The 54,237-nt window shown below is 68.6% G+C and carries 57 protein-coding genes, 4 pseudogenes and 1 riboswitch (1 of these 62 only partly in view); of the genes and pseudogenes, 33 read left to right on the top strand and 28 right to left on the bottom strand.

Annotation, left to right across the window (positions count from 1 at the left end; translation table 11 throughout):
* Window positions 1-114: the 5' end (the start) of an NADP-dependent oxidoreductase gene (locus ACFRKB_RS27160; RefSeq protein ID WP_383109088.1), read on the bottom strand. Its footprint begins 792 nt before the window's first position; only the first 114 of its 906 coding nucleotides appear in the window; the start codon lies at window positions 112-114; its stop codon lies beyond the left edge, outside the window.
* A gap of 149 nt (window positions 115-263) precedes the next feature.
* On the opposite strand from ACFRKB_RS27160, the gene ACFRKB_RS27155 reads away from it, so the two are divergent.
* The gene (locus tag ACFRKB_RS27155) at window positions 264-629 is read left to right on the top strand and encodes a MerR family transcriptional regulator (protein ID WP_383109087.1); all 366 of its coding nucleotides are present in this window, start codon (window positions 264-266) and stop codon (window positions 627-629) included.
* A 1,007-nt stretch (window positions 630-1,636) separates the two neighbouring features.
* Here the strand turns inward: ACFRKB_RS27155 and ACFRKB_RS27150 are convergent.
* Together ACFRKB_RS27150 and ACFRKB_RS27145 are read right to left on the bottom strand one after the other, a co-directional pair.
* Complete coding sequence (locus ACFRKB_RS27150) at window positions 1,637-2,098, bottom strand: NUDIX hydrolase (protein ID WP_383109086.1); 462 nt, start codon at window positions 2,096-2,098, stop codon at window positions 1,637-1,639.
* Window positions 2,095-2,469 (bottom strand): hypothetical protein, encoded by a 375-nt coding sequence (locus ACFRKB_RS27145; RefSeq protein ID WP_383109085.1) that lies wholly within the window; start codon window positions 2,467-2,469, stop codon window positions 2,095-2,097. Before ACFRKB_RS27145 ends, ACFRKB_RS27150 begins: the two co-directional genes overlap by 4 nt.
* 247 nt (window positions 2,470-2,716) lie before the next feature.
* Between ACFRKB_RS27145 and ACFRKB_RS27140 the strand changes: the two genes are divergently transcribed.
* The gene (locus tag ACFRKB_RS27140) at window positions 2,717-2,938 is read left to right on the top strand and encodes an ArsR/SmtB family transcription factor (protein ID WP_383109083.1); all 222 of its coding nucleotides are present in this window, start codon (window positions 2,717-2,719) and stop codon (window positions 2,936-2,938) included.
* Window positions 2,939-2,985: 47 nt separating this feature from the next.
* On the opposite strand, the gene ACFRKB_RS27135 is transcribed toward ACFRKB_RS27140, so the two are convergent.
* A protein-coding gene (locus tag ACFRKB_RS27135; RefSeq protein ID WP_383109082.1) for an IS5 family transposase occupies window positions 2,986-3,799 on the bottom strand; the annotation gives its coding sequence in 2 pieces (ribosomal slippage) (window positions 2,986-3,463 and window positions 3,462-3,799; 816 coding nt in all).
* Between the two features lie 227 nt (window positions 3,800-4,026).
* Here ACFRKB_RS27135 and ACFRKB_RS27130 point away from each other — a divergent pair.
* Window positions 4,027-5,157, top strand: coding sequence for an acyltransferase family protein (locus tag ACFRKB_RS27130; protein ID WP_383109081.1), 1,131 nt, complete (start codon window positions 4,027-4,029; stop codon window positions 5,155-5,157).
* Window positions 5,158-5,422: 265 nt separating this feature from the next.
* On the opposite strand, the pseudogene ACFRKB_RS27125 reads toward ACFRKB_RS27130, so the two are convergent.
* A pseudogene (locus tag ACFRKB_RS27125) lies at window positions 5,423-5,570 on the bottom strand (transposase); the annotation flags it as partial.
* 300 nt (window positions 5,571-5,870) lie between these two features.
* Complete coding sequence (locus tag ACFRKB_RS27120; protein WP_383109079.1) at window positions 5,871-6,275, bottom strand: transposase; 405 nt, start codon at window positions 6,273-6,275, stop codon at window positions 5,871-5,873.
* 200 nt (window positions 6,276-6,475) lie between these two features.
* On the opposite strand from ACFRKB_RS27120, the gene ACFRKB_RS27115 reads away from it, so the two are divergent.
* From ACFRKB_RS27115 to ACFRKB_RS27105, 3 genes are all read left to right on the top strand, one after another.
* Window positions 6,476-7,030, top strand: a complete 555-nt coding sequence (locus tag ACFRKB_RS27115) for an acyl-CoA-like ligand-binding transcription factor (protein WP_383109078.1) — start codon at window positions 6,476-6,478, stop codon at window positions 7,028-7,030.
* 161 nt (window positions 7,031-7,191) lie between these two features.
* A complete protein-coding gene (locus ACFRKB_RS27110) occupies window positions 7,192-7,974 on the top strand; it encodes an SDR family NAD(P)-dependent oxidoreductase (protein WP_383109077.1) in 783 nt (260 codons plus the stop codon).
* A 69-nt stretch (window positions 7,975-8,043) separates the two neighbouring features.
* A complete protein-coding gene (locus ACFRKB_RS27105) occupies window positions 8,044-8,982 on the top strand; it encodes a zinc-binding dehydrogenase (protein WP_383109075.1) in 939 nt (312 codons plus the stop codon).
* A 23-nt stretch (window positions 8,983-9,005) separates the two neighbouring features.
* On the opposite strand, the gene ACFRKB_RS27100 is transcribed toward ACFRKB_RS27105, so the two are convergent.
* Window positions 9,006-9,914, bottom strand: coding sequence for an aminoglycoside phosphotransferase family protein (locus tag ACFRKB_RS27100; RefSeq protein WP_383109074.1), 909 nt, complete (start codon window positions 9,912-9,914; stop codon window positions 9,006-9,008).
* Between ACFRKB_RS27100 and ACFRKB_RS27095 the strand changes: the two genes are divergently transcribed.
* The 4 genes from ACFRKB_RS27095 (at window position 9,850) to ACFRKB_RS27080 (ending at window position 15,118) form a co-directional block, all read left to right on the top strand.
* Window positions 9,850-11,055 (top strand): VanZ family protein, encoded by a 1,206-nt coding sequence (locus tag ACFRKB_RS27095; protein WP_383109072.1) that lies wholly within the window; start codon window positions 9,850-9,852, stop codon window positions 11,053-11,055. The genes ACFRKB_RS27100 and ACFRKB_RS27095 overlap by 65 nt on opposite strands.
* Window positions 11,056-11,334: 279 nt before the next feature.
* The gene (locus tag ACFRKB_RS27090; RefSeq protein ID WP_383109071.1) at window positions 11,335-12,021 is read left to right on the top strand and encodes an ABC transporter ATP-binding protein; all 687 of its coding nucleotides are present in this window, start codon (window positions 11,335-11,337) and stop codon (window positions 12,019-12,021) included.
* A complete protein-coding gene (locus ACFRKB_RS27085; protein WP_383109069.1) occupies window positions 12,018-14,327 on the top strand; it encodes an ABC transporter permease in 2,310 nt (769 codons plus the stop codon). Before ACFRKB_RS27090 ends, ACFRKB_RS27085 begins: the two co-directional genes overlap by 4 nt.
* Before the next feature lie 125 nt (window positions 14,328-14,452).
* The gene (locus ACFRKB_RS27080; RefSeq protein ID WP_383109068.1) at window positions 14,453-15,118 is read left to right on the top strand and encodes a DUF6518 family protein; all 666 of its coding nucleotides are present in this window, start codon (window positions 14,453-14,455) and stop codon (window positions 15,116-15,118) included.
* 185 nt (window positions 15,119-15,303) lie between these two features.
* On the opposite strand, the gene ACFRKB_RS27075 is transcribed toward ACFRKB_RS27080, so the two are convergent.
* Entirely contained in the window at window positions 15,304-16,014 is a 711-nt protein-coding gene (locus ACFRKB_RS27075; RefSeq protein ID WP_383109067.1) for a 2-phosphosulfolactate phosphatase, read from the bottom strand.
* A gap of 219 nt (window positions 16,015-16,233) precedes the next feature.
* On the opposite strand from ACFRKB_RS27075, the gene ACFRKB_RS27070 reads away from it, so the two are divergent.
* From ACFRKB_RS27070 to ACFRKB_RS27055, 4 genes are all read left to right on the top strand, one after another.
* Entirely contained in the window at window positions 16,234-16,542 is a 309-nt protein-coding gene (locus tag ACFRKB_RS27070; RefSeq protein WP_383109065.1) for a DUF7677 family protein, read from the top strand.
* Between the two features lie 570 nt (window positions 16,543-17,112).
* Window positions 17,113-18,120, top strand: a complete 1,008-nt coding sequence (locus ACFRKB_RS27065) for a cupin domain-containing protein (protein ID WP_383109064.1) — start codon at window positions 17,113-17,115, stop codon at window positions 18,118-18,120.
* Between the two features lie 58 nt (window positions 18,121-18,178).
* Window positions 18,179-19,129: a YncE family protein gene (locus ACFRKB_RS27060; RefSeq protein ID WP_383109062.1), complete on the top strand. Its 951-nt coding sequence runs from the start codon at window positions 18,179-18,181 to the stop codon at window positions 19,127-19,129.
* A 9-nt stretch (window positions 19,130-19,138) separates the two neighbouring features.
* Complete coding sequence (locus ACFRKB_RS27055) at window positions 19,139-20,140, top strand: alpha/beta fold hydrolase (protein WP_383109060.1); 1,002 nt, start codon at window positions 19,139-19,141, stop codon at window positions 20,138-20,140.
* A gap of 437 nt (window positions 20,141-20,577) precedes the next feature.
* On the opposite strand, the gene ACFRKB_RS27050 is transcribed toward ACFRKB_RS27055, so the two are convergent.
* Window positions 20,578-21,159: a DoxX family protein gene (locus tag ACFRKB_RS27050; protein ID WP_383109059.1), complete on the bottom strand. Its 582-nt coding sequence runs from the start codon at window positions 21,157-21,159 to the stop codon at window positions 20,578-20,580.
* A 388-nt stretch (window positions 21,160-21,547) separates the two neighbouring features.
* On the opposite strand from ACFRKB_RS27050, the gene ACFRKB_RS27045 reads away from it, so the two are divergent.
* Window positions 21,548-22,495, top strand: a complete 948-nt coding sequence (locus ACFRKB_RS27045; protein ID WP_383109058.1) for a DUF5996 family protein — start codon at window positions 21,548-21,550, stop codon at window positions 22,493-22,495.
* A complete protein-coding gene (locus ACFRKB_RS27040; RefSeq protein ID WP_383109057.1) occupies window positions 22,441-23,541 on the top strand; it encodes an NAD(P)-dependent oxidoreductase in 1,101 nt (366 codons plus the stop codon). The genes ACFRKB_RS27045 and ACFRKB_RS27040 overlap by 55 nt, the downstream gene beginning before the upstream one ends.
* On the opposite strand, the gene ACFRKB_RS27035 is transcribed toward ACFRKB_RS27040, so the two are convergent.
* Window positions 23,530-24,528: a cytochrome d ubiquinol oxidase subunit II gene (locus ACFRKB_RS27035; RefSeq protein WP_383109056.1), complete on the bottom strand. Its 999-nt coding sequence runs from the start codon at window positions 24,526-24,528 to the stop codon at window positions 23,530-23,532. The genes ACFRKB_RS27040 and ACFRKB_RS27035 overlap by 12 nt on opposite strands.
* Complete coding sequence (locus tag ACFRKB_RS27030; protein WP_383109054.1) at window positions 24,521-25,975, bottom strand: cytochrome ubiquinol oxidase subunit I; 1,455 nt, start codon at window positions 25,973-25,975, stop codon at window positions 24,521-24,523. The genes ACFRKB_RS27035 and ACFRKB_RS27030 overlap by 8 nt, the downstream gene beginning before the upstream one ends.
* A 436-nt stretch (window positions 25,976-26,411) precedes the next feature.
* On the opposite strand from ACFRKB_RS27030, the gene ACFRKB_RS27025 reads away from it, so the two are divergent.
* The 3 genes from ACFRKB_RS27025 (at window position 26,412) to ACFRKB_RS27015 (ending at window position 28,129) form a co-directional block, all read left to right on the top strand.
* Window positions 26,412-26,957: a hypothetical protein gene (locus tag ACFRKB_RS27025; protein ID WP_383109053.1), complete on the top strand. Its 546-nt coding sequence runs from the start codon at window positions 26,412-26,414 to the stop codon at window positions 26,955-26,957.
* A gap of 11 nt (window positions 26,958-26,968) precedes the next feature.
* Window positions 26,969-27,625: an erythromycin esterase family protein gene (locus ACFRKB_RS27020; protein ID WP_383109052.1), complete on the top strand. Its 657-nt coding sequence runs from the start codon at window positions 26,969-26,971 to the stop codon at window positions 27,623-27,625.
* A gap of 201 nt (window positions 27,626-27,826) precedes the next feature.
* A complete protein-coding gene (locus ACFRKB_RS27015) occupies window positions 27,827-28,129 on the top strand; it encodes a hypothetical protein (protein ID WP_383109051.1) in 303 nt (100 codons plus the stop codon).
* 69 nt (window positions 28,130-28,198) lie between these two features.
* Here ACFRKB_RS27015 and ACFRKB_RS27010 read toward each other — a convergent pair whose 3' ends face one another.
* The 7 genes from ACFRKB_RS27010 to ACFRKB_RS26980 all read right to left on the bottom strand — a co-directional run bounded on the left by ACFRKB_RS27010 (window position 28,199) and on the right by ACFRKB_RS26980 (window position 34,338).
* Window positions 28,199-28,348 carry a hypothetical protein gene (locus tag ACFRKB_RS27010; protein ID WP_383109049.1) on the bottom strand — a complete coding sequence of 50 codons (150 nt, stop codon included), beginning with the start codon at window positions 28,346-28,348 and terminating at the stop codon, window positions 28,199-28,201.
* A 216-nt stretch (window positions 28,349-28,564) separates the two neighbouring features.
* Window positions 28,565-29,620: a sodium:calcium antiporter gene (locus ACFRKB_RS27005; protein ID WP_383109048.1), complete on the bottom strand. Its 1,056-nt coding sequence runs from the start codon at window positions 29,618-29,620 to the stop codon at window positions 28,565-28,567.
* Between the two features lie 383 nt (window positions 29,621-30,003).
* A complete protein-coding gene (locus ACFRKB_RS27000; protein WP_383109046.1) occupies window positions 30,004-30,711 on the bottom strand; it encodes an inorganic diphosphatase in 708 nt (235 codons plus the stop codon).
* Entirely contained in the window at window positions 30,704-31,042 is a 339-nt protein-coding gene (locus tag ACFRKB_RS26995; protein ID WP_383109045.1) for a hypothetical protein, read from the bottom strand. The genes ACFRKB_RS27000 and ACFRKB_RS26995 overlap by 8 nt, the downstream gene beginning before the upstream one ends.
* Window positions 31,043-31,544: 502 nt before the next feature.
* Window positions 31,545-32,324 (bottom strand): ABC transporter ATP-binding protein, encoded by a 780-nt coding sequence (locus ACFRKB_RS26990; protein WP_383109043.1) that lies wholly within the window; start codon window positions 32,322-32,324, stop codon window positions 31,545-31,547.
* Window positions 32,321-33,334 carry a FecCD family ABC transporter permease gene (locus ACFRKB_RS26985; protein ID WP_383109042.1) on the bottom strand — a complete coding sequence of 338 codons (1,014 nt, stop codon included), beginning with the start codon at window positions 33,332-33,334 and terminating at the stop codon, window positions 32,321-32,323. The genes ACFRKB_RS26990 and ACFRKB_RS26985 overlap by 4 nt, the downstream gene beginning before the upstream one ends.
* A complete protein-coding gene (locus ACFRKB_RS26980) occupies window positions 33,331-34,338 on the bottom strand; it encodes an ABC transporter substrate-binding protein (RefSeq protein ID WP_383109041.1) in 1,008 nt (335 codons plus the stop codon). The genes ACFRKB_RS26985 and ACFRKB_RS26980 overlap by 4 nt, the downstream gene beginning before the upstream one ends.
* 70 nt (window positions 34,339-34,408) lie before the next feature.
* Window positions 34,409-34,605, bottom strand: a riboswitch (cobalamin riboswitch).
* Window positions 34,606-34,636: 31 nt separating this feature from the next.
* On the opposite strand from ACFRKB_RS26980, the gene ACFRKB_RS26975 reads away from it, so the two are divergent.
* Entirely contained in the window at window positions 34,637-35,341 is a 705-nt protein-coding gene (locus tag ACFRKB_RS26975) for a DUF1963 domain-containing protein (protein WP_383109040.1), read from the top strand.
* Here ACFRKB_RS26975 and ACFRKB_RS26970 read toward each other — a convergent pair.
* Both ACFRKB_RS26970 and ACFRKB_RS26965 read right to left on the bottom strand, forming a co-directional pair.
* Window positions 35,296-35,751 carry a hypothetical protein gene (locus ACFRKB_RS26970; protein WP_383109038.1) on the bottom strand — a complete coding sequence of 152 codons (456 nt, stop codon included), beginning with the start codon at window positions 35,749-35,751 and terminating at the stop codon, window positions 35,296-35,298. The genes ACFRKB_RS26975 and ACFRKB_RS26970 overlap by 46 nt on opposite strands.
* 547 nt (window positions 35,752-36,298) lie before the next feature.
* The gene (locus tag ACFRKB_RS26965) at window positions 36,299-36,937 is read right to left on the bottom strand and encodes a TetR/AcrR family transcriptional regulator (RefSeq protein ID WP_383109037.1); all 639 of its coding nucleotides are present in this window, start codon (window positions 36,935-36,937) and stop codon (window positions 36,299-36,301) included.
* Window positions 36,938-37,008: 71 nt separating this feature from the next.
* On the opposite strand from ACFRKB_RS26965, the gene ACFRKB_RS26960 reads away from it, so the two are divergent.
* Window positions 37,009-38,604 (top strand): FAD-binding oxidoreductase, encoded by a 1,596-nt coding sequence (locus ACFRKB_RS26960; protein WP_383109036.1) that lies wholly within the window; start codon window positions 37,009-37,011, stop codon window positions 38,602-38,604.
* A gap of 81 nt (window positions 38,605-38,685) precedes the next feature.
* On the opposite strand, the gene ACFRKB_RS26955 is transcribed toward ACFRKB_RS26960, so the two are convergent.
* Window positions 38,686-39,297 (bottom strand): TetR/AcrR family transcriptional regulator, encoded by a 612-nt coding sequence (locus ACFRKB_RS26955; RefSeq protein ID WP_383109034.1) that lies wholly within the window; start codon window positions 39,295-39,297, stop codon window positions 38,686-38,688.
* Window positions 39,298-39,442: 145 nt separating this feature from the next.
* Between ACFRKB_RS26955 and ACFRKB_RS26950 the strand changes: the two genes are divergently transcribed.
* The 4 genes from ACFRKB_RS26950 to ACFRKB_RS26935 all read left to right on the top strand — a co-directional run bounded on the left by ACFRKB_RS26950 (window position 39,443) and on the right by ACFRKB_RS26935 (window position 42,487).
* Window positions 39,443-40,177, top strand: coding sequence for an SDR family NAD(P)-dependent oxidoreductase (locus ACFRKB_RS26950; protein WP_383109033.1), 735 nt, complete (start codon window positions 39,443-39,445; stop codon window positions 40,175-40,177).
* A gap of 32 nt (window positions 40,178-40,209) precedes the next feature.
* Window positions 40,210-40,833, top strand: coding sequence for an NADPH-dependent F420 reductase (locus ACFRKB_RS26945; protein ID WP_383109032.1), 624 nt, complete (start codon window positions 40,210-40,212; stop codon window positions 40,831-40,833).
* Between the two features lie 124 nt (window positions 40,834-40,957).
* Window positions 40,958-41,917, top strand: a complete 960-nt coding sequence (locus ACFRKB_RS26940) for a class I SAM-dependent methyltransferase (RefSeq protein ID WP_383109030.1) — start codon at window positions 40,958-40,960, stop codon at window positions 41,915-41,917.
* Window positions 41,918-42,133: 216 nt separating this feature from the next.
* On the top strand, window positions 42,134-42,487 hold the full coding sequence (locus tag ACFRKB_RS26935; protein ID WP_383109029.1) for an SGNH/GDSL hydrolase family protein: 354 nt from the start codon (window positions 42,134-42,136) through the stop codon (window positions 42,485-42,487).
* On the opposite strand, the pseudogene ACFRKB_RS26930 reads toward ACFRKB_RS26935, so the two are convergent.
* The 5 genes and pseudogenes from ACFRKB_RS26930 to ACFRKB_RS26910 form a co-directional block, all read right to left on the bottom strand.
* Window positions 42,488-42,589: pseudogene (locus ACFRKB_RS26930) on the bottom strand (IS5/IS1182 family transposase); the annotation flags it as partial.
* A gap of 90 nt (window positions 42,590-42,679) precedes the next feature.
* Entirely contained in the window at window positions 42,680-43,564 is an 885-nt protein-coding gene (locus tag ACFRKB_RS26925) for an aldo/keto reductase (RefSeq protein WP_383109028.1), read from the bottom strand.
* The gene (locus tag ACFRKB_RS26920) at window positions 43,564-45,006 is read right to left on the bottom strand and encodes an MFS transporter (RefSeq protein ID WP_383109026.1); all 1,443 of its coding nucleotides are present in this window, start codon (window positions 45,004-45,006) and stop codon (window positions 43,564-43,566) included. Before ACFRKB_RS26920 ends, ACFRKB_RS26925 begins: the two co-directional genes overlap by 1 nt.
* A complete protein-coding gene (locus ACFRKB_RS26915; protein ID WP_383109025.1) occupies window positions 45,003-45,221 on the bottom strand; it encodes a hypothetical protein in 219 nt (72 codons plus the stop codon). The genes ACFRKB_RS26920 and ACFRKB_RS26915 overlap by 4 nt, the downstream gene beginning before the upstream one ends.
* Window positions 45,222-45,386: 165 nt before the next feature.
* A complete protein-coding gene (locus ACFRKB_RS26910) occupies window positions 45,387-46,274 on the bottom strand; it encodes a helix-turn-helix transcriptional regulator (RefSeq protein ID WP_383109024.1) in 888 nt (295 codons plus the stop codon).
* A 235-nt stretch (window positions 46,275-46,509) separates the two neighbouring features.
* Between ACFRKB_RS26910 and ACFRKB_RS26905 the strand changes: the two genes are divergently transcribed.
* From ACFRKB_RS26905 to ACFRKB_RS26880, 6 genes and pseudogenes are all read left to right on the top strand, one after another.
* Window positions 46,510-47,526: a zinc-dependent alcohol dehydrogenase family protein gene (locus ACFRKB_RS26905; protein WP_383109022.1), complete on the top strand. Its 1,017-nt coding sequence runs from the start codon at window positions 46,510-46,512 to the stop codon at window positions 47,524-47,526.
* An 88-nt stretch (window positions 47,527-47,614) separates the two neighbouring features.
* On the top strand, window positions 47,615-48,280 hold the full coding sequence (locus ACFRKB_RS26900; protein ID WP_383109021.1) for an SDR family NAD(P)-dependent oxidoreductase: 666 nt from the start codon (window positions 47,615-47,617) through the stop codon (window positions 48,278-48,280).
* A 283-nt stretch (window positions 48,281-48,563) separates the two neighbouring features.
* Window positions 48,564-49,331 (top strand): glucose 1-dehydrogenase, encoded by a 768-nt coding sequence (locus tag ACFRKB_RS26895; RefSeq protein ID WP_383109020.1) that lies wholly within the window; start codon window positions 48,564-48,566, stop codon window positions 49,329-49,331.
* Window positions 49,332-49,409: 78 nt separating this feature from the next.
* Entirely contained in the window at window positions 49,410-49,730 is a 321-nt protein-coding gene (locus ACFRKB_RS26890) for a carboxymuconolactone decarboxylase family protein (RefSeq protein ID WP_383109019.1), read from the top strand.
* A gap of 51 nt (window positions 49,731-49,781) precedes the next feature.
* Entirely contained in the window at window positions 49,782-50,195 is a 414-nt protein-coding gene (locus ACFRKB_RS26885; RefSeq protein WP_383109018.1) for a (R)-mandelonitrile lyase, read from the top strand.
* Between the two features lie 285 nt (window positions 50,196-50,480).
* Window positions 50,481-51,069: pseudogene (locus ACFRKB_RS26880) on the top strand (ISNCY family transposase); the annotation flags it as partial.
* 87 nt (window positions 51,070-51,156) lie between these two features.
* Here ACFRKB_RS26880 and ACFRKB_RS26875 read toward each other — a convergent pair.
* Window positions 51,157-51,579, bottom strand: coding sequence for a DUF6640 family protein (locus tag ACFRKB_RS26875; protein ID WP_383109017.1), 423 nt, complete (start codon window positions 51,577-51,579; stop codon window positions 51,157-51,159).
* 102 nt (window positions 51,580-51,681) lie between these two features.
* On the opposite strand from ACFRKB_RS26875, the gene ACFRKB_RS26870 reads away from it, so the two are divergent.
* Both ACFRKB_RS26870 and ACFRKB_RS26865 read left to right on the top strand, forming a co-directional pair.
* Complete coding sequence (locus ACFRKB_RS26870) at window positions 51,682-52,659, top strand: Lrp/AsnC family transcriptional regulator (RefSeq protein ID WP_383109015.1); 978 nt, start codon at window positions 51,682-51,684, stop codon at window positions 52,657-52,659.
* Window positions 52,660-52,704: 45 nt separating this feature from the next.
* Window positions 52,705-53,622: pseudogene (locus ACFRKB_RS26865) on the top strand (IS5 family transposase).
* Here the strand turns inward: ACFRKB_RS26865 and ACFRKB_RS26860 are convergent.
* On the bottom strand, window positions 53,591-54,058 hold the full coding sequence (locus ACFRKB_RS26860; RefSeq protein ID WP_383109168.1) for a hypothetical protein: 468 nt from the start codon (window positions 54,056-54,058) through the stop codon (window positions 53,591-53,593). The pseudogene ACFRKB_RS26865 and the gene ACFRKB_RS26860 sit on opposite strands and share 32 nt — an antisense overlap.
* Window positions 54,059-54,237: the final 179 nt, after the last annotated feature.

Genomic DNA, 54,237 nt, shown 5'->3' with positions numbered 1-54,237 from the left:
GCCGGCCGCCGCGACGCGGATGCGGATCTCGCCGGGCCCGGGATGTGGGTCCGGCACCTCCTCGACCACGAGGGTCTCCACACCGCCGTACTCGTGATAGCGGACTGCGCGCATGACGTTCTGCCTTTCCACGCGGCCTGAACCGGCCGTTCGTGAGATCAGTGGGGTGAATGTTCGGCGAGTGCCGACGCCCATTACGCTAAAACCTGACGTTGGCGTCAGGTGCAAGTCGGGCCGGCCGCCCGAACAGAGGAGGAGGACCGGTGCGCATCGGTGAGGTCGCCGACAAGGCGGGAGTGAGCGTCCGGGCGCTGCGCTACTACGAGGAACAGGATCTGCTCCAGGCGTGGCGCAGCCCCGGCGGCCAGCGGCATTACCCCGATACTGCCGTCAGCCGAGTCCGGCTGATCCAACAGCTCTATGCCGCGGGCCTCCCGAGCAGAGTGGTCCGCGAAGTGCTGCCGTGCGTGGACTCGGGTGAAGCGCGCCCGGCACTCCTGGACCAGCTGGTGGCCGAGCGTGTCCGCATCGACCAGCGAATCACTGATCTGCTCGCCGTGCGCGACCGGCTCGACGACGTGATCGCCATCACGCGTGACCCTGATGCCGACTGCTCTCACATGGAGTGAGGATTCCTGCCGCAACGACTGGCCCGCGACCCGCGTTCGTGGAGCCGACGGGCAACGTCGAGGAAGATCTCCCCTCTCGTCTGGTCCCCCTGGTGGCGCTGCTTTTCTTAGGCGGCTGGACGTTGCTGCTCGCGGTGAGGCGGTGCGGTGCGCCCGAGCGTTTGATCGTGCGACACCTTCCGGATATCCCGGGCGCGCACCCGCCCAGCCCTACCCCGTCGGGCGGCGAGACGGTGGAGGGGGCGCAGGACACCGCCCCGGCCGTCCGGGCTCCGCGTCAGCGGCTCAGCGGCAGGTTTCGACCACGCGCTCCCGCTCGGGGCCACGTACTCGTCGGGTACGAAGCGCTCGCGGATGCGTCTCTGAACATGGCTCTGGTCGGAGATTCGTGAATCGCCGGGTCAGCGGCACGAGGGCACTGCGGGTCCGGCGCCGCCCCGGAGGTCGCTACCCACCAGCCACCACCGGGCCGGCCGTGACTTGAGGAGGATGGGGGAGCAGTGACGCAAGGTTGTCCCGTACGAAGTCCGCCGCCCTCCTGACTGACTCGTCGGCCCCCGCTTGGTCTTCGTAGACGCTGGTGGAGAGCATCACTCCATCTCCGGCGTCGACCCAGTAGTAGGCGACGAAACCGGGGACTTGGCGCAGAAGGGGCACGAATCCGTCCCCCACTCGGCGTGCCGCCTCGGCAGGATCAGTCACCCCTTCGTACCGCCGAACGACTGCGTACATAGCTGATCTCCTCACGGATCCCAAGGTCGCTTCGCCCGGAATGCATACCCTCCACGCCGCCTCCGGTTCGCAGCACGTCCGCAAGGCCCTCGGATGGGCGCACGGGCCATCCACACTGGGTCCGCCGTGGCAGGGCTGAGCGAAGAGAGGGCTCACGGAACTCCGGGCAGAGCCCTGAAAATGGCCGGGGCCGCTCCTCGCCCCACTTGTCGGATCCTCGCTTCGGGGGCTGTGAGGCGGTCGCGATCCGGTTCCGGGCCGGGCGGCTGGATCCTTTACGCGGCTTCCTCGTGCCAGGTGGCCAGGACGGACCGTACGGCGCTGGAGACCCGCCCCTGCTCTGTGCGGTCGGCCCACAGGTGTGCGTCGTGTTCGGTGAGTTTGACCGTGTCACCCCCGTGGGTGGTTGTGACGGTGAAGTTGAACTGACGGGTCTTCTTGACGCTCTTGGACCGGTAGTCGAAGTGCCCGAGGTAGGCCCCCATCGCGGTGACCGTCAGACCGGTCTCCTCGGTGACTTCCCGGTGCAGGGCCTCGGTCAGGGTCTCGCCCTCGTCGACGCCGCCGGAGGGGAGCTCCCACAGGCCGCCGAGGTAGTCGTCGGCTGCGCGGTGCAGGAGCAGCACCTTGCCTTCGGTGTTGGGGATGACGGCGCCGACGACGTGCTTGGTGATGCCGTCGGCGTCGGCGGCGTGGATGAGGTCGCCCAGCAGGGTGGCATCGACGGGTGCGTTCACTTCACGAGATCCTTGTGGTGGTTGGCGACCTTGGTGATGGCTGCGGTGTAGGCATCGGTGAGGTGGAGATCCTGTTCGCGGTGCCACACCGGAAGTTTCACCGTGCTGGCGTGCACACGCTGGGCGTTGGCGAAGCTGTCGGCGGCAGGGCCCTGGTGGTCAGCGTAGCCGGGCAGCAGGGCCCCGGGGGTTCGGAACAGTTGGTGCTCGCCGAGAGCGCGGATGGAGCCGGGTAGGTCGATCTCGCTGGCGCCCTCGGCGTGGACGGCTTCGACGAACCGTTCGACGGGCAGGCCGGCGAGCTGGTCCGGGTCGTAGCGCAGCGGCAGCGCGTACCAGGCCGGACGGGCATGGCACGGTGGGGTCGGCACGCCGATGCCCGGGACTTCGCGAAGAGCCGTCCGCATCCGGGCTGCGACGGCTTCACGTCCGGAGCTCGAGGCCCATGCCGGTGACCGCGTACGGGGCGAGCGCGCGGTCGGAGCGCGGCCTGACGGTGGCGGTGGACGACAAACGGTTCAAGCGGCGCGTGACGGGGGACGGCCCCCGATACTCATCTATCCCGTGCGCAACGAGGTCATTGCCAACGTAATTTCCTCAGCGACCCCCACTGCCGAGATGGCCCGGCTGCTCGGCCCTACCCGTGCTGGGCTGCTGGTCGCTCTGGCACAACCGGCCTCCACCACTGAGTTGGCGACACGTCACTTCCTCAGGATCTCCACGGTCTCCTACCACCTCGGCATACTGCACCGGGCCGGTCTCGTCGCGCGCGCCCGGTCAGGCCGGTCGGTGCTCTACCGCCGTACGCCCGAGGGGTCCCGGCTGGCGGGGCGCCGGTAGACGGGGGCAACTCCTCGGCCCCCGCGCCAGCATACTGAGACGGTGTCCTATGTGGTGAGTCTGAGGAGTCGTTTGTAGCAGCAGAGGGTGGCGGCGAAGCCGAGGAATGCCAGGTAGTTGCGGGGGTGGCGTTCGTAGCGGTGGTTGAGTCGGCGGTAGCCGGTCAGCCAGGAAAAGGTGCGCTCGATGACCCAACTTCGGCGCCCTAATCGTGCGCTGGATTCGATGCCTTTGCGGGCGATGCGGACGCCGATGCGTTTACCACGGAGCCATCGCCGCAGGTCGGGCTGGTCGTATGCTTTGTCGGCGCGGAGTGTGCGGGGCCTGTAGCTCCAGCCGTTTTCGGGGTCGTGTCCCGTTTGGAGACTGGCCACCATGGGTTTCAGTCCGAGGCTGTCGTGGGTGTTGGCGGCCGAGATGCCGACGACCAGGGGCAGTCCGTTCGCATCTGACAGGACGTGCATCTTGGAACGCGCCTTGCCCCGGTCCACGGGGCTCGGACCTGTAAGTTCGCCCCCTTCTTGGCCGTACGTGGGCGGAGTCGAGGACCACGCGGGAGAGGTCGGTCAGACCGCACTCGTCGATCCGGTCGATAGCCTCATGCAGCCGGCCCAAGAGGCCGGCCTTGGACCAGATCACGAACCGCCGGTGAACGGTCGACTTCGATGTGCCGAAACAGGGCGGCAGTGTCCGCCAGGCACAACCGCTCGCCAGCACATAAATGATCGCCGCGAACAGTGTTTCATCAGGCGTGTCCTGTGTCCCACCGCCCTGCGGCCGCACGTTCGACGGCGGGATCAACGGCGCCGCGATCTCCCACAAACCGTCCGGAACAATCCAACGCCATACACCCCGCCCCATGACCGGACCAACAACCGAACTCCACACAGGAAACCGTCAAGACGCGTCGGCTTCGGAATGGTCACTTGAGCTGATCCTCTCCCGTTTTGCATGAGCCCAATAACGATGCTTTGCCCTCCTGGATCACTCGTTGGGGTCAATCCCCGGGCCCGACGGTGCCCGAGGCAGCCTCCTGGGCACGTTCCAGACAACTCGGCTTGGTTGCGTCGGCGTCTGGGGGAGCTCAAATGGCTGGCTTGATGCCGACACGGCTGCCGTCGCTGACGGGCCTGCGCTTCGTTCTGGCCGCCTCGGTGCTGGCAGCCCACACCATGGTGGACTCAGCTGTCTTCGCCGACGACGACCTGCATACCGCGCTGCTCCCCATGGAAACCTATGCCGCCTGCGCGGTCAGCGGCTTCTTCGTCCTGTCGGGATTCGTGCTGACCTGGACCCACCGGCCCGGCGAGTCGGCCCGGGCCTTCTGGCGTCGCCGCTTGTGGAAGATCTTTCCCTGCCACGCACTCGGCTGGGCCGGCGCAGTGTTGTTCTTCGCGCTCACCTCAGCTGCGGCCCTGCCGGACGGCACGCCCGTACGCTGCGACCCCGGCTCCGGGTTTCTCACCCTGTTCCTCATGCAGAACTGGACCCCGGTCACGGCGCTGACCGCCTGCTTCAACGCACCGTCATGGTCTATCTCATGCGAGGCGTTCTTCTATGCCCTGTTCCCTTTGCTGATCACCGCTGTTCGCGCGCTCCCCGCGCACCGGCTCCGGCACGCCTGGACGGTGCTCGCATTAACCGTCGTCCTTCTCCCCCTGGCCAGTCTGCCTCTTGAGCAGGAGACCATGTGGATCAGCTACCTCTTCCCCCCGCCGCGACTGACGGAGTTCGTGCTCGGCATTGTCACCGCGCGCCTGATCCAGACCGGTCGCTGGCCACGGCTGCCGCGCACCGCATTGATCGCGCCTGCGGCACTGGCCGCCGCCCTGACACCAGTCATGCCCGAGCCCTACTGGTACGGGGCCCACGGCGCCGTACCCCTCGCCCTCCTCATCGCCCACCTGGCCCTCGTCGACTCCCACGACCGTACTGGCCGCCTGGCGCACCCCACCCTGGTCACACTCGGCGACGCCTCCTACGCCCTGTACATCGTGCACTGGCCCCTGCTGCTGGCCGCCCGCCACCTCATCGGCTCCGACCGCACTTTCTCCACGCCGACCGGGCTGCTACTCGCAGTGGCCTTCGCCGTTCTCGCGCAGGCGACCGCTCTGCTCGTACACAAGCACGTCGAACGGCCCCTGGCCCGCCGGTGGTCCCGCCCACCAGACCGCAAAGGGAAACACACGCCCAGCCCCTCCGACGCCCAGACCGCCTGACAAATCCCACAGCCTGTCCGGAACAATCCAACTCCACGTACCCCGCCCCATGTTCAGCTCGACAAGCAGTTTTCACATAGGACACCGTCCAAGCGGGCGTTTATGCAAGTCATCCCCTATATGCGGCTCTCGTCCCTGGCGATGGCCACGAGCGTCCTCGCCGTGAGCACCAGCCCGGCCGCGCGACGAGCGGCACCTACAGCGGCCTCGACTTCGTGCACGGTTCGGCGCCTGAAAGGGCGACCGGAGCAACGAAGGCATTCAAGAGGCCCTTCGCAGAAGGAGACGGGCCCATCTCATCGACCCCGCCGAGGCGCCGCTGCCGCTTCTTCACGAGCTGCGGCTCGAACGTGCCCGCCCGGTCCCGCGGGCACCGTGATCTCCATCGGTCCCACCTCAGTGGTCACCGTCTTGGACCCGGCCCGGATCGCGCGGCGGACCGGCTCGGTGATGGAGTATCCGGCCGAGAAGAAGGTGCGGATTCCGCATGTCCGCAGGTCCCGGACGTGGTTGAGAAAGGATTTCGCCGAGCCGGCGCTGTCGGTGCGGACGAGATGTCGGTGCCGTGCCGGCGAGCGTCGGGGGTCTGCGCGAGTGCGTTGTCCCAGCACCGCGATGTGGTCCGCGGCGGTGGTGGCGCCGGCGTTTCCGGGCCGCAGCTGCCCGGACATGCCCTCGCCGGTGCCCTGACCGCCGGCTTTCGCCGCCGGTATTCAAGAGTGGGTTTCGGATGCCTGCGGCCAGGCCGCTTCCCCTGCCCGAGCACGGGCCGACGGCGGACGCTCCAACACGTGTTCGTCTTCGTCGACGGCGGCCGGCAATCGCGAGGCCGTCGGTGTCGAGGCAACCGGGCCGAACACCGTGTCCTGGTCCCGCAGTACGGCCAGATCCGTGATGGCCTCGCCGCCAGCGGTCAGCATCACCGCGAGATCGGTGGCGATCCGGCCCGGGTCATGACCAGTGCCGCGTGGCCGAAGCGGTCTGAGCGCGGTGGAGTACGCGCTGAACAGCCCGGTGGCATCGGCAAGATCAGCCAGCAGCCGTGTCCCGGTGTGACCCACCACCCCCGAATCGTCGGTGGAGACACGGAGCTTGGGACGCGAACCGGTACCCCGCACGCGGCAAATGCCTTCGCCTGGGCCGGCGGAACCCCTCGACAAGGTTCATCGTCCCAGGTCAGGAGGGCACTTCTGTGCTACCGCACAGAACCCGGTCCCACGCCAAATGAAACGACGAGGTTAGACTCCTCATCGTGTCGGTAGAGCCGGGGCGGCGGGGGCGAGGGCGTCCTCACGCGAGTACGCGCGAAGAAGTCGAGTTGGCGGCCGTCGCGCTGATGCAGCGCGACGGCTACGAGAACGTCACCGTCGCCTCGATCGTTTCCGCTGCGGGCATTAGCCGGACTACCTTCTTCCGCTACTTCGGCTCGAAGCCCGGCGTCATCTGGTACGCCTTCGACACCACGATCGAGCGACTGGCCGCCGCGATTGCCGCAGCGCCTGCCGACGCCGACGCGCTCGATACGGTGCGAGGGGCTGTTGTGCAGTCCACCCGGGCAGCGGTTTACGACAGCCCGGTTTGGCTGGAGCGGTTCCAGCTTCTCGACACGGTCGCCGAGCTGCAGGCGGAATCCCACCAGCACTGGGAACGGTGGAAGCGTGTCATCGCCGAGCACATCGCGGGACGTCTGGGCGACGCCCCCGACTCGGTGATCCCCCTGGCGGTCGCGGGCGCGTTCCACGGTGGCTTCATCGCCCAGCTTCGCGCCTGGCGGGACGATCAAGATCGTGACACCTTCGCCGTCCACCTCGACCGGAACATGCGGTGCGTCGTAGCCCTGCTCCGCCCGTTGGCTTCCGCGGACCTCGGCTGACCTCGCCGATCTGACCCACGCTTCTGCCCACCCTGGCCTTGCCGGGGGCTCCTGCCCTGCCGCCCCATCCCTCGTCGAACCCCGTACCGAAACATTTATGGAACGGAGTACCATAAATTCTTGGGTGCGGGCGAGGGCCCGGCGAGCAAAGGAGGGGTGTCGTGGCGGAGCAGCTCGATGGCAAACGGATCATCGTCACCGGCGGTGCTCAGGGGATCGGTGAGGCGGCGGTGCGGGCCTTTACCCGCGAAGGGGCGCAGGTCTACTCGTTCGACATTACTGAGGGCACCGGCGCTCGCGTCGCCAAGGAAGCCACGGAGGCGGGCCCTGGCGCAGCGTCCTTCCGGTGCACCGATATCACCGACAAAACGGATACTGGTGCGGCGTTTGAGGAGGCATGTGCGGCCCTGGGAGGGCTGGACGTCCTGGTGAATGTCGCCGGCCTGCAGCGCAGCGCCGCCGCTGCGGATATCACGGACGAACTGTGGGAGACGGTCTACCGGGTCAATGTGCTCGGCACGATCCACACCAACCAGGCCGCCTATCGCGCGATGAAGCCCTCCGGGGCCGGGGCGATCATCAACTTCGGCTCCATGTCCGGATTCACCGGTGAGCTGACCAATGCCGCCTACGGCTCCTCCAAGGGCGCCGTCCACACCTGGACCCGCACCGTTGCCCGAGAGTGGGGGCCGGACGGCATCCGCGTCAACGCCGTACTTCCCTACGTGAACACACCGATGTTCGAGAAGTACCGCAGCTCCCTCACTCCGGGGGAACTCGCTGCCTACGACGCGGAGATCGCCAAATCCATCCCTCTGGGCGGTCGCTTCGGCGACGCGGAGAAGGACCTCACCCCGGTCCTGGTCTTCCTCGCCAGTGACGCCTCCCACTTCATCACCGGCCAACTGCTGCCCGTCGACGGCGGCCTCACCTCGGTGCGTTGACCCATGCGTTGACCCTCCCCTGGGAACACCGGCGGCACCACCCGACAACGGAACGAAAGGCTCCACCCCATGAAGGCATGGCAGTTCACCGGTATCGACGAACCACTGCGTCTGGTCGACTTGGCGGATCCGCAGCCCGGCCCCGACGAGATCGTGGTGGACGTCAAAGCGGCAGGTCTGTGCCACAGCGACGTCAGCTTCGTTGACGGCACCATCACCGCGCTGCTCGGATCCGTCCCCATCGTGCTGGGCCACGAGACCGCCGGCGTGGTCTCCGCGATCGGCAGGGACGTACAAGCCTTCGCCATCGGTGACCGTGTCGGCATCCCCGCTACGACGGAAGGCCCCGGGACCGCCGTCGACGGCGGATTCGCCGAGAAGGTACGCGTCAAAGAACGGTTCGTGGTCCGCCTCCCCGACGCGGTCAGCTTTGAGCAGGCCGCGCCGGCCACCGACGCGGCGCGCACCGCCTACCGGGCCGTGCGTACCTTCGGTCATGTCGAAGACGGGATGAACGTCGGCATTATTGGCTTCGGCGGACTGGGCTCCCTCGGCGCGCAGATCGCCCGGGCCTTCGGCGCACAGGTGTACGTGGCCGAGACCAACGAAGCCGTCTGGCCAAACGTCCAGGCCTTCGGGCCCGCGGGCATGTCCGCGGACATCCGCGACTTCGAGGACGCTCAGCTCGATGTGATCATTGACTTCGCTGGTTTCGGCACCACGACAGCCTCCGCTATCGACGCCATCCGGCACGGTGGCCGGGTTGTGCAGATCGGCATGGCCCGCGAGTCGGCGACCCTGTCGATGCAGAAGATCATCCTCAAGGAGATCACGCTGGTTGGTGCCTCCAACGGAGAGAAGTCCGAATGTGAGGCCGTGCTCGACCTGATAGCCCAGGACAAGATCAGCTCCAGGATCGTGCAGATCACATTCGAGCAGATCCCCGAGTACCTTGACAGGCTCCGCAACGGTCAGGTCGACGGACGCGCCGTCGCCGTGACTCCCTGAGGCCAGCATCGACCGGACAAGTCCTAGGCGAAGCGTTCGTGGTCAGCCAGTACTGCGTCGATCACACGAAGATGGACGGCAGCCTGTTCGTCTCGGGGATCAGGGCACTGGGTCACGGTCAGTGCGGACTTCCACAGTGCCCAGCCCCTGGCCCTGGCCCAAGTGCCGTCGTCCTGTCCGACCGCTTGGCGGAACGACTCCCGGCTGACTTCGCGGAACATGGTCCAGGCGATGGTGAGGTCACAGGCCGGGTCGCCTACGCCCGAGGTGCCGAAGTCGATGACTGCCGTCAGTTCACCGCCGCCGACGAGCAGGTTGTTGCCGCCGAAGTCACCGTGGAACCACACTGGCCTCCCTCGCCATTCGGCCGCGAGTGCCGCCTGCCAGACTTCCGTGGCCCGTACGTTGTCGATGCGGCTGCCGAGGGCGGCGATGCACCGGTGCGTCTCGTCGTCGTAGTGGGCGGGTGACGCACCGCGGTAGAAGCTGTGTGTCCCCGCGACGGGGCCGCCGGTGGCGTCGCAGCGCTGAAGGGCGAGAAGGAACCCGGCCGCGTCGGCGGCGAACTGGGGCATGTCGTCGATGCGTTCGGGGGAGGCCGTCTCGCCGGGCAGCCAGCGGCGTACGGACCAGGGGTAGGGATATCCCTCACCCGGGGCCCCCTTGGCCAGGACGGTGGGCACGGCCGTCGGCAGGGAGGGGGACAGGCGGGGCAGCCAGTCACACTCCTTGTCGACGGCGGAGGCGTAGCCGGCCGCGGTGGGCAGGCGGACCGTCATGTCCTCGCCGAGGCGGTAGGTGCGGTTGTCCCAGCCGTCCACCGCCACCGGGACGACCGGAAGATGTTCCCATTGCGGGAACTGTGCGGTGATCAGCCGCTTCACCAGCGCTGCGTCGATTCCTGCGCGCCCGTCCGGAGCAGTCGAAAGCATCCGCCGATCATCACAGGCGCGGCCATGTGCGGCAACGGAATTGCGGCCTGGGACACGTCCGAGTGTCCCGGAGAGCCGTCGAACTCGGGCTTGTGCCAACAGCCCTCGCCGGCAGGCAGCAGGGCACACTTTCGGGGACATCTGGAAGGAGGCCGACCGCAAGGTCGGCTTCGGTCCGCTGATTCTGGACAACCCGGCGGTGGCGGGTGTGGTGTTCAATCTTCTGCTCCTGCTGCCGCTCGGGGTCTTCGTCCGGTGTCACCTCCGACGCGGCTTGGCCGTGGCCCTGCTCGCGGGCTTCGGGGTCGCTCTCTTCTTCGAGGTGGCGCAGGGCACCGGTCTGTGGGGGGCTTATCCGTGCCCCTACCGCCTCTTCGACGTGGACGATCTGGTGACGAATTCGACCGGTGCCGCGATCGGCTGGATGGCCTCCGGCCCCCTGGCTCGCGCGCTGCCCGTGCTGGGGGCGAAGAGCCCTCGCGTGCGGGCGCATGACCCCGTTCCGTTCGGCCGTCGTCTGACCGCGCTGGTGGTGGACATCACGGGATGCGCGATCGTCGCATGGGGTGGTGTGTCGATAGTCGCCAGGTATGGCATCGGCGCTGACCCGCCGCCCTTGCTGATACCGCTGCTGGTGTGCGTGTGCTGGTTCGCCGTGCTGCCGTCCCTGGTCTGGGTGACCCCGGGGATGTGCCTGCTCCGGCTTCGCTTCACCGGCGTTGACGGCGGAGCAGTGGCCCGGCGGTGTGTCGCCCTGCGGCAGCTGCCGTTCACCGTGATCGCCTTCCCGTTTCTCCTGGTCATGCTGTTGCCGTTCACTGTGTTGTCGGAGTGGCTGGCGATCGCGTTCCTGCACGATCCGGTCGTTGTGGCCCTGTGGGTTGCCGGTGTGGCCGACAGTCCCTGGCTGTCCCTGGACGCCTTCGGCCTCCGTGGCGCGCCCCTGTCGATGGTGCTCATCGCTCTCTTCCCCGTTGTCTACAGCGTCCTCGTTCTGTGTCATCGGGAGCAGTTCGGGGCGCATGAGCTGCTGTCCGGCGTCCGGATACGGGCGCTGCCGCCCACCTGGGGTCGCGCCCGCGATACGGCGGAGCGGCCCGGCGAGGAGCAAGACTTGCCGCGGCTCTCCGGGCGGACCTGATCGGGGATCGCGGCTTGACGGGGGCGTCGCGCAAGTAGCTATACACTCAATGTATACATGGGGGTTATAGTCAGTCGCATGCGGACCGGCTGCCTCCGCACCCATTACAAAGGAAGGGATTCATGGGACCGAGCACGCCCTGCTGGGCCCGTACACGTCGGGCCCGTACGCGTCGGGGCCGTACGCGTCGGGGCCGCGTCACGGCTGTGCGGAAGTCGGCCCGCGCCGGCTCGAAGTGGCCGCCGGCCGCCTTTTCCGCCTTGTCGAGGAAGTGAACGAATGACCACCACCCTGCTCTCGGGGTCCGGCCTGCGCAAGGCGTACGGTCCGACCCCCGCACTCGACGGCGCGGACATCGCGGTCGGGGCCGGCGAAATCGTCGCCGTGATGGGCCCTTCCGGGTCCGGCAAGTCGACGCTGCTGCACTGTCTCGCCGGCGTTGTGCGGCCGGACTCCGGGGCCATTCACTATGACGGGCGCGATATATCGGATATGCCCGATAGTGAACTCAGTGCTCTGCGCCTCGGTGAGTTCGGCTTCGTCTTCCAGTTCGGTCAGTTGGTGCCCGAGCTGACGTGTGTGGAGAACGTGGCGCTGCCGGTGCGGCTCTCCGGCGTCCGTCGGAGGGAGGCCGAGCGCCGCGCCCTGGAGTGGATGGCCCGGCTGGAGGTCGACGACCTCGCGGCCAAGCGCCCCGGTGAGGTGTCCGGGGGCCAGGGCCAGCGGGTCGCCGTGGCCCGGTCACTGGTCACGAAACCACGTGTGATCTTCGCCGACGAGCCGACCGGCGCCCTCGACTCGTTCAACGGCGAGCGCGTGATGGATCTGTTCATCACCGCCGCCCAGGAGACCGGCGCGGCCGTCGTTCTCGTGACACACGAGGCGCGGGTGGCGGCGTACTCCCATCGCGAGGTAGTCGTCCGGGACGGCAAGTCCGCGGGTGCCGCGACGGTGGAGTTCCCATGAACAGGACGCGGAATCTTCTGCTGGGCGTGCGCTTCGCGGTGGCTTCCGGCCGAGACGGCTGGATCCGAACCCTCCTCACCGCTGTCGGTGTCGGGCTCGGAGCGGCGCTGCTGCTTCTCACCGCGGCCATCCCCAACGCGCTTGACGCACGGTCGGCACGGTCCGACGCACGAAGCGACTATGTGATGGGGGAGGCGATTCCCCGTGCGGCGAACACACTGCTGGTGGGCAAGATCCAGGAGGCGGTTGGCGGCGGGGAGGTGCGCGGCCGGCTCGTATACGCCGAGGGGCCCGAGGCGCCGGTGCCTCCCGGCCTCGGCGGGATACCCGAGCCCGGAGACATGGTCGTCTCGCCGGCGCTCAAGGAACTGCTGTCCTCTCCCGAAGGGGCATCGCTGAAGGAGCGACTGCCGTACCGCGTCACCGGCACCATCAGGGACGAGGGACTGCTCGGACCGAACGAACTCGCCTACTACGCGGGCAATGACACCCTGAAGCTGGGGGAGGGGGACGTCGTCCGGGTCGACTCGTACGACGCGGTCGGTACTCCCACGGAGATCGACCCGTTTCTCATGCTCCTCGTCGTCGTCATGCTCGTGGTGCTGCTGATGCCGGTCGGGGTGTTCACCATCGCGGCCCTGAGGTTCGGCGGCGACCGCCGGGACCGCCGGCTCGCCGCGCTGCGGCTGGTCGGTGTGGACCGGGAGGGGGTGCGATGGATCGCAGCCGGTGAAGCACTCGCCGGCTCCCTGCTGGGGCTGGTGGTGGGTACCGGGTTCTTCCTGCTGGCGCGCGGCTGGATCAGTGACATCTCGGTCGCGGGGCTGGACGTCTTCCCGGCCGACCCGGACCCGAGTCCGGCGCTCGCGGCGCTGATCGCGGTGCTGGTACCGGTCTGCGCCCTCGCGGTGACGCTCCTCGCGATGCGCGGCGTACTCATCGAACCCCTGGGAGTGGTCCGGTCGACGCAGGCGCGGACACGACGCCTGTGGTGGCGGCTTCTGCCGACGGCGGTCGGCCTGGCCCTGCTCGCCCCGCTCGTCGGCGGGAGCAGGGACGGAGCGTTCTTCAACACGTCGCAGGTGATCACCGGGACGGTGCTTCTGCTGATCGGTGTGATCGTGCTGCTGCCCTGGGTCACCGAAGCGGTCGTGAAGCGGCTCGATGGGGGCGGTGTCAGCTGGCAGCTCGCCGTGCGGCGGCTTCAGCTCAGCTCGGGAACAGCGGCCCGGCTGGTCAGCGGCATCGCTGTCGCCGTCGCCGGGGGCATCGCGTTGCAGATGCTGTTCACGAGCCTGGAGAGCGACTACGTCAAAAACACCGACGCGGCACACGACATGCGTGTCGCCATGGACGGCGTGCCCGTCAAGGAGCGTGCCGAACTCGTTTCCGCCGTCCGCGGCGCGGACGGTGTGAAATCCACGAGCGTGTTGTTCACCCAGAACCTCGGCTCCGCGTCACCGGCGAAGGACGACGGCTATCTGTCCCGCTTGAACGTCGGTGACTGCGCGTCGCTGGCCAGGCTGGCCGACCTCCCGTCCTGCACGGACGGTGATGTCTTCCTCATCGGCAACGGAAGCGAGAGCGCGCGGGACAAGGCACTGGTGACGCCCGGGGCGCGACTGCTGGTCGCCCCCTCCGGGCAGCAGGGCAGTGCCGATGGCGACGTACCGTGGGTCGTGCCCGACCGGCTCAGGACCGTATCGGCCGTGGCTGGGCAGGAGAGCACGGAAGGCGTGCTCGCGACGCCCGGCGCGGTGCCGCGACTGGACGAGGTACCGGTCAACGTCCTGATAAAGGTGGACCTGCGCGGCAATTCGGTGGACGAAGCCAACTCGGTACGCGAGGCCGCGAGCGCGGTGCACCCGCTGGCGGCGGTCGCGGTCGAGCAGGCCACGGTCACCGACCGGAAGTTCGCCAACGTGGTGAAGGGCATCGGCATCGGCACGGTCGCCCTCCTGCTCCTGATCGGGCTGAGTCTGCTGCTGTCGACACTGGAACAGCTGCGCGAACGGAAGAAGCTGCTCGCGGCTCTGGTCGCGTTCGGGACCCGGCGCTCCACCCTGGGGTGGTCAGTCCTCTGGCAGGCGGTCCTGCCGGTCGCGCTGGGAATGCTTCTGGCCAGTGTGACCGGGGTGTTGCTCGGATCCGTGCTCCAGCTGATGGTCAGTCGGGCTCCTGCGGTGGACTGGGCAGGCGTGGTGACACTGACGAGCGCGGGCGGCGCGGTGGTCGTGCTGACGACACTGCTCAGCCTTCCCGCGCTGTGGCGGCTCATGAGGCCGGACGGCCTGCGCCACGAATAACACTGACGGCGGGCCCTCGCACGCCAGGTATCCCAGCCCCGCCGACAAGGGGAGTGTGCCCGCCTCACGTGCGGTCCATCAAGGCGGCTCGTGAATCCTCAAGATCCTGGAGAACAACACATCCCATGAGCTCTCTCGTCTCTCAGACATCTGTCGCCGAACCAGATTCTTCCACCTTCCGGGTCTCGTGGGTCAGCGCGTTGGCAGGAGCGCTGCTCTGCGGGCTCGCCTTCGGAGTGCTGACCAATCTTGCGCAAGGCTGGCTCCCCGGAGCGTGGAACAATCTGGCCAACTCGGGCGCCGTCTGGTCGTCGGTCGCCTTCGTGACCGGAGCGGTGCTCGCGGCCAAAGTCTCGCTCCGCCTTGCCGCCGTAGCAGGACTCCTGGCCGAGCTCGGCCTGGTCGTCGGCTATTACGGGTATGCCGAGTTCGGCTTCGACCGCTCGGGCATGGGTAATCTCACCTGGCCGCTCATCTGGATCGGCATGGCGGGTATAGCGGGACCGCTCTTCGGTGTGGCGGGCCGCTGGTCGCGGCGCGGCCGGACCCTGCTCCGCCGTACGGTCGGGACGGCCTCGCTCGCGGGCGTCTTCGGCGCGGAAGCTATCGCCTACCACTGGGACCTTCGCTATACGGCCCAGGCCGTGGCCTGCGTCGCCGTCCTGATTCTCATCCCGCTCGCCCTGGCCCGCACCCTCAAGGGGCGCGTGCTGGCCCTGCTGACAGCCGCCGCCTTTTCGCTGGTCGCGTATTTCACGGTGTTCGCGTTCTTGAGCAACGCGAGCGCCTGACAGAGGCGTTCGGGAACTCTGGTGGGAACCTGACGCCGCCGGGTGGAACGGACGGGCAAGCCGGCGGACGCCTGCGTCGCGGTGAGAACCTGTGCCGTCGTGAACCGCGCCACCCATCTCTGTGTCGGTCCGGGCCGTCCTCAGCCTCCACCTCGCGTCAGCGTGAGGCGACAACGGTTCAGTGATTACCGTGCGCGGTGTACAGCGGACACCGCATCCGGCCGAGTCCGGAGCGGCCGCAGCACTGCCATCCCTTCCTCAAGTTCGACCTTCATGGCGAAGTCGAACCGGTCCACCTCCAAACACAACTCCACATCGGCGGGGTGAGCACCGAGGCGTCGCCCGCCCCGCAGGTCGTCCGCGGCCGGGGAGGTGCGGGCGCGGTGGAGATAGGGGCCGGGGTCGGGACGATCCCCTGCCAGGAGCCGGTGCAGGTACTCGGCGCAGGCCAGATCCTCGGCGGCACGGCCGTCCTCGCCGGTGGCCACGAACGTCATCGAGTCGACGCCAGCGTCCGCCAGGACCCGGGCCGTCGCGCCGGCCACGACGAAACTGGCGCACAGCGCCAATTTCGCCTCGGCAACTGCCAGGGCCCCCACCGTTCCCGCCGTGGTCTTCTGGATCACGGTGCGGCCGGCCAAGTCGGTCTCCCGTATCACGCCAGGGGAGTTGACCAGATCGAACCCGCTGACCGGTGCCCCGTCCTTGAGCGCAAGCCAGCCTGGGTGACACGCCTTGACGGCCAGTGCCTCGTTCTCATCGGCAGCGAGAACGATTTTGTCTGCCCCGCGGTGGAAGGCCCAGGCGGCGGTGGTGAACGCCCGCATCACATCGATCGCAACGGCCACCTCTTCGGTGCCGTCCACCTGAGGTATTCCGACTACGCGCGCGTCCATGCCGGGATGGTCGCAGCCGACTGAAGCGATCCACAAGGCCGTTGACGATCGTTCGGTGCTGAGGGGCTGCCTCGCCGGCACATGCTCAAGTACCGGGCGGGTCAGCAGGCCAGCGGCTCGTCGCCCGCGGTCCGACCTGGCATTCGGCACGTTGGAAAGGACTCACTGTCGTCCAAAAGATCTTGCCAAGGTGCTGTACCCGCCAGGCATGATGTTCTGGTGGGACATCTTCCTGTCGATGTACGTGCTTCGCTCCGGCTCTTCGCGTTCTACTTGGCGAACGGCACCATCGACGTTGACCTGCTCGACGGATTTGACTACCGACCCGCTCTGTTCCAGTTCGGTTCGTCGTTGGAGCAAGTCTTCGCGATCTACAGCAATGTGCTGGAAGTTGATGCAAGCGGCAGGGTGCTGAACGACGGGGACGCGCAGTACCGTGCCGCACAGTGGATTCGCGGTTGTTGCGACCCGACTTACCAGGTCGAGCCGCCCTTCCAGGCTTGGGAGACCGAGCTCCACGGTCCATGAACGAGCCAGTGGTCCTCGTGGGACATCACACCCGCATCGGGAGTGAGGTGGGGGTGACCGGCTGCCGGGTAGCACTCGGTGGTCTTGTCGCAATGGGTGGCGATGCCCTCGCGCAGGTCGTCGAGGACGGCTTTGAGATTCAGAGCTTCGGCGACGCCGCTACCCAGCCGTCCCCAGAGCGCGCAGCTTGCGAGCCAGCCGCGCGAAGAACGGTGGCGGAGAGTGGGGGGATTGATTGCTCACGGCGATGGAATGGCGACGATCCGCTGCCGGATCCGGCCGACCTGTCCTTTCCCGGGGCCGTTTACGGCCAAATGGGGCACGGTGGATCGGTCCGTACGTTTTGACAACGGTCGAAGGCGGATGGAAATTGTAAAGGTGTGCGATTACGAGGTCCGACTGCGAGGTCCGGCCGCGCGTAACGCGGGCCCGCGCGTAACGTCGGCCCGCGCGTAACGTCGGCCCGCGCGTAACGTCGGCCCGCGCGTAACGTCGGCCCGCGCGTAATGTCGACGCGCTGACCTCGGGCGGGAAGGTTGAGCAATGGCCAAGGCCAGGACACCGCAGAGCTTGAACAGGCCGATCGAGCAGGACGCACCACTGCTCAGACGCGGCAAGTTGGTGAAACCGGGTGAGGGCGTCTCGATCTGGTGGATGGGCGACGACCGGATCACCTTCGCGGCCGTCAGCGAGGACACGGGCAGCGAGTACGCGTTCTGGCTCGACTATCCACCGGCCGGAACCGGCCCGCCCAGGCACATCCATTCACGCGAGGAAGAGGGCTTCTTCCTGCTCCGGGGGAAAATTGAGCTGAAGGCAGGGGGGATCAACACCACTGTCGGCGACGGCACGTTCTTCGCGGCGCCGTGCGGCATCGCCCATGAGTGGCGCAATGTCGGAGACGAGACCGCGGAGCTCATCACCTTTACCACCCCGGGCGGTAACGAGGGCTTCTTCCTGGAATTGGGCGCACCAGGCGATGAGCCGCCGGGGAACCGCGGGACGATGCCGGTCCAGGAGATCAACGCCCGGACGCCGCGCTACGGTGTCACCTATCTGGAAAGCACCGCGGACGGGCACGAAAGGCCCCTTCCGATGGGTGAAGGACGCGGTCCCACCCTGGTGCTCCCGGATGAAGGTGACCGCCGGTATGCCGCCGGCGTGACGTACACCATCAAGGCGGCGGGCCTCGCGACCGCGGCCGCCTACACGGTCACCGAGATCACGCTTGAGCCGGGCGGCGAGATGCCCGCGCATCGCCATGCCCGCTATGAGGAGGCCTTCTACGTCCTGGAGGGAACCGCCGAGGTGTTGATGGACGGAGAGGAATACGAGGCATCCGCGGGAACAGTCGTGGTCGTGCCCTGGGGTGTGCACCACCGGGTGCGGAACCGCACCGGTCAGCCGGTTCGGCTGTTCAACCTGACGGTGCCCGGCGGGATCGAGGAGTACTACCGCTCCGCGTGCCGCCCGTCTCCCGGACCGGGCGGCGACCCGGCAGGAGATCTGAACCGGTTGAGGGCGGCCGGGAGGCAGTTCGGTATCGAAGTCGACGCCGACGGGAGTGCGCCGGACTGAGCGCCTCCTGTCGAAGCCCTATATCGCCATATCGATGGGATCGGACAGGAGACTTCTCATGGCAGACGCCAACTTTTTGACCGGCGGCAATGGCCTTGTGGCAATCGACAAGGTCGGGAATCATGTGCTGTTCCTCGATCCGGAGACCTACGAGGTCGAGTTGACCCTCGAAGGTTTCGCGCCGAGGGTGCATGAGCTTCTCATCTCGCCCGATCACCGCTTCGCGTACGCCCCCATCTACGGCGCCGGCATTCACGGGGAAAACCCCCATCCAGGCCATCTGATCGCACAGTTCGACCTGGAGGAACGCAGGCACGTCGGAGACCTCAGCACCTATCCGCATCTCGCTCCGCATGGCCTGCGCTGGGGAGCGGACGGCACGTTGTACTGCGTATGCGAGAACAGTGGCGTGGTGCTCGAAATGGCCCCCGAGAGCGGCACGATCGAGGACGTGATCGAGGTGGGCTCCAACAAGGCGCACCGCGTCGAGGTGCTGCCGGACAACAGCAAGCTCTATACGGAGAACGAGGAAGACACGTTCGCGTCGGTCGTCGATCTGGCCATGAAACGGGTGGTCAAGAAGATTCCCATGCCAAACGGTGCCGCGGGAATCGGCATGCCCCCTGATGGGGAGACGGTCATACTCGTCGACGCTCAGCAGCCGCAGCTCTTCGTCGTTGACACGGACTCGGACGAGATTCGCTCGACCATCACACTCGACGGGCACGAGAAGGCGGCTCAGATCGCGCGCTACAGCCCCGACGGCAGATACCTGGTGGTCACGAACTTCGAGGAGCCGCTGGCCACGGTCTTCTCCGAGGACCTCAAGTCACAGACCCTTCTTCACCTCGGCCAGGGCCCCATGAACATGGCCTTCCACGAGGACGGGGAGACGGTGCTCATCGCGAATCACAACGAGGGCTCGCTGGCCGTGTGCAACCTCGAACGCGGTGAGGTCCTGCGTACCGTGCAAGCAGGGGTCGGCATCGAGACCCTCTCGTTCTTCTAGAGGTCGCTCATGCCCACCGACTGGGAATCCGAAGCCGTACCAGGCTTCCACACCGTCGGCGACTTCCCGTTCGATGACGGACACCGCCTCGATGTGACCCTGGCGTACCACACACTCGGCTCGTTGAACGCGGGCGCCGACAACGCCGTGATGCTGTTGCACGGCACAACCGGCTCCGGCCGGCAATTCCTGGGACCGACCATCGCCGACTTCCTGTTCGGGAGCGGCCGGCCTCTTGATGTGAGCAGGTTCTTCGTGATCCTGCCGGACGCCATCGGTCACGGCGGATCGAGCCGGCCCAGCGAAGGGCTTGGACCCGACTTCCCGCACTACGGCTACGGCGACATGGTCGAGGGTCAACATCGGTTGCTGGTGGACGGTCTGGGCATCGAGCGACTACGGCTGCTGCTCGGCACCTCGATGGGCGGGATGCAGACGTGGATCTGGGGCCAGCGGTATCCGGACCAGCAGGCGCTGATGGCGGTCGCCAGTCTTCCCGAGCGGATCACCGGGCGGAATCTGCTCTGGCGAAGGATGCTCATCCATCTGATCACGTCCGATCCCGGATACGCCGATGGCCGCTACAACAAGCAGCCGGCCGGACTCGGCCACGCGATGGCGCTGTTCCGGCTCATGGTCGGCAGCGCGCGGCACATGGCGTCCGACCTGCGGTCCGTCGATGCCGCCGACACACAGATCAGGGCGACCGAGTCGCAGGCGCTGGACAGCGAGGACGCCAACGACGTCGTCTGGGAGTTCGATGCGTCCAGGGATTACGACCCGGCCCCCGGCCTCACATCGATACGGGCTCCGCTGCTGGCCGTCAACTTCGAGGACGACGAACTCAACCCCGTCGAACTCGGCGGACTGGAAAGGGCCATCGCCGCGGTTCCCCACGGACGAGCCCTGACGCTCCCGGCCGGACCGAAGACGCGCGGACACCAGACGCTCCATGTCGCCGAGGTCTGGTGCGACCACCTCGCCGAGCTGCTCGCACAGACCCAGGGCTGACACCCAGGACTCCCCTCGGTCTCTACCCGGTGCTGAGTTGGCGCGGGTTCGACTCGGTGAGACTCGACAATCTTGCCCCGTCGCTCCGAGAGGATGGTCCTGGTGGCGAACACGTCGGCGGTGGTGACGGCGTCGCGCGCCGCCGGCCGGTCGATCGCGGCGGCGACCTGCTGCGGGTGCGTGGGGGAGTCCGTCCACCTGCGTACGGCGGCCGATTTGCCAGCGCGTCGCAGTGCTCCGGCGCCCCCTTGCCGCGCAGCCCGCCCCGGCCAGGATGGTCACTCGTTCGGCGGCGTTGAGGACCCGCGCCGCCGCGCTTCAGGGCGGTGCGCAGGGCGGCCTCCAGCAGCCTCGGCAGTTGCTCGGGCAGGTTTCCGTGGGGCAGGCTCCCGACCGGGATGACTGGCATGACCGGCGTGAACCGGTTCAGGGGCTGTTCATGACTTCCGGCTCCCCGGACCGCCCGCCCGCAAGAGCGCACGACGTGTGGTCAGGCCCCCCAGCACTCCGGCCGCACAGCCGACGATGCCGGCGGACGCGGGCCAGTTGACGTCGGTCAGCCGGTCGAGTGACCAGGCGCCCGGCCCGGTGAGCCCGGTGACGGCCACGGACACGATCAGGACCAGCGGATACTCGTAGCCGTCATCCTGGACCCACAGGCCGTGCGGGAACTTCACCGTGGCCGCGACGGTCATGACGCCGGCGACGGCCGCCACCGCGAGCGGTGTCAGGAGCCCGGCCGCGAGCAGCAGACCCCCGCCTGTCTGACCGCTCCCGGCCGCCACCGCGGTGAGCCGGCCGCCTCGGAAGCCGTCGCGCCGGAACTCCTCGGCACCGGCGGCCAGGCCGTCTCCACCCAGCCAGTGCGTCATCTTCTGCAGGCCGTGAGTGGCGACCAGCCCTCCGACGACAATACGGAGAGTGAGCAGCCCGGCGTCGGTCCAGCCGGCGCCCGGGCCGGCGGCGCCCCGAGCCGCACGCAGCGACCGCTTTCTCAAAGTGAGACATGGATTCCGCATGGTCACTTCTCTTCTCGCGCCGCAGACGGTGAGTATCGGACAATGCGGAGTGAACGGTGGGATTGGCGGTTTTAGTACAACGTCCTCCCCTCCCGTGCGCAAGCCGTGGAATCTCCCGTACGTAAGCCGTGGACCGGCGTTCGCCAGTGGCCGGATCACCAACCGCGTTCATGAATCGGCTGACGAAGCGACGCGGTCCGACGCGCGCCCTCTGCGGGGCCGCCAGCCGATCAGCACGGCCGGGCGGTGACGGCTGTCGCTCAGGTGGCCGACGCCGTCGGACAGGACGACGATGGAGGAATCAGCGCGCATCAGCGGGCATCAGGCGTCAGCGGGCATCAGCAGGCACCGGCAGACATCGGGGGGATCCGAAGCTCCGGAGGGAATCATGGTGACGACGGAAGCCCGCCGGGGAGCCGGCATGTGGCCGCGGTTGCGGATCGCAGAGTGGGCCGAGACGCGCGACACGCTCCACATGTGGACACAGATCGTCGGGAAGGTCCGGCTGGCACACGCCCCGCTGCTCAACCACTGGTGGCAGGTGACGTTCTACGTCAGCCCACGGGGGTTGACCACCTCGGCCATTCCCCACGACGCGGGAGCCTTCGACATCGAGTTCGACTTCATCGACCACGCGCTGAGTCTGCGCACGAGCGACGGCGGCGCCCGGCGCATCGCCTTGGAGTCCATGCCGGTGGCGGACTTCCACGCCCGTGTCCTGCGGGCCCTGGAGGAGTTGGACGTCCCCACCACGATCCAGGGGCATCCGAACGAGGTCGAGCCGGCGATCCCGTTCGCGGAGGACTTCTCGCACCACACGTACGACCCGCATGGCGCGCACCTGTTCTGGCGCCAGCTTCTCCAGGCCAACCGGGTGCTCGGCGAGTTCCGTAGCTACTTCGTCGGCAAGGTCAGTCCGGTCCACTTCTTCTGGGGTGCCATGGACCTGGCTTGCACCCGCTTCTCCGGACGCGGCGCCCCCCGCCACCCCGGTGGCGCGCCGAACTGCGGTGACTGGGTCATGGAAGAGGGCTACTCACGCGAGCTGAGCAGTTGTGGTTTCTGGCCAGGGGGCGGTGACGAGGGGGCTTTCTACTCGTACGCCTACCCCGAACCCGACGGATTCGCCGAGAGCGCCGTCACCCCCTCCGAGGCGTACTACAGCCGGGAGAACGGCCAGTTCCTCCTGCCGTACGAGGCGGTGCGCACCGCTCACGAACCCGATCGGACGCTGCTGGGCTTTCTGCGCAGCACTTACGAGGCCGCCGCCGAGCGGGGCGGATGGGACCGGGCGTCGCTGGAGGAGGACCCGGCCCGCTGGAGGGGACACAGGTAGCACCTCGTCCTGACTTCCTTCCTCACGCCCTTCAGGGCTACGAGATCAAATTCAATGTGCTGAGTATCCACCGGTCGCCCGCCAGGATGGAGGGCCCTATCGTGGCCGGCATGAGGATCGCGGTTCTGGGCACCGGCGTCATGGGAACGCCCATCGCACGGAACTTGCTGGGGGCCGGCTTCCAGGTGCGCGTGTGGAACCGTACGAGGCACAAGGCGGAGCCACTGGCCGCCGAGGGCGCGTACGTCGCCCACTCGCCCGCGGACGCGGCCACCGACGCGAACGTACTCGTGACCATGCTGGCCGACGGTCCCGCCGTGGAAGCGGCGATGACCGCGGAGCAAGGCGCCGAGTCCGACGAGTCCGCTCCGTCCGACGAGTCCGCTCCCTCCGCCTCGCCCGCTCCGTCCGTCCTGTCCACGCTGTCACCCGACGCGGTGTGGATCCAGATGAGCACCGTCGGCGTCCAGTGGGCACAGCGCCTGGCGGCCCTGGCCGGCCATCGCCTCGGTTATGTCGACGCGCCCGTGTCCGGCAGCTCGGGACCCGCTGAACACGGAGAGCTGTTGATCCTCGCCTCCGGCGCACCGGCACTGCGCGACCGCGTCCAGCCGGTGTTCGACGCCGTCGGGCATCGCACCGTATGGCTCGACCGAGCCGGTGACGGCAGCAGGTTGAAGGTCGTCCTGAACAACTGGCTGGCGCTGCTCGTCGAAGGCATGGCAGAAACCCATGACCTGGCCACGGCGCTGGGGTTGGACGCGCGCGCGGTCACCGACGTCATCGACGAGAGCCCTTTGCGGTGCGACTACGCGGTGGCCAAGGGGCGCGCCATGGCCGCCGGTGACTTCACCCCCGGCTTCCCGCTGCGCCTCGCGCGGAAGGATGCCGCGCTCGCACTGGACGCCGCGGGTGACCACGGCATTTCCCTGCCGCTCACCGAAGCACTGCTGCGACGCTGGAGCACGGCGATCGAGCTGGGGCACGGGGACGACGACGTGGCGGCCGCGGTCACCGCCGTCCGGCGCGCCGCGTCAGCCCCGTGACTCCAGCCGTCCCCTGTTCTGGAGGATGTAGAGGGCGATCAGAGACGGGGCGATGAGCACCCCGGCGGCGCCGGCCACGGAGGCGAGCACCCAGAGTGTGGGTGTCGGCGCCGCCGCCTCGGCGATGGTCAGATGCGTGCCCAGCAGATACGGGTACTGCGCGACGCCCCAGCCGCATACGACGGTCGCCACGGCCAGCGCGGCCAGCATGCGCAGGGCGAGGGGGTTCTCGCGTCTGAGGAGGAACAGACTGAGCAGCCCGCTCAGCGCCGAGATGACGAGCAGCGGCAGACCGAGGTGACTCAACTGGTGGAACAGCCGCGGGGAGTCGGCCTGGAGAAGGAAAATGCCCGCCAGGCAGACCAACCCGGTGACGATCCCGGCGAGCAGCGCGCGTCGGCGGAACGACGCTTCGAGCCGCGGGCTCCCGTACTGCCGCGCGGCAGCGGTCAGATACACCGCGGCGAGGTAGGCGCACACCGCTACGGCCAGCACCCCGCCGAGGACGGAGGTGGGGTTGTTCCAGCTTCCGACCGGATCGCCGTAGCCGGCGGTGGGTACCCGGCCCGACGCGATGGCGCCGGCCACGCTGCCGAAGCAGTAGGGCGTGAGCACCGAGGACAGCGCGAACGCCGCCCCGTAGATCCGCTGTTCGGGCGTGCGCATCGACGCCTTGCGGAAGGCGAAGCCCGCGCCACGCAGGACGATTCCCAGCACGGCGATGCCCAGGGGGATGTAGAGGGTTGTGGTGATGGCCGTGAACGCGAGGGGGAAAGCGCTCCACAGCATGACGAGGCAGTAGATCAGCCAGGTGTGGTTGGCCTCCCAGACGGGGCCGATCGACACGTCGATCAGATGGCGGGGCCTGTTGCCGCGCGCCGCTCCGCCGGCGGTCAGGTCCCAGAAACCGGCGCCGAAGTCCGCTCCTCCGAAGAGCGCGTAGGCGATGACACCGATGAAGAGCAGGACCGCGACGGCGTCACTCATGGCTGCCGGCCTTCCCCGTGCGTACGTCGGTCAGCGGCCGGTTGGGACCGTAGGGTACATCCAGCCCCTGGTCCTCTCCCTCTCCCTCGCCGGCTCTCCAGCGTCTGGTCAGGGAACGCAGGATCAGCACGGCGCCGGTGCCCACCGCGAGATAGATGGCGAGGGCGGCGGCGAAGAACGGCCAGAGGTTGCCCTGCGTGGTCACGGCGTCCTTGGTGAGCAACAGACCGACCACCGTCCACGGCTGCCGCCCCACTTCGGTGGTCACCCAGCCGGCCTCCAGGCACACCACGGCGACGACCCCGCTGAGGGCGGCGCAGCGCAGGAACCACCGGTTGGTGGGCACCCGCCGCCGACGCCACAAGAGCCAGGCGAACCAGAGAACCAGGAGAAGGAGCAGGCTGGCCGTTCCCACCATGATGTCGAACGCGAGGTGGACCACGCTCACCGCACTGTCGGAGGGCCGTACTGCGGGGTCGATCGCGTCGAGTCCGCGGATCTCCGTGGACGGACTGAACCCGGCGAGCAGCGAGGCCACGTCGGGAATCCTGAGGCCGTAGCGCACCTCGCCGTCCACGAGCACTCCGCCCAGCGTCTCGGGGACATGGCGGCCGGTCGTGGGCAGCATTTCGATCGCGGCGAACTTCGCCGGCTCGCTGTGGAACACCTGGCGTGCGACGACATCGCCGACATAGATCTGTACGGGCAGGATGACGCCGGCCACGACGAATCCGATGAGGAAGCCGAGCCGGTGGTAGTGGTCGCGGCGTCCCTTGAGCATGCCGACCGCGTAGACCGCGGCCACCGAGAATCCGGCGACGATATAGGCGGCGAGCAGCATGTGCACGCTCTCGAACCAGAAGGCGCCGTTGAAGAAGACCTCGGCCGGACGGACGTCCACGACCCGGCCGTCGCGCATGGTGATCCCACCGGGCTGGTTCATCCAGCTGTTCGCCGCCACGACGGCGGCGGTGCCGCCCATGCTCGCCAGGACCACGGGTACGCCCGTCCAGAAGTGCACCCAGGGAGGAAGTCGCTTCCAGCCGTAGATATAGATCGAGACGAAGATCGCTTCCAGGAAGAAGAAGATGCCTTCGATCGCGAACGGGAAACCGAACGCGGCGCCGTATCTGCCCATCAGCCCCGGCCACAGGATGCCGAGTTCGAAGCTCAGCACCGTACCGGTGACCGCTCCCACGGCGAGCAGCACGGCGGCGACCTTCGACCAGCGCTGGGCGAGCAGCAGGGCCTGGTCGTCGCCGTGTTTCAGACCTCGGTAGTTGGCGATGAGCATCAGGGCGGTGAGTGCCACTCCGAACGGCACCAGGATGATGTGGAAGCCGAGAGTGAACGCCATCTGCTCCCGGGCGGGCAGCAGCTGCGGCGGGTCACCGGCCGAGGCCGCGGCCCGCAGGAGAATCCCGGCAGCCTGTGCGGAAGTTGGCATTCAAACATCGTCCACGCACAATGCGGCGCGCCGGTCCGGCGACACGGGCCGGGGGCGAGTGTCACCCGTTCAGTGTTCGCCGAGCACAGCCGCTGCGAGGCCGTGATGCCACGGCCAGACCTCGGGGGAAGCCGCGGCAGGCAGACGGGTGCGGACGTGGGTGTGGTGGAGGAGCGGGTCGAAGACCTGCCGACCGGCGAGCGAGAGATCGGGGGCCGGCAGGCCGCCGTCGGGGGACTGGCACAGTCCGAACGACAGGACCGACTACCAGCATCTCGGTTGAACTCACGCTTGGGCAGGGAACTCTGATGATATGTCGAGGCGATTACAGAGGAGCCCGGCCGCAGGCGGAAACCGATCTCGCCTTCGTCGTCGGCGGCCACCCGCGCGAGGCGACGACAGAGCGGTTGGCCGCTGGACGACGACAGCCACCACCGTGTTCACCCTCCTGGCGCTCGTCGCCGGCGTGGTGGGACAGTTCCTGGGGATCTGGAAGGATCTCCTGGAACAGTTCGGCGGCTCAGATCCACCGCGGCCGAGTGCTTCGGGCCAGTCGCCCGGTATGCCGGGCCCTTCAGCTGGTTCCTCATCGACCTGCGGCACGTCGAGCAAGGACGTCGTGCTCAAGATGGACGGGAGGCCGAGCCGTTCGGCGGCGCACGTGGTCGCCACGGTGTCCTGTGTCCTCGCACCCGATGACCACCTCGCCTGGGTGGTGCGAAAGGTCGCCGGTACGGCCACCAACCCGCGCGTGCACTACACACTGCGGAACGACCTGAGCCAGGGACCAGGCACTTACGTCTATGACGCGGTACTCGACAGCACGGCACCTGGGTCCGAGCGCACCCTCTCCGTGCTGCTGATGAACAGCGACATGTACCAGAAGGTGAAGGCCACGACAGACCCCGAAACGGGTTACGTTCTGCTGCCATCGCCACCTCCCGTCGTGTCGAACTCCGTGGTTGTCAAGACGCCGGAGTGAAAACTGCGGACGTGACAAAGGCGGAACGGAAGAGCCAGACACAGATCACGGCGATCGAAATCCGGTGGATGCGTTCCTTCAACCGTCGGCATCCCGATGACCCGGTTCGGTTCGCCGGAGTGGTCGGCTCTCGCGAGAGACAGGGCTTCCGGCTCGACGGTCTCGCCGGCATCGAGGTGAGTCTGGCCGAGGACACGATCCGGTGGCACGAACATACCGGCGACGAGATCGTCTACTGGGGTGGTCTCGCGCACACCGCCAACGGCAATCCGCGGACCGTCTCTCCCTCCTCCCCGCCGATGACGCACCGGAACGCGGGCAGTTACCTCCGCGAGCACTTCGGAGCCGGATACGTGCCCATCGGCCTGACGTTCCACCACGGCATGGCGCCCTACCCGGTTCCGGCACCGCCGACGGAGTTCGCTGACGCGATCCTGGGCGCAACCGGGCTGGATGCCTACCTTCTGGACCTGCACGCCGATAGCCCACCTTCGGTGCGGACCTGGCTCGATACGCCGACCAGGACGCGCCTGATCGGCCCTCACTACGACCCTGATGACAACGCCGCTTACCACATCTCCGGTGGATCGCTCGCGGACTGGTTCGACGCCATCCTCCACACACAAGAGGTCACCCCGGTCCGTTTCCTCTCACATGCAACGAGCTGAGTCTCGGGACAGCAAGGCCCGATCAGGACCGGTGGCGACAACTTCCGCGCTCCGGTGGATCAGGGCAGCGCGGAGACAGGTACGGCCACCGGTGATCACCAGTTGGTGTGTGCACAAACGAAGATCAGGCAGTGACCGCGGCTTGCTCGGTCATGAACCCTCGGCCAGGGGGCAGCTGATCGGTTGCCGTACTCTTCTGCCGTGGCGAACTGGTGGCGGTCTCTGAGCAAGGCGTTCTGGGCTCTGGACCGGGCCATGGGTGGGCAGCGCCGTCCGACGCGGATCCAGAAGTGGGTGGCCCGACACCCGATCGGCACCTTCCTCTGCGTGGCTGTGCCCTTCACGCTCTTCCTCTTGATGCTGTCGCGTGAGGAGGAACCCGACGATCCGCTGTTCGCCGTGGTGTTCGGGCTGCTCATGGGGCTTGTCTTCGGCCTCACGGCCTTCTCAGAGCGGCTCCGGCAGCGTCGGCTCAAGCGTCTGGGGATATGGGACGGATCTTGAGAGGGCCGGGGTCCGACGGCACGGTTTGCAGCCCGGGCCCCCGGCCCCCGGCTGGTGGGACGTGCGTGTTCAGCCGGCGTTGGCGTTGACCATGGCGTCGTGGAGCAGGTCGACGCCGAGGGCGTCGCCAACGGCCTTGTAGTTGAAGTCCGAGGAAAGCTGCCGCCTCGCGCTTGCGGGTGGCGTCGCCGCCGCTGGCGGCGAACTTCGGGTACGCACCCAGTACTCCGGGGCAGAGACGGTGCTCCGGCGCCCCGGGCGGAGGCCGTGCTGCCTCGTCCGGCAGATGCCGAGTGCCTGGGTGATCCTCTTGTCGTAGTAGGCCCGGGAGGCCGGGTCGCCCGGGGCGCGAACGCGCTGGCGGGCGCACTTTCGGGTACCGGGTTCGGTCCGTTGCCGCCCTGGGCCCGGGCGGCAACGGACGGGGAGGGAGCGTCAGGACAGGATCGGGATCAGGCCCAGGGCGAACAGAACGTAGAAGCCGGCTGCCGTCGCGAGGCGGGCGGGGGTGAGCTTGTGGGCACGCATGGTGGCCAGGAGGTAGACGATCGCGGCCATGGTGATGATCCCGGACCACAAGAGGGCCCCGTCGAAGTGCCACTTGGTGAACAACAGGCCGATGCCGCTGGGGACGGTGGCCTGGATCATCATCGAGCCGGAGATGTTCGCCAGCGCCAGCTTGATCTTGCCCTGCCGTACCCAGATGACCGCGTTCATGATCTCCGGGAGTTCGGTGGCGATCGGGGACAGGAGCAGGGCGGTCACGGTGGCGGACAGGCCGAGCATCGGGCCGATGACATCGAGCTGTGCCACGAAGTAGTGCGCGGCGAGGAAGATCACGCCGAGGGTGGCCAGGGTCTGCGCGACCACGGCCCAGGTGGCGGGAGAAGCCTTCTTGGGCTGGAACTTCAACGGCTCCAGTTCCTCGTCCTCCTCGTCGCCCTCCTCCGCGCGGCTGCTGCGGATCTCGCGCCAGAAATAGACGGCGTAGGCGGCGAAGAACAGCAGGCCGAGAGCGGGCTTGAAGGCGAAGGCGACCAGTCCGAGTGCGACCTTCACGATGAAGATCGGCAGGAACCACTTCTGGTCCTTGGCCAGGCGCTGCATATCCTTCTCGTCGCCCAGCGCCTCACCGCTGTCGGGGCCGCTCGGCGGCATGCCGGTATCGGCCAGGACGAGCAGGCGTTCCCTGCGGCGCTTGAGCAGGAGCACCGCGCCGGTCACGCCGTAGGCGACGGTGGCCAGTGCGAGGGGGCCGCCCATAGCGGCGCCCACCCCGATGTTCTTGGCCTCCTCGGTCGCGCCGGTGGTGACCGCGACCAGGGTGACCACGGATTCGGGAAGAGCCGTACCGAAGGCAGCGAGGATCGTGCCGACGGCCATCTTGCCGACCTTGAGCCTTTGGCCCAGCCACTCGACCGCGTTGACGAACCACTCACACGAGAGATAGATCGCCACCGCGCACACGATGAGCAAAACGAAATGGATCACGGGACTCGGTCGTCCTTCCGGCGCCGGCAGGAGACCGAAGGACGACCAGCTCGGGGCGGCGGTACGACTTCGGCCCCGCCGACGCACTAGTTGTCATCGACAAAGGGCCGAAGGTCTCACCCGCCCTCATCCACGACAGATGCGGGCCCGGCCACCGGGAATCCCGCTCGGGATTCCAGTATGTCGACGACCGGTTTGCGGGGTTACTCCCCTTCGTGGTTGTTCATCCTACACATAATGCAATTGCGGTAAAGCGCGAAGTACCCGATGAATCATCGAGGTACGGCTCCGCGCCGCCGGGGTGGCGCGGAGCCGTGGATCGCGGCGGTGGCCCTCAGGCGGCGCCGCCGTGGTTCAGGCCGGGCTCGTCCGGTCCGTGGGCGTCAGGACGAGCACTTCGCCTGGTAGTCGTTCACGCTGTCCTTGACGAGGCGCGTGGCCTTGGAGGCGTTGTCGTAGCCGTTCAGCTCGACCTTCTTGGTGCTGCCGAGCTGCTTGTAGACGTTGAAGAACGCCTCGATCCGCTGCTGTTCCATGGATGGCAGGTCCTTGATGTCCTTGATCTCGGAGTAGGTGGGGTCCACATCGTCGACCGGGACGGAGATGACCTTCTCGTCGGCCTCGCCGCCGTCGACCATCTTCAGCACACCGATCGCCCGTACGTTGATGACCGCGCCGGACTTGAGGGGTTCGCGGGTCAGGACGAGCCCGTCGAGCGGGTCCCCGTCGCCGCCCACGGACTGCGGCACGGAACCGTAGTTGGCGGGGTAGGAGACCGGCATCGACATGAAGCGGTCGACGACGAACTGGCCCGTTGCCGGGTCGATCTCGTACTTCGTGATGCTGTCCTGCGGGATCTCCACGACGACGTTGAAGCCGTCCTTCGGAATGTCCTTGGCGGCCGGCTGCGGGAAGGCCAGGGGGTGCACGTACCCGCCCGGGGTGGACGGCCAGCAGTCCGCTGCCGCGGACGAGTCTGTGGCGGCACTCGACGACGACGTCGCGCTGGACGCCGTCACCGACCCCAGGGCGAGGACGACGGCGACCGGAGCGGCGGTCATGGCTGCGGAACGGAGAAACGGCCTAGACATGGCAAATCCTTACTAAACGCCTCAATGACGACAGTGAATCTGACAGCCGAAGGTGTACGGAACTCGACTTGACGGTGACGATGGGAAGTTGAGGTGTGCGGGCTTCCAGACCCGGGACCGTCCCGCTGATCGGCGCCAGGGCAGTGGGTCCGAGCCAGTGCTCGCGTCGGAAAGCGCGGTGGATGAGCGAGCACGCCAGGGCGGTGGCTCCGATGGCGAACCGGTGGCCGAAGTCCCGGCGGCGCTCGGGGACATGGACGAAGCCCATGCCGTACACGCCGGCGGCCAGGACGTACCTGGCTGCCACGGTCAGACGTGCGGGGGTGATCATGCGAGCGCGCATGGCCAGCGCGAGGTGCGGAGTGCATCACGGGTCTCGTCCGGGCCTTCCCGCTACCGGCGGGGGCTTCGAGGACGACCGCGCGAGGGAAGTGGCGGAAGCTTCGACCCCGCCGACTCGCATACGTCGTCGACAAAGGGCCGAAGGTCTCGCCCACCCATACCGCTACGGCACGGGCCCGGCCACCGGGAACCCGTCAAAAGGCTCCAGTATGTCGACGACCGGTATCACAGGGCTACTCCCCTTCGCGGTAGCCATAGTACATACCCTGTGGCGAGCGAGCACATGCCGAATGTGGTCCGGCACGGCCGACTCGGCAACCGGCAGCGATGACGGGGGATGCGCGGGTGCTGTGGCACGGTCGGCGCCCCGGAGCCGATCGACGCAGCGGGGCGGTCGGACGCGGGGGTGTGGCCGCCTGGCGGACCACGCAGCGTCCTCTACTGCTGTACAGCCATACAGCTTCGCGACCTGCGGTCGCCGCGCGTGCCGTTCAGCGGCGGCGGGTCACGGTGCCCAGTACGCGAATGTGCGGGCGGCCATCCTCGCCCGGCTCGGTGACCCTCACCTTCACGCCGTAGACCTCGGCGATCCGATCCTCCGTCAGAACCTGTTGGGGTGTGCCCGCGGCGATAACCCGTCCCTGCCGGAGCAACACGATCCTGTCGCAGAACATCGCCGCGAGGTTGAGGTCGTGCAGGGCCACCACACTGGTGACGGCGAGTTCGGCGACCAGATTCAGCAGATCGAGCTGGTGCTGGATGTCCAGGTGGTTGGTCGGCTCGTCGAGAAGCAGTTCACGCGGCTCCTGCGCGAGAGCGCGGGCGATCTGAACGCGCTGACGTTCGCCGCCGGACAGCGTGCTCCATCGTTGGCACGCACGGTCGCTCAGACCGGTGCGCTCCAGCGCGGCCGTCACCGCCCGCTCGTCCGCCGACGTCGGGGGATGCCAGGGCCGCCGGTGGGGAATACGTCCCAGCCGTACGACGTCGGCGACGCTCAGTTCGACCAGGGTGTCCGCCTGTTGCTCGACCACGGCGACGCGGCGCGCGATGTCCCTGCGCCGCAATTCGTCCAGGGGACGGCCGTCGAGCGTGACGACGCCGCAGCCCGGGGCGAGAACGCCGGCGAGCAGACGCAGCAGAGTGGACTTGCCGGAGCCGTTCGGCCCGAGCAGACCCGTCATGGCCCCGGGCGGGGGCGCGAGACTGACCCCATCGAGGATCAGCCGGCCGTCGGCCGTGCGGGAGACGCGTTCCGTGCGGAGTGTCATCGGTGTGTCCTCCGTGTCCGGTGGAGCACGAGGACGAAGACGGGCACGCCGATCAGTGACGTCACCACGCCCACGGGTATCTCCTGAGGCTCCAGGACGGTGCGGGCGAGCGTGTCGATCCACACCAGAAACACGGCCCCGCCGAGCGCGGTGACCGGCAGCAGACGACGGTGGCCGGGGCCGACCAGGGCTCGGGCCATGTGCGGCAGCACCAGACCGACAAAGCCGATGGCACCGGCCGAACTCACCAGCGCGGCCGTGAGCAGGGCGGTGGCGCAGAGCAGGATCAGGCGGGTACGGGGGACACTGACTCCGAGCGTCGCCGCGGCGTCCTGTCCGAAGGCGAAGGCGTCCAGGGTTCCGGCGTACCCCAGGCAGACCGTCAGGGTCAGGGCGAGCACGGCCAGGCACAGCCACACGTCGGCCCAGCCCGCGCCGCTGAGCGAACCGAGCAGCCAGAACAACACCCCTCGGGTCGTCTCGGCGTCGGCGGAGGTCACCACGACGAACGAGGTGAGCGCGGAGAACAGCTGCATCGCCGCCACCCCGGACAACACCACGCGGTCCGTGCTGTCGCCGAGCGTCCGGCTCAACAGGAGCATCAGCGCGAAGGAGCAGAGGGCGCCGACGAACGCGCCCGCGGAGAGCGACAGAGCTCCACCGCCCACGCCGAGAACGACCACGGTGACCGCCCCGGTCGACGCCCCTGAGGAGACGCCGAGCACGAAGGGGTCGGCGAGCGGATTACGCAGCAGGGACTGCATCACCGTGCCGCACAGCGCCAGCCCGGCCCCGCACACCGCTGCCAGCAGCGTGCGCGGCAGCCTGAGGTTCCACACGATCCCGTCCCGGATCGGCGTCAGCCCGGAGGCGTCGCCCGCCAGATGTGAGGCGAGGGCCGACCAGACCTCATCGACGCCGATGTCCGCCGGGCCGATGGTGACGGCCACGGCGACGGAGACGACAAGTGCGGCCAAGCCGGCCGTGGTCCGCAGCAGGGTCGCGGTCACTTCGCCAGGCCGTACTCGCGTACCTCGGCCGCGACCCGCTCAACTCCCTCGACCGTCCGGATCGTCGGGTTCATGGACTGCCCGCTGAGGAGCACATACCGTTTGTTCCGTACGGCGTCCATCGTCTTCGTGACCGGGTTGGACTCCAGGAACTCGATCTTCTTCGCGGCACTCTCGGCGGTCTCCGACTTACGGGTCAGGTCGCCGATCACCAGGACGTCGGGGTTGCGGTCGGCTACGGTCTCCCAACTGATCTGCGGCCACTCCTCGGTGGTGTCGTCGAAGACGTTCTTCGCCCCGAGTTCCCCGGTGATGATGCCGGGGGCTCCGCAGCATCCCGCCATGTAGGGGGACTCGGCGTTGGCGAACCAGTACAGCAGCGTGACGTCGGACGCGTCGAGATCCTTCGTGGCCCTGTTCACGCGGGATGTGAGCTGTGCGACGAGCCGCTCGCCTCGCTCCTCGACGCCGAAGATACGTGCCACATCACGTACTTCGCCGTACACCGTCTCCATCGTCAGCGGTTCGGACCGGCTGCCGTCGCCGCCGCCACTGTTGTCCTTGCCCTCGCAGTCGGACGGGGAGAGGTAGGTGGGGACGCCGAGCTTCTCGAACTGCTCGCGCGTAGCCACTCCTCCCTTGCCCAGTGTGGAGGCGAACGAGGCCGCGACGAAGTCGGGTTCGGTGCTGAGGACCCGCTCGAAGGAGGGGTAGTTCTCCGCCAGTCGTTCCACTGCTCTGTCGGACTTCTCCAGCCCCTTCATCACCGGGTCGGTCCAGGTGGCGGTGCCCACCATCCGGTCAGCGAGGCCGAGGGAGAACATGATCTCGGTCGTCCCCTGGTTCAGCGACACGGCCCGCTGAGGTACCGCACCACCCGTGTCCACGGTGCGCCCGCAGTTCTGCAGGGGAGGGACCTTGCCGGCCCGCGAAGTGGTGGTATCGGAGGTGCCACCAGACGGGTTACCGCAACCGGCCAGCAGGAGTACTCCGGAAAGGAGCATGGCGAAACAGGGGGCGGGACGCGCGAAAGTCACAGTCGTTCCTCAACGTCGAGGGCCCGTTCGCGGGGCCCGTTCGTACGGTCCGCCAGCAGGTCTTCGGACTCGGGATCACTCGAACGAGGCGCCTTCCCGGACCATCGCTGGCCCAGTGGCTTCAATGCCCCGCCCGTCACCCTTACCGCTGCGCGTCAGTTCCGGATTCACACCGGATTCCCCAACTCCCGTTCATGCGCGTACGAGAGTTCGACTGGCTTCGGCAAGCTATCACAACCCAAGTGTTCTGGATCCCCTGCTGGATGTGTTGCCGGTGGAGCTGCGGCAGCGGTGGCTGGAGCTGGTGCGGCCTGCCCTCCACTTCTACGGGCGTGGCGATGGGGACGGGGACGGGGACGGCCCGACGGTGTGGTGGTACGGCGGTGAGCCGGACCTTCCGGACGATGTTCCCTGGCCTGTCCTGGAGGGGATGGGCCCTCTCAACTACGTGGCCACTCTCGACTGTTCAGGGGTGCCCCGGCACGGTCTGGACATCCCTCTGCCTGAGGACGGCAGGCTCGTCTTCTTCATTCACGAGGATCTTGGCGAGACGGCGCGGGACAGAGCGACGGTGATCCACGTTCCCGCGTCGACTGCCACCCGTCCCCGCCGATGTCCCGAGGAGACCCTCGGTAGTGTCTTCGCCCACGAAACTGAGCAGTTCCTGGTCGTGAAGGGGGTCGTACCCACTATTCCGGATACCGGGACCGTCATGGTCACCGCCCTCGGTATCCCGGGGGAGTGCGGCGAAGACCTGGCCCACTGCCTGGACGACCTCGAACAGGAGCTCCCCTGGTGGCAGAGCCAGGTGGGCGGCCACCCGCATTGGGCGCAGTACCCCATTCTGCTGGACAGCGAGGGAAACCTGTGCGGACCGAGTGATCTGCGGGACCCGGCCTACATGCGACTCGCGCTCGGTCGGGGCTATGCCTGGGGCGGGGGCGCGAGGAGAATCGGCCAGTCGTCATAGGTCGCGAGCAGCTCGTCCAGTGGAACGTCGGGGCCCGCTGTGAAGACGGCCGTGGCCTCGGACAGCGGTACAAACGGCCCCGGGACGGCCGCTGTCTGCGCGCGCAGGACCACTACGGCCTCCGGGTCGACGGCCGACCGACCGGGGAAGTCGGCGGGGTCCACCCCGACCGCGCGCAACCCGGCCGGGTAAACGGCGACGTCGACGATCAGCCGGCCGCTGTCGCGTGTGTGCTCGGCCCAGCCATCGGTCTGCAACAGGCAGGCCCAGCCGTTCACCTCGTGACAGTAGTCGCCGAGCCGGACCACGGCGCGCTCCCCGGGGGCGCCCTCGGGATCGACGAGGAGGACGACGACGGGCACATCCGGCTCGTCGGGGTCGATGCCGGGACGAACGTACAGTCGGGCCATCAAAGGGTCTCCGGGGGAGTCGAGTGGGCACCAGTACAGCACAGCGGGCAGCCACACACGGCGGGCCGAGCTCGCTCTGGACGGGGACCCGACGCAGTCCGGTATGAAACGGCAGTCGAACTTCACCGAGGCAAACTCCCACCGGCCGAACTCCGCTGAGACCGGGGAGACTTCTTGCGAGACGGCAGCCGCGGAACGAGCAAGCTCTTTCCCCGAATCGCCGGAGGATCAGAAGCAGTTTGTGACCTGCGGCAGCACAGCTCGTCAGCAGGAATGAACCGAATCAGTTGAGCGCACGCACTACCAGTCGGGCAACTCCCTTTATTCCTCGCCAGACCCACTCAAAGAGTCCTGCCGGCACGGCCAGGTCGGCGGCGTCAGCGGCCGCGGTCTCCCGGCCCGACCCCGAACGGCACCGAGGGCAGGAACGGGGCCAACGGCGCTTTTGCGCACCGCATTTCTTGCACATCGTCATGACCTCATTCTTACCTGCCGCCACGCCTCCGCTACGCGTAGTCGCCTCACGCCCAGGAGGTGGCGGTCCAGCTCACGTGTGGTCGTCGTCGGCGGTGAGGATCGCGTGGCCGGCCGCGGCGAGCCGTGCGCAGCGCCGGGTCATGGCTTCGGGTGTCTGATCGGGGTGGTTGATCCACCAGCGGATGAGGGCGGTGCACAGCCCGCGCCATGCGTACGTGAGGGCGTCGGCGTCGAGCGGGTCGCCGGATCCGGCTGTGTGGAGGAGTTCGGCGGTGCCGGTGGCGGCGAGCTCATCGATGGCGTCGCGGTAGTACGCGGCGCGGCTGGCGGCGTCGCTGTCGGGCGGCAGCGAGGGGTCGTAGAGGACGAACCATGCCTCGCGCTGTCCGTCGAGGGCGTCGAAGAGGGCGTGCAGAACGCGCAGGGGTGTGGGCGGTGCGCCGGTGGCATGTTCGGCCATGGCGCTGCGGATGGCGTCCAGCAGCCGGTCGCCGACCGGGTCGAGGCAGGCGAGATAGAGGTCCTGCTTGCTGCCGAAGTACTGGTGCAGCAGCGGTTTGGTGACGCCGACGCGGCCGGCGACAGCGGCCACGGTGGTGGCCTCGTAGCCGCGGCGGCCGAACTCCTCGGTGGCCGCGGCCAGGATCTGTCGTTCGCGATCGGCCCTCGGCACGCCCTTGGTGCCGGCCCGGGAGGAGGGCGTTGTCATGGGACCAAATCTTACCTTACAGTAATTTACTGCTGGGTAAGTTTCCTGTATTCCCACCTGGGAGCACCCTCATGCCTGCCACCACGTCCGCCCCCCGCGCCCGCTCCTGGTGGGGCTGGGGCTACGTCGACGCCCACCCCGACGACACCGAATGCATCGCGCTGGGGGCCCTGCTGCCGGGCACCCTGGCCCGCCCGCTGCCGGTACCCCGGGTCGCCGACCTGCCCATCGGCCGCCCCGGCGCGACGCCCCCGCCGTCCCTGGCGCACCTGGTCACCGCCGATCCCGGCGTACGTGCCGCCCATGCGATGGGCAAGGCCTACCGCGATGTCGCCCGGGCGCTGCGCGGCCGGCCCGGCCGGATTCCCGACCTTGTCGCCCGCCCGACCGGCGACCAGGAGGCGGCCGACCTGCTGGACTGGGCCGGCGGGCACGGCGTGGCCGTCATCCCCTTCGGCGGCGGCTCCTCGGTGGTCGGCGGTGTGGAGTACCGCGGCGATGCCCACCACGCCGTGCTGTCGCTGGACCTGACCGCGATGGACCGGGTCCTGGAGATCGACGCCGTCAGCCGCTCGGCCCGCATCCAGGCCGGGGCCCTCGGTCCCGTCCTGGAGGACCAGTTGCGGCCCCACGGCCTGACCCTGCGCCACTTCCCGCAGAGCTTCGAATTCTCCACCCTCGGCGGCTGGCTGGCCACCCGCGCCGGCGGCCACTACGCCACCGTCCACACGCACATCGACGACTTCGTGCAGTCCCTGAACGTCGTCACGCCCGCCGGAGTGAGCAGGTCCTGGCGACTGCCCGCGTCCGGCGCCGGACCCTCGCCCGACCGGCTCTTCCTCGGCTCCGAGGGCACGCTCGGCGTCATCACCGAGGCGTGGATGCGTCTGCGGGAGCGCCCCCGGTTCAAGGCTTCGATGTCCGTGGCGTTCACCGACTTCCACCGCTCGCTGGACGCCGTACGAGCCATCGCCCAGTCAGACCTCGCCCCGGCCAACTGCCGCCTGCTCGACCCCGGCGAGGCGCTGCTGTCGGGCGCCTCCCGGGACGGCTCCGCCGTCCTGGTCCTGGGCTTCGAGTCCGCCACCGGCCCCGTCGACGACCGCCTCGCCACCGCCGTGGACCTGGCCCGCGCCCACGGCGGACGCGGCGAGACACCCGCCGTGGACCGCGGCGCCCCGGCCGACGCCGCCGTGAGCGCCTGGCGCACGGCGTTCCTTCGCATGCCCTACCAGCGCGACGGCCTGGCTCGCATGGGCGCCGTCGTCGAAACCTTCGAAACCGCCGCCACCTGGGACAAGATCCCCGCCCTGATCGGCGCTGTCCGCGCCGAGGTCGGCGCCGCCGCCCTGAAGGCCACCGGATACCCGGCCACCATCAACTGCCGCCTCACCCACGTCTATCCCGACGGCGCCGCCCCCTACTTCACCGTCGCCGTCGCCGGCCGCCCCGGCGACGAGGTCCAGCTCTGGGACGACATCAAAGCCGCCGCGAACGACGTCCTGCACCGTCACCACGCCACCATCACCCACCACCACGCCGTCGGCCGCGACCACCGCCCCGGCTACGACATCCAGCGCCCGGAGCCCTTCGCACGGGCCCTGCGCGCCGCCAAGGACACCCTCGACCCCCACCGCATCCTCAACCCCGGCGCCCTGATCGGCTGACAGGACGGCGAAGCGGGCGCGCACGACGACGTGACCGGCCGGGGCGTCGCCGGTCGGAGTGCTCTGCCGCGGTGTGCCACGTCAACTCGACACTTCCTCCCGTCGACGGTCATCGCCGGCCGTGGCGGGGATGGCGTTGTCGATGAGGACGGCTGCGATGGCGGCGGCGGTGGGGAAGGCGTCGGCGTCGAGGACCCGGGTGCGGGCCGCGGCGCCGTCGAGGAGCAGCGCGAGCTGCTCGCCGAGCTGTTCGGGGTCGGAGGCGCCGGCTTCGCGGGCGGTGTCGGCGAGCCGCGCGGCGACGGCTTTCTTGTAGTCGCGCGCGTATTGGGATGCCGGGTGCTGGGGGTCGTGGAGTTCGACGGCGGCGGCGATGTAGGGGCACAGGGGGGTGGTGGGGGGGATGTCGAAGGCGGCGAGGAGCCGTTCGCGGGGCGTGAGGTCGGTGCGGTCGAACACGCCGGGCAGAACGGAGGGGTCGAACCGGCGCAGGTACTCGGCGACGAGTTCGTCCTTGCCGGTGAAGTGCTGGTAGGCCGTGCGCTTGGACACCTGGGCCGCCGCGCAGAGCTGGTCCATGCCGGTGCGGTTGATGCCCTGCTCGCGGAACAGTTGCTGGGACGCGCTGATGATGCGCTCGCGGGCGCCCCGGCCGCGGCGGCGGCCCGTGGGGCCCTTCTCCAACTCCGTCATGGGTCCACCGTACCGCAGCTAGGTAACGACCGGTGTACATAGTTTGCGCCCCGGCCGCCTGCCCAGTAGCGTAAGCACACAGGACGGTGTACATAACACCGTCACCCCCAGGTACACACGGCACCACCGACCCAAGGGAATGACTATGGGAAAGCTCGACGGCAAGGTCGCGGTCATCACCGGCGGCACCACCGGCATGGCGCTGTCAGGCGCGAAGCTGTTCGTCGACGAGGGAGCGCACGTCTTCATCACCGGCCGCCGCCAGGACGCCCTGGACGAGGCCGTGAAGCAGATCGGCCGCAACGTCACCGGCGTCCAGGGCGACGCCGCCGACCTGGACGACCTGGACCGCCTGTACGACACCGTCAAGCGGGAGAAGGGAAGCCTCGACGTGCTGTGGGCCAGCGCAGGCGGGGGCGAGCCCGCCCCGCTCGGCGAGATCACCGAGGCCCACTTCGACGCCGCGTTCTCCCTCAACGCCCGCGGCACCCTGTTCACCGTCCAGAAGGCCCTTCCGCTCCTCAACGACGGCGGCTCCATCCTCATGACCGGCTCCAACGCCTCCCTCGGCGCCTTCCCCGGCTGGAGCGTCTACGCCGGCAGCAAGGCCGTCCAGCAGGCCTGGGCCCGCGTCTGGCTCAACGAGCTCAAGGACCGCCGCATCCGCGTCAACGTCCTGACCCCCGGCCAGGTCGCCACCGCCAAGCAGGAAGAACTCTTCGACGAGGCCACCAAGCGCCAGTTCGAATCCCTCATCCCCCGCGGCCAGATGGGCCGCCCCGACGAAATCGCCACCGCCGCGCTCTTCCTCGCCTCCGAGGACTCCAGCTACGTCAACGGCATGGAACTCGTCGCCGACGGCGGCACCACCGCCGTCTGAACCGAACAACCACAACCAGGGCAGGACATCTCATGAGCAACATCAGCATCATCGGCACCGGGGACATGGCCCGCACCATCGGAACGCGGGCGATAGCGGGCGGCAACACCGTCGAGGTCATGGGCCGCGATCAGTCCAAGGCCGCTGACCTGGCCAAGGCTCTCGGTGGCGGCGCGACGACGGGAGAGTGGGGCACCGCCCCGGCCGGGGACATCGTCATCGTGGCCCTGTTGTACGACGGCGTCGTGCCGGTCGTCGCCCAGTACGGAGACGCTCTCGCGGGCAAGGTCATCGTCGACATCAGCAATCCCTTCAACTCCACGTTCGACGGGCTGGCCCACCGCGAGGAGACCTCGATCGCGCAGGAGGTCGTCAAGGCGGCCCCGGCCGGCGCCAGCGTGGTGAAGGCGTTCAACACCATCTTCCGCCATGTCCTGGAGAAGGGTCGGCCCGACGTCTTCATCGCTGGCGATAATGCGCGGGCCAAGGCACGTGTGGCAGCGTTCATCGAGAGCCTCGGGATGCGTCCGCTGGACGTCGGCGGCCTGAAAATGGCGCACTGGCTGGAAGGAGCGGGCGTGGTCACGGTGGGCCTCGCCAACCACGGGGTGGGGAACGTGGACTTCGCCCTCAGCGTCACCGAACTGCCCGTCTGAGTGAACGGCTGACGGATCACAAGGACTCGCCAATCCGGAGTGTTCTCCGCTGAGAACAGCTCTGGCGGTGACATGCCGAGGTGCGTCGCCAGGCAGGTCAGAGCCTCCAGCTGTTTGCTTTTCCATGGGGTTGGGGCAGGCCGTGGGTGGTGTTGAATATGGCTCCATGAGCGAGGGTGGGCGTGCGGCGAGCCGGACGGCGGTGCTGGTCTGCCAGGGCCGGGCGGCCGCGAACGGGAGGGTTGCTACAGGCCAGTTCGCGGATCCGGTCGCGGTACGGCTGCTGCGTGGTGCGGAACGTACGCCCGTGGACGAGGTGCGCGCGAACACTCCGCCGGAGGGTTGGCGGGAGCGCACCGTGTATGAGGGTGTGCGGGCGTGCGCCGAGGTGGTCGTGCCGCGGACGGTCGCGATCGACGAGGCACTGCGCGCCCGCGTGACCGGCCAGCTCGTGATCCTCGGCGCCGGTCTGGATACGCGCGCGTGGCGTCTGCCCGAGCTTGCGCGGACAGATGTGTGGGAGGTCGACCATCCGGCTTCCCAGCAGGACAAGCGCGCCCGCCTCGCCGAGGCCGCGCCAGTGCTCCGAGGTCCGGACGAGGACAGTCGCCTCGCCGCCGAGCTGCCGGCCATCGCCCGTTCCGTGCGGTTCACACCGGTCGATTTCGCCGTCGATGATCTCGGTGCTGCGTTGGATGCGGCCGGGCACGACCCATCCGTGCCGACGACATGGCTGTGGGAGGGCGTCGTTCCGTACCTCACGCGCGACGAGGTGCGCGCCACGGTGGCCGCGCTCGCCGTCCGGACGGTCCCCGGCAGTGCACTCGTCGTCAACTACCAGGCGCCGTCGGCGAGGGCGGCCTCGGGCCGGCTTCTGACACGCGTGCTCGGCAGTTCCGTCACATCGGGCGAGCCGTGGCGCTCGCTGTGGAGGCCGCAGCGGATGGCCGCACTGCTCGCGGACTACGGTCTGCGGGTGGTGTCGGACGACAACCTCCTCGCCCTCGCACACAGCCTCGGCAGCCCGGCACGCGGGCGGACATCCTTGCGGTCAGGCCGCGTAGCCGTCGCGGAGAGCCACTGACGTCAGGATGTGAATCGGGCAGGGGCGCTGGTCTGTAGCCTGGCGGCGCTGTACGTCGGCGCAGCGGACCGTGGAGATCATCCTGTCTGTGGCCATCGGGGCTGCTATCGGTCTCGTAGGAGCGGTGTTCGGTTCGTGGTTCACCGCGCGCCGACAGGACCGCATGTGGCTCCGCGAGCAGAAGCTCAAGGCCGGGAGAGGCGACGGCGTCGGCTCGTGTCCGCGGACACCGCCAAGTGCCTGACCCCGGCGCCCGGTCAGACGGAACTGCCGTTCGCCGACGTCCCGCAGGACGCCCTGCCGGTCCTGGACCAGATCCAGAAACGCCTGGACGACGTCATGAAGAAGGCCGTCGCGGACGCCGGCGCCGACTTCGTCGACCTCTACGCCCACACCGGGAGCAACACGGCGTGCGACGGCGCGGGCCGGGGCATCGGCGGCCTGCTGGAGCACTCCCAGATCCAGTTCGGCAACGACAAGCTCCCCTGGTACGCGCACCCCAATGAGAAGGGCCGCGGCATCCAGGCCAAGTGGGTGGCCGACAAGGCCGAGCAGATCCTCAACCGGTAAGCGGGCACGCCGCCCCTCCTGGTCCGAAGGCTGAGGGATGACGGCACGGATCGCGCGCCGGCGGAGATGGCTCCGGATCGCGCGGGACGCATACGGGCGGTTGACGCACGTCGTGGGCGCCAAACGCCTTGACGGCGGTGGGCACGGGGACTTCTTCGGGGGTTCTGGTGCTGGAGGCTCCGGTAGGTCGGGTCAGGCTTCGGGAATGGCGCGGCCGTAGGTGGCGAGGGTGACGATCTCGGGATCGGGGCCCCCGCGCCGACCGGTCTCCAGCGCGTCCAGGGCGGTGAGTTCGTCTGCGGTGAGCTCGAAGTCGAAGACGTCGATGTTCTCGGCGATGCGGGCGCGCTTGGTGGACTTGGGGATGACCGAGCGGCCCTGCTGGAGCCCCCAGCGCAGCAGCACCTGGGCGGGGCTCTTGCCGTGCGCGTCGGCGATGCGGGTGACGGCGGGGTCCTCAAGGACGCTCTCGCGGCCCTCGCCATAGCCCGGGTAGAAGGTGATGCCTCCGATCGGGGACCACGCCTGGTTGAGGATGTTGTGCTGGTCGTCGAAGTCGAGCACGGCACGCTGCTGGAAGTAGGGGTGGATCTCCAGCTGGTTGACCGCCGGCACGACGGAGGTGGCGTCCAGCAGCGTGGTCAGGTGGTCGGCCATGAAGTTGCTGACGCCGATGGCTCGCACCTTGCCGTCGGCCAGGAGCTTCTCCAGGGCGCGGTAGGCGGCGAGGGTCCTGTCGAACTCGGACGGCAGGGCCTGGTGCAGGATCAGCAGGTCGATCCGGTCCACCCCGAGCTTCGCGGCACTCTTCTCGAAGCCGTGCAGGGCCTCGTCGTAGCCGTAGTCGCTGATCCAGATCTTCGTCTCGATGAAGATCTCATCGCGCGGCACACCGGAGTCGCGGATGGCCTGGCCGACCTCGCGTTCGTTGCCGTAGGCGGCGGCGGTGTCGATGTGCCGGTAACCGAGGTCGAGCGCGGCCGTGACAGCGGCCTGGGTCTCATCGGGCGGGGTCTGGAAGACACCGAGTCCGAGGGCGGGCATCTCTACGCCGTTGTTGAGGGTGAGGGTCTGCATCACAGGGACCTTTCGTTGTGAGTAGCCCGTGCGGGCACGATGAGGGTGAGGACGGTGACGACCGCCAGCGCGAGCAGGACAGCGGAGCCGGTCAGGGCCGTTCCCGAGCGGGCCGCGATATCCGCGGCCGTGTGCCCGGTGGAGACGGAGGCGGCGACGGCGGTCAGGATGCTCAGGCTCAGTGCGCTGCCGATCTGGTGCACGGTGTTGACCAGGCCCGAGCCGGCCCCCGCGTCCGCGGGGGCGACGCCGTCCACGCCGCTGGAGGTCAGCGGTGCCAGCGTCAGGCCCTGGCCGGCGCCGATCAGCACCATGGGCAGGGCCACGCCCGCCAGGTAGGGGGTGTGCAGGCCGAGGCGGCTGAGCCACGCCATGCCCACCGTGGTCAGGACGCCCCCGGTCAGGAGCACGAGCGGCCTGGCGGCCCGTTCCAGCAGCCGCGGGACCTGGACAGCGAGAACGAAGTTGACCAGCGTCATCGGAAGGAACGCGAGGCCGGCCTGCAACGGTGTCCAGTGGTAGACGCTCTGCACGAACTGCGCGGTGAAGAAGAAAAAGCCCATCATCGCGCCCATGTAGAGCATCCGGGTGAGGTAGGCGCCGCTGCGTTCCCGGCTGTTGAACAGCCGCAGTGGCACGATCGGTTGCGCGGCTCGCCGCTCCACCCGGACGAACAGCCCGAGCATCACCACGCCGGCCACCAGCGGCACCAGGGTCAGGACAGCGGTCCAGCCGAAGTCGGCGGCGTTCACGATGCCGAGGACGAGTGCGGTCGACCCCAGTGTCCCCAGCACTGCCCCCGCGATGTCGAAGCGGCCTTGCCGGCGTTCCGTCTCGGGCAGGAACCGCGGGGCCAGCACCATCATCACGACGCCGACCGGGACGTTGAGGAAGAACCCGGCCCGCCATGAGATCAGATCTGCCACGAGACCCCCGACGACCAGGCCGAACGCGGCGCCGAGACCGGCGACAGCGCTGTAGGCGGCCATCGCCCGGTTACGAGCCCGGCCCTCGGCGAAGCTGCGCGTCAGAAGGGACAGCGCGGACGGGGCCAGCACCGCGGCTCCGATGCCCTGGAGCGCGCGGGCGCCGATCAGCCACCACTGGGTCTGCGCGGCGCCCACCAGGAGCGAGGTCAGGGAGAAGACGACCAGGGAGAACAGGAACACCCTTCGGTGTCCGAACAGGTCACCGGCCCGGGCCCCCAGGAGCAGCAGCCCGCCGAAGACCAGGACGTAGGCGTTGGTGATCCAGGACAGGCCGGTCTCGGAGAAACCCATGTCGGAGCGGATCTGCGGCAGCCCGGTGAAGACGACGGAGTTGTCGAGGATGACCATGAAGTAGCTGACGCAGATGATCGCAAGAATCAGCGTCGCGTGAACCGGAGTCCCGTGGGATCGCGCCGCCGCAGGTGCCGACGCGCGCTGGGTGGAGGTGGTCATCGCGTCACCAGCCCCGTCGTCAGCGTCCTGCCGTCCGTGATCGTCCACGCCGCGGACGACGCGCTGCCGAGGCGCACGGAGGCCACCGTGCTGATCTCAGGCTGCCTGTTCACAGCCGCGCCAGCACCTTGAGGGCCTTGCGTTTCCTTGCGGTACGGGTCGGCGCCCTGCCCGGCGCGGACGTCGAGGGCTTCGTCCATGAGTGCTGCGCGCACGCTGTTCCTTCAGGTCGGTCTCATCAGGCCCATCGAGGACTCGCCGTCCTGGGCCTTCTCCAGGTAACCGCGGCTGGACGCGCAGGTGGGAGTCACTCCTTTTCCAGGTAATGGCAGTACCTCGCAGGCGTCTCCTCGCCAGTTGGGCCGCAGCGGGGAGGGAGGTCAGTTCTCTCGCGGCCGCCCGGCGAGGGCTTCCTGTGTCGCGGCCCAGGAGGCGAGCAGACGCAGGCCCTCTTCGGAGGGCGAGCCGGGTTCGGCGGTGTAGATGGTGACGGTGAGGCCGGGCTCTGCCGCCATTTCCAGCCCCTCGAACGCGAGGGTCAGGTTGCCGATGGCCTCGTGGTGGAAGTTCTTGGTGCCGGTGCCGTGGTGGCGGACGTTGTGGGCGCCCCAGCGGGTGCGGAAGTCGTCGCTGCGGGTGGAGAGTTCACCGACGAGGTCGTGCAGCTCCTTGTCGTGGGGGTTGCGGCCGGCCTCGGTGCGCAGGATCGCGACGGTGACGTCGGCGGCCGGGCCCCAGTCGGGGTAGAAGCGGCGGGACGCGGGGTCCAGGAAGGTGAAACGGGCGAGGTTCGCCTGGTTGTGGGGGTTCGCGTAGACGTCGCTGTAGAAGGCGCGGGCGAGGGCGTTGGTGCCGAGGATGTCCATGCGGCCGTTGCGGACGAAGGCGGGGCCCGCGGTGATCGCGTCGAGCGTCCACTGCAGGCTGCGGTGCAGGGTCCACTGCTGGGCGGGGCGTCGGCGTCGGGGCCGGGTGAGGGTGTCGGAGCCGTCGGCGGCCTGGGCCAGATGGAGGAGGTGGGCACGTTCGGCGTCATCGAGCCGGAGGGCGCGGGCGACGGACTCCAGGACGGCGGGGGAGGCGCCGGCGAGGTTGCCGCGTTCGAGCTTGGCGTAGTACTCCACGCTCATGTCGGCGAGGGCCGCGACCTCGCTTCGGCGCAGCCCGGGGACGCGGCGCCGGTTCCCCGAGGGCAGTCCGGCCTGTTCGGGGGTGATCTTGGCTCGCCGCGAGGTGAGGAACTCGCGGACCTCCTGTTGGTTGTCCACCCTTCGACCGTACGTGCAGCGGGCCGCATGAGGGATGTACTGCCGGTACACCCATCGACGGTGACTGGCTGGCCGCCACCCAGGGCGGTTACCTGGAGGACGTGGCGCTGTCCCCGGCCGTCCGTCGGCGGGGACGGGGCCGCCCGGCCTCGGCGCGCGGTCGCCTCGCGACCCGGGGACGGTCATACGCGGACCGCTCGCGGCGGTCCGACTTCACCTGAGCGAAGGAACCCTCATGTACGGCGCAGTGATCCACGCCCCCGGTGACGTCCGCTTCGAGACGCTGGACGACCCGAAGATCCTCCACCCCACCGACGCGGTCATCCGCACGGCCGTCACCTGTGTGTGCGGCTCCGACCTGTGGCCCTGGCGTGGCCTGGAGCCCATCGGCGACGCCCATCCGATGGGGCACGAGTACGTCGGATTCGTCGAGGAGGTCGGCTCCGAGGTCACGGCCGTGAAGCCGGGCCAGTTCGTCGTCGGCTCGTTCGCGACCTCGGACAACACCTGCGCCAACTGCCGTAACGGCTTCCCGTCGAACTGCCTGCACCGCGAGTTCATGAGCACCTGCCAGGCCGACTACGTCCGTATCCCCAACGCCCAGGGCACCCTGGTCGCCACGGACGAGGTGCCGGGCGAGGAGCTGTGGCCCGGTCTGCTGGCCGTCTCCGACGTCATGGGCACCGGCTGGTGGGCCGCCGACGCCGCCGAGGTGAAGCCCGGATCCACCGCCGTGGTCGTGGGCGACGGGGCGGTCGGCCTGTGCGCGGTGATCGCCGCCAAGGAGATGGGCGCCGGGCGGATCATCGTCATGAGCCGCCATGAGTCCCGGCAGAAGCTGGCCCGCGAGTTCGGCGCCACCGACATCGTCACCGAGCGCGGCGACGAGGGCATCGCCCGGATCAAGGACCTCACCGACGGCATCGGCGCCGACAGCGTGCTGGAGTGCGTGGGCACCGCGCAGGCCATGCGGCAGGCGCTGCACACCGCCCGCCCCGGCGGCAACGTCGGTTTCGTCGGCGTCCCGCACGACGTCGCCGTCGACGGGCAGGAGCTGTTCTTCTCCCACGTCGGCCTGCGCGGCGGCCCTGCCCCCGTGCGCCGCTACCTGCCCGACCTCATCGAACGCGTCGTGACCGGCCGGATAGACCCGGGCAAGGTCTTCGACCTCACCCTGCCCCTCGACCAGGTCGCCGAGGGCTACAAGGCCATGGACGAGCGCCGAGCCATCAAGGCACTCCTCAAGCCCTGACCCCGCACCCTTCCGCTCCCGGGGCCGAACGCCCCCTCGCCCCGCTTGAAGAACGCTCCCCTCGCCCCGCTCGGAGAGGACCCCCAACATGACCACGTTCGCTCTCGTCGGTGCCGGTCCCGGCCTGGGGCTGGCCACCGCCCGCCGCTTCGGCACCGCCGGCCACGCCATTGCCCTGATCGCCCGCAGCGACGTACACCTCCGGCACCTGACGGACGATCTCCGCCGCGACGGCATCGAAGCCCGCGGATTCGCCGCGGACGTCCTGGACCCGGTCGCGCTCACCGGCGCCCTCCAGGACGCGGCCGAGGAACTCGGGCCGACCGAGATCCTTCAGTACAGCCCGGTGCCGCGCGCCGACTTCATGAAGCCGGTCCTCGACACCACCGCCGCCGACCTGGAGGACCCGCTTGCCTTCTCTCTCAAGGGCCCGGTGACCTGCGTGAACGCGGTCCTGCCCGGTATGCGGGCCCTGGGGCGCGGCACCCTTGTCTTCGTCAACGGAGGCAGCGCGGTCCGCCCGCACCCCGAGCGGGCCGGCACCTCGGTCGCCTTCGCCGCCGAGAGCGCCTACGCCCGCATGCTCCACGACGCGCTCGCCGCCGAGAACATCCACGCCACCCAGCTCATCATCCCCGGCGCGATCCGGTCCGATTCCGAGCACAGCAGCCCTCAGGTGCTGGCCGAGCGCCTGTACGCACTGCACACCGAGCGCGACGGCTTCCGCCACTACGCCGAGCCGATGCCCGAGTGACGAACAGGCCGCGGACAACTCTCCGGCGCCCGATCCGGGCGGTGCCACTCCGGCCATTCAGGCCGCTCCGACCAGTCCAGTCGGCGAGCACGGCGGCCGTGGGACCGCCGGCTCTGACCGGCTGCCCAGGCAGCGGGGGCGCCGGATGTGTCCAGCCAGGACAGCGGCCGGCCGGCCACGGCCGACCGCGTCACCACCGAACCCCTGGCCTGATCCGACTCGGCCCGCACACCTACTCGGCACACCGCCGCCCCCACGCACCGCACGGAAAGGGAGAAGCCCGTTGAACCCCACGTACGACTTCACCGGCCAGGTCGCCTTCGTCACCGGAGCCTCATCCGGCATGGGCCTGGCCACGGCACGCGCCTTCGCCGAAGCGGGCGCCGCCGTCGGCCTCGCCGACATCGACGAAGCCGCCCTCGATACGGCGACACGCCAGCTCACCGACGCAGGCCACCGGGCGCTGGCCCTCACCTGTGACGTCACCGACGAGTCCCAGGTCGCCGCCGCCGTCGACCGCACGGTGGAGACCTTCGGACGCCTGGACATGGCCTACAACAACGCCGGCATCCAGATCCCGCCCGCCGACGCCGCCGAGGAAGCGGCCGAGGTCTTCGACCGCGTTCACGCCGTCAACCTGCGCGGCATCTGGGCGAGCATGAAGCACGAGCTGCGTCACATGCGTACCCAGGGCAGCGGAGCGATCGTCAACTGCTCCTCCCTGGGCGGCCTGGTCGGCATCCCCGGCCGCGCCTCGTACCACGCCAGCAAGCACGGCGTCATCGGTCTGACCGGCAGCTCCGCCCTGGAATACGCCCCGCGCGGCATTCGCATCAACGCGATCTGCCCCGGCACCATTGACACCCCCATGGTGAGCGACATGATCGCCAAGGGAGAACTCGACCGCGCCGAGGCCGAAGCGAACCAGCCGATCCACCGTCTCGGCACCGCCGACGAGATCGCGCGCGCCGTCCTGTGGCTGTGCAGCCCCGGCGCCAGCTTCGTCGTCGGCGTCGCGCTGCCCGTCGACGGCGGCTACGTCGCGCAGTGACCACCGAGCCGGCGAGCGGCTCCCCAGGCCGGGCCGACCTGATACGCGCCGACCGGATACGCAACAAGGAGTGACAACATGCCCAAGCAATCCGCGCCCAGGGAACTGGAGACGATCGCGCCCAAGCTCGTCGAGATCACCAACGAGGTGCTCTTCGGTGACATATGGGAACGTCCCGGGCTCTCACCGCGCGACCGCAGCCTGGTGACCGTCAGTGTCCTCGCCGCGCTCTACCGCGGCGAACAACTGCCCTATCACCTGGGCGTGGCGCTGGAGAACGGACTGAGCGTCGAGGAGCTCTCCGAGGCCATCACCCACCTGGCCTTCTACGCAGGCTGGCCCAACGCCATGACCGCGATCAACCATCTCAAGGCGCTCACCGAAGAGCGCGGCGCCTGACACCCCGCACATCACTTCCCCCCCGCAGCCGCACAGCAAGGAACACCTGCCATGGAAATCGTCACGCATACCCCGACCGCCAAGGCCCCCGCCGAGCGCTTCACCGGCGATGTGTATCTCAACATGATCGAGACCCCCGCCGAGCCGGCCCGGTTGGCGACCGCCTTGGTCCGCTTCACTCCTGGTGCTCGCACCAACTGGCACTCCCACGCCAACGGCCAGACCCTCTACATCACCGACGGCGTCGGCCTCGTCGGCACCCGTGACGGCGACGTCGTACGCGTCAGCGCCGGCCAGACCGTCAAGTGCCCGCCCGGTGAGGAGCACTGGCACGGCGGCACCGACACCACCCTCATGGCGCACATCGCCATGGTCGTCGGCGATGCCGACGGCGACGGCACCACCTGGCTGGAACCGGTGACCGACGAGCAGTACGCCAACGCGCTCGCCACCGTCACCCGCTGAGAGCCAATGCGACGGTCGGCGCGCGAGGGACGGGACGCACGCCCGGCCGCCCCTTGTGAATCGACACCCCGTACGTACTCCGAAGGGACATCACATGCACTCGGTTCGGTTCCGGGAGGCGTCGGTGGCTGCGATGTATGCCGCCCCCGACGACCCCGCCAGCTGACCGACCTGGCGCATCTGCTTCCTCACGTCGACGTCCTCGCGACTTGCGCTTGGCACCGGGCAGGCCGTCCAGGCAGGCGTTGAACAACCGCTCTTAGTCAGGGCCGCCGCCCTCCACCCAACGCCCGCCGGGCACTGCGCGAGCGGCTCTCAGGACGCCTCACGCGCCTGGTGACCGAACTGGGCCGAGACCATGGCGCACACCCGCCGGCTGTTGGAGCAGACCGCTCAGCGGCTGGCGGGCATCCGCTCGATCCCAGACCGGATGGTCTCCCTGGCTGACCCCGATGCCCGGCCGATCCGCAAGGGCAAGCCTCAGCACCCGACCCGGTTCGGCCACACCGCGCTGGTGGCCGAGGACGAACGCGGCTTCGTTGTCGATCACCTGCTCCACCGCGGGAACCCCGCCGACGCGCCACAGTTGGTGCCCGCAGTCGAGCGGGTGACCACACTGACCGGCTGCCCGCCTGACACAGTCGTTGCCGACCGGGGCTTCGGCACCGCGGCCAACGACCTGGCCCTGGCCGAACTCGGCGTGAAGCGGATCGGCCTGCAACGCGCGGGGAGACCGGGCAAGGCCCGCCGCGAGTACGAACGCACCAGGCCCTTCCGCCGCACCCGCCTCCGCCGTCTGACCGGTGCCCAGACCTGGGCCGGACTCGGGGTCTTCGCCTACAACCTTCAGCGGATGGCCGTCCTCAGCCGCTGAAGTACGGTCCATCGCACACGGATGCCCAATCAGCGAACCTCAGCAACGGCCCCGCCACAGCCCGAACCCTTTTTCAGGGGCAAGTAGCTAGTCGGATTCTCGCGTGAGACGCCGACTCTCCAGGCCGTAGGCCAGACCGTTCAGTGCCAGTGAGACGCTCGCAACAACGGTCTGCGGGCCAAGGGCGGACGCGGGTCCTGGCTCGTCGAACAGGGCTGTTCCCGGGAAGAAGGTTGACGACAGTTGCGTGATCCAGTAGACGGACGCGGCGGCGGTGGTGACCTGCAGGCGTTCCCGGGTCCAGGGGCCGCGGCGCCCCCACAGGACGTAAAGGCCGGCCATGCCCACCGCGGTGCCCATGCTCATGGTCTGAGCGTTGTGGAACTTGGCGTGCGGTGGCCAGTCCGGGTTGTAGATGTGGGTCTCGTTCCAGTCGAAGAAGTAGCTGCCGGACGCTGTCACGAGTGCGGTCAGGGTCAGCAGTATCTTTCCGGTGCTGATCCTGGTCATAGACGTCTCCTTGAGTGGATGGTGATGTGCTGAGTTCTCCGTGGCCTGGAGACGTTTATGCTCGGCCGTGGGTGGGCACAGCGCCCAGCCGGCCGGTGGTAAATGGCGATTTTCGACGTAGGCAGGCCTGTAGTGGCGGTATCCGTGATGTTTGACGAGTTCGATCTCAAGATCATCCATGCGCTGCAGGTGGACGGGAGAGCACCCTTCAGCAAGATCGCCGGCGTGCTCGGAGTGTCCGACCAGACTGTGGCCCGCCGCTATGCCTCCCTGCGCTCAGCCAAGAAGATCCGTGTGACGGGCCGCACCGACCCGGCGCGAGTAGGCGAGGTCGCATGGTTCGTCCGGGTCCGGTGCACTCCCGACGCCGCCCGGGCTATCGGCGAAACGCTTGCCCGCCGGCCGGACACCTCATGGGTGAAACTGACATCCGGTGGCACTGAGATCGTCGCCATCGTGCGGGCGCCCACCAGCCACGACAGCGAGACACTCCTGCTGGGAAAACTGCCCCGTACCCCGCGCGTGACCAACGTCAGCGCCAACTGCCTGCTCCATATGTTCTTCGGAGGACCACAGGGCTTCATCAACGCGCTGTCCCCCGAGCAGGTGGCCCAGTTGGAGTCCCCACGTGCCGCGGACGGACCACAAGTTGACCTGGACGACGGTGACAAGCAGTTGCTGGCCCTGCTTCACCGCGATGGCCGCACGGATGTCACCGCGCTGGCCACGGCCACGGGCCGGCCCGCGACCACCCTGCGGCGCCACCTCGCCGACCTGAGGGCAAGCGGGGTCCTCTACTTCGACGTCGACTTTGACTACCGCAGCCTCGGCATGGCCAACCAGACCATGCTCTGGCTTTCGGTGGCCCCGGACCAGATGGTCGCAGCCGGCCAGGCCCTGGCCGCCCATCCCGAGGTCCCTTTCGCCGCCGCCACCACCGGATCGACGAACCTCTTCGCCAGCGTGCTGTGCCCGGACCCCAGCGCCCTGTACACCTATCTCACCACCAAAGTCGCGACCCTCCCTTCAGTCCAGCGCATGGAAACGACCCCGGTCGTCCAGACACTCAAGAACCTCTAGGCCGTGTATCGAAAGTGGATCTTGAGCAGTGAATGATCACGATTCATGGCGCGGGGAGACCTCACGGACGAGCAGCGGGCGGTGCTGGAGCCGGTGTTGCCGAGGGGGGCGAAGGCGGGACGGCCGCCCGTCTGGCCTCGTCGGCAGTTGATCGACGGCATAAGGCCCCGGGTCCGGACCGGTGTTCCGTGGCGCGACATGCCTGCCGAGTACGGGCCGTGGGGGCGGGGCTACGACCTGTTCCGTTGATGGCAGCGGGACGGCATCTGGCAGCGGGTCCTCACCCGGCTCCAGTCCCTGGCCGATGCGAACGGTGCGATCACATGGGATCTGAGCGTCGACTCCACGGTGTGCCGCGCCCGTCAGCATGCGGCCGGGGCCCGCAAGCGGGGTGACCTGCAGAAAGAACCACGGGGCGGTATCTTCAGCGAGCCCGGTGACCACGATCCGGGGCGCTCGCGCGGCGGGTTCACCACCAAACTGCACCTGGCCGTCGAACAGGGCCAAAAGCTCATGTCGATTACAGTGACGGCCGGGCAGCGCGGGGACTCGCCGCAGTTCGAAGCGGCACTGGAAGGGATCCGCGTGCCCCGTCTCGGGACAGGCCGGCCACGAGTCCGCTCCGATCGCGTGCGGGCCGACAAGGCATACGCCTCTCGCAGGAACCGCACCTATCTGCGCCGCCGCGGGATCCGCCGCACCATCCCGGACAAGGCCGACCAGGCACGCAACCACCGGAAGCTCGGCTCCCACGGCGGCCGGCCGCCGCACTTCGACCCGGCCGACTACCGCGAGCGCCATGCAGTTGAGTGCGGCATCAACCGCCTCAAGAGGCACCGAGCCGTCGCCGTGCGATACGACAAACTCGCGGTCCGCTACGAAGCGACCGTCCTCATCGTTGCCATCACCGAATGGCCGTGCCCCTCGGCCTTCACGCGGCCGGATCCACGTTCCACGCCATAGGCAGATCGCTGCCGCAGAAGACGCAGACGAAGTCGTCCTCGCGCACGATGTTGTGATCCTGGCAGTCGGGGCACCGCCGGAACACCACCTCGTGGGTGAAGCCGGAGGGCCGCCCGAGCTCTACATCGTCCAGAGCACGGGCGACCTCTGCCCAGGAGCTGACGTCCGGGCAGTACCCGGTGGACTGGTTGCTGACCTCGCACACGACCCACCCGTCTGCCTCGCGCATGAAGCTGATCTCGCCAGCGCTCAGAACCAAGTCTCCGCCGGCACACACCACGTGCTCGCTTCGCCGCGGCGCCAGTCGAAGCACACCGTCCATACCAACCACGAAGGTGAACGGTTCGGCCAGCTCCGCCGCCGATCGCTCAGCGATCCAGCCATCGAAGTCAGCCGCCGAGCCGATCAGACGCCCGCCGCCACCAGGCCGGACCATAGCCTTCAGCTCGACCGGTCCGACATATCGGTAACTCCGCCTCCACGCACTCACGTCAGCCAACCTAGAGCACTTCCGGCACACGCCCTAGGCCGTGTCTGATAATTGATCTTGTGACAGGTCGAGGCGAGTTGACGGATACGGCGTGGGAGCGAATAGAGCCGCTGCTTCCGGGTGCG

Origin of the sequence: Streptomyces scopuliridis (assembly GCF_042790125.1) — a bacterium.
Lineage (GTDB): Bacteria > Actinomycetota > Actinomycetes > Streptomycetales > Streptomycetaceae > Streptomyces > Streptomyces scopuliridis_A.
This window is presented reverse-complemented; position numbering and strand designations above follow the sequence as displayed.

Excerpts from the sequence above, each read along its gene's own strand:
- ACFRKB_RS27140 (WP_383109083.1), top strand. The coding sequence starts at position 2,717 with ATGGCCCGGCTGCTCGGCCCTACCCGTGCTGGGCTGCTGGTCGCTCTG.
- ACFRKB_RS27130 (WP_383109081.1), top strand. The coding sequence starts at position 4,027 with ATGGCTGGCTTGATGCCGACACGGCTGCCGTCGCTGACGGGCCTGCGC.
- ACFRKB_RS27105 (WP_383109075.1), top strand. The coding sequence starts at position 8,044 with ATGAAGGCATGGCAGTTCACCGGTATCGACGAACCACTGCGTCTGGTC.
- ACFRKB_RS27100 (WP_383109074.1), bottom strand. The coding sequence starts at position 9,914 with ATGCTTTCGACTGCTCCGGACGGGCGCGCAGGAATCGACGCAGCGCTG.
- ACFRKB_RS27090 (WP_383109071.1), top strand. The coding sequence starts at position 11,335 with ATGACCACCACCCTGCTCTCGGGGTCCGGCCTGCGCAAGGCGTACGGT.
- ACFRKB_RS27085 (WP_383109069.1), top strand. The coding sequence starts at position 12,018 with ATGAACAGGACGCGGAATCTTCTGCTGGGCGTGCGCTTCGCGGTGGCT.
- ACFRKB_RS27080 (WP_383109068.1), top strand. The coding sequence starts at position 14,453 with ATGAGCTCTCTCGTCTCTCAGACATCTGTCGCCGAACCAGATTCTTCC.
- ACFRKB_RS27075 (WP_383109067.1), bottom strand. The coding sequence starts at position 16,014 with ATGGACGCGCGCGTAGTCGGAATACCTCAGGTGGACGGCACCGAAGAG.
- ACFRKB_RS27060 (WP_383109062.1), top strand. The coding sequence starts at position 18,179 with ATGGCAGACGCCAACTTTTTGACCGGCGGCAATGGCCTTGTGGCAATC.
- ACFRKB_RS27055 (WP_383109060.1), top strand. The coding sequence starts at position 19,139 with ATGCCCACCGACTGGGAATCCGAAGCCGTACCAGGCTTCCACACCGTC.
- ACFRKB_RS27050 (WP_383109059.1), bottom strand. The coding sequence starts at position 21,159 with ATGCGGAATCCATGTCTCACTTTGAGAAAGCGGTCGCTGCGTGCGGCT.
- ACFRKB_RS27045 (WP_383109058.1), top strand. The coding sequence starts at position 21,548 with ATGGTGACGACGGAAGCCCGCCGGGGAGCCGGCATGTGGCCGCGGTTG.
- ACFRKB_RS27040 (WP_383109057.1), top strand. The coding sequence starts at position 22,441 with ATGGGACCGGGCGTCGCTGGAGGAGGACCCGGCCCGCTGGAGGGGACA.
- ACFRKB_RS27035 (WP_383109056.1), bottom strand. The coding sequence starts at position 24,528 with ATGAGTGACGCCGTCGCGGTCCTGCTCTTCATCGGTGTCATCGCCTAC.
- ACFRKB_RS27030 (WP_383109054.1), bottom strand. The coding sequence starts at position 25,975 with ATGCCAACTTCCGCACAGGCTGCCGGGATTCTCCTGCGGGCCGCGGCC.
- ACFRKB_RS27000 (WP_383109046.1), bottom strand. The coding sequence starts at position 30,711 with ATGTCTAGGCCGTTTCTCCGTTCCGCAGCCATGACCGCCGCTCCGGTC.
- ACFRKB_RS26995 (WP_383109045.1), bottom strand. The coding sequence starts at position 31,042 with ATGATCACCCCCGCACGTCTGACCGTGGCAGCCAGGTACGTCCTGGCC.
- ACFRKB_RS26990 (WP_383109043.1), bottom strand. The coding sequence starts at position 32,324 with ATGACACTCCGCACGGAACGCGTCTCCCGCACGGCCGACGGCCGGCTG.
- ACFRKB_RS26980 (WP_383109041.1), bottom strand. The coding sequence starts at position 34,338 with ATGCTCCTTTCCGGAGTACTCCTGCTGGCCGGTTGCGGTAACCCGTCT.
- ACFRKB_RS26970 (WP_383109038.1), bottom strand. The coding sequence starts at position 35,751 with ATGGCCCGACTGTACGTTCGTCCCGGCATCGACCCCGACGAGCCGGAT.
- ACFRKB_RS26965 (WP_383109037.1), bottom strand. The coding sequence starts at position 36,937 with ATGACAACGCCCTCCTCCCGGGCCGGCACCAAGGGCGTGCCGAGGGCC.
- ACFRKB_RS26960 (WP_383109036.1), top strand. The coding sequence starts at position 37,009 with ATGCCTGCCACCACGTCCGCCCCCCGCGCCCGCTCCTGGTGGGGCTGG.
- ACFRKB_RS26955 (WP_383109034.1), bottom strand. The coding sequence starts at position 39,297 with ATGACGGAGTTGGAGAAGGGCCCCACGGGCCGCCGCCGCGGCCGGGGC.
- ACFRKB_RS26950 (WP_383109033.1), top strand. The coding sequence starts at position 39,443 with ATGGGAAAGCTCGACGGCAAGGTCGCGGTCATCACCGGCGGCACCACC.
- ACFRKB_RS26945 (WP_383109032.1), top strand. The coding sequence starts at position 40,210 with ATGAGCAACATCAGCATCATCGGCACCGGGGACATGGCCCGCACCATC.
- ACFRKB_RS26940 (WP_383109030.1), top strand. The coding sequence starts at position 40,958 with ATGGGGTTGGGGCAGGCCGTGGGTGGTGTTGAATATGGCTCCATGAGC.
- ACFRKB_RS26925 (WP_383109028.1), bottom strand. The coding sequence starts at position 43,564 with ATGCAGACCCTCACCCTCAACAACGGCGTAGAGATGCCCGCCCTCGGA.
- ACFRKB_RS26920 (WP_383109026.1), bottom strand. The coding sequence starts at position 45,006 with ATGACCACCTCCACCCAGCGCGCGTCGGCACCTGCGGCGGCGCGATCC.
- ACFRKB_RS26905 (WP_383109022.1), top strand. The coding sequence starts at position 46,510 with ATGTACGGCGCAGTGATCCACGCCCCCGGTGACGTCCGCTTCGAGACG.
- ACFRKB_RS26900 (WP_383109021.1), top strand. The coding sequence starts at position 47,615 with ATGACCACGTTCGCTCTCGTCGGTGCCGGTCCCGGCCTGGGGCTGGCC.
- ACFRKB_RS26890 (WP_383109019.1), top strand. The coding sequence starts at position 49,410 with ATGCCCAAGCAATCCGCGCCCAGGGAACTGGAGACGATCGCGCCCAAG.
- ACFRKB_RS26885 (WP_383109018.1), top strand. The coding sequence starts at position 49,782 with ATGGAAATCGTCACGCATACCCCGACCGCCAAGGCCCCCGCCGAGCGC.
- ACFRKB_RS26875 (WP_383109017.1), bottom strand. The coding sequence starts at position 51,579 with ATGACCAGGATCAGCACCGGAAAGATACTGCTGACCCTGACCGCACTC.
- ACFRKB_RS26870 (WP_383109015.1), top strand. The coding sequence starts at position 51,682 with ATGGCGATTTTCGACGTAGGCAGGCCTGTAGTGGCGGTATCCGTGATG.
- ACFRKB_RS26860 (WP_383109168.1), bottom strand. The coding sequence starts at position 54,058 with ATGGTCCGGCCTGGTGGCGGCGGGCGTCTGATCGGCTCGGCGGCTGAC.